Consider the following 56560-nt stretch of genomic DNA (forward strand, 5'->3'; position numbering starts at 1 on the left):
TCCCGAACCCCTCAATCAGCACCAAGCCAACCAGGAAACTCTAGAGCGAAGGTCGTCGTCGCCAGCAGCGCCGCCGCCCTCGTCAGTGATCGGGCTTATAGACCCCCATCCTCACAGACGTCAACAGGGATTTTCATGGGCCCGACATAAATCTCACAACCAATTGAAATTAAACGGTATTTCTATCCACAGACAGCAGCAGCCACTTTCCGCCCGATTAAACGGGCGGAAATCGATCGACCAAGGAGGTTCGGCAGGCGCCGGCGATTATTCAGCAACCGGGCCCACGCCCCCGGCAAGCAGCTCCGCTCAAATACGGGGTACTGATCCTGATGGTGAGCCGCCTCCCATTTGCCTGCCTCTCCAGCAGGCGGCCGATGTGGATGTTGCCGATAACATGGGTCTCGAGCATCTCTGAGAAAATGGGCTCGCTACAGGCCGAGGTTCTGGCAGGAGAAGGTGATCATCTTCTGCGAGCGACGTTGCTCGATCTCGCCTCGAAGGGCTGATGGCACGGCGGCCGACGTTCCGAAGAAGGTCGATTTCGCTGAGGAGTCGCGCAAAAGAAGCGGTCACCGCGTCAGAGACGATAAACTGCATCAAACGATGCGACCATCCCAACCGCAAGCCGCCCGCTTCACCATGACGTTATACACGCGGGCGAAAGTGTGGGCGGCGCTGACGATGTGGGAGCCGTGCTCCCCCACCCAATGGTGGCTCCCGAAAAGAGCCCCTTCCCTTTCTAAACGCGCCCTCTCGTCAGCGTCGATTGCTCGCCTGATCTGATCGAGAACATGCGACTAGTCGATGCCTGGATATGTGGCGGCGTCAGCGAGACGCCTAGGCCCGCTCGGTGCACGACGCAACTGAGGTCGCGGCCGCAGAGGGCGGGGCCGCCTTCAAGCTCGGGGATCGCATGATCATCGAACGGCCGCGAAAGATCCTTCAAAAGGTCTACGAGCCAGCGGTCGACGTCAGCCGAGCATGGCCATCTTCAACTCCGCCTCGCGACCGAGGGAGGTCATCCATTCGGTGAACTCGGGGCGGCTTTTGATCTGTCGTCCGTAATGGCGGCGCAGCGCCGTGGTGAGGTCGCTTCCGCGGCCGAGCTGTTCATCGGCAAAGCCGATCATCTGCGAGTTCGGCCAGGCCTGCGGACGGATGGCGACAAGACGGGCAAACAGGCTCTCGCCCGGCTCGTCCGGGTTTGCCTGCGCCATCAGGGTCAGCATCGCGGCGGTCGATCGCGACACGCCCATATGGCAATGCACCAGAACGTGGCTCGACGCCTGCTTATCTGCGCGCTCCAGGAAGTCGTTGCCGAAGCGAAGGATCGCCTCGACATGGTCGGGGCGCGGCATCACCCGGTTAGGTACGGCTGCAATGATGTCGTGGAAGCGCAAGGTCGTGCGGTGATGGGCGCCGTAACCGCCAAACGCCTCAAGTTCCGGCAGCTCCGGATCGACGATCGACAGGACGTGGGTCACCTTCCTGTCGCTCTGGCCCGGTAGTTCGTCGATCCCGCAAACGGTCAGCACTGGCGAAAAGGTCGTTTCCATGTCGATTGTCCTTGCATCCGGTTCATAGCGTGTCTGCCTCGCACTTGCGCGCGAGCAGGGCAAAAAGCACGTCGAGCATCACATACATCGGGGCGCGGCCGGTCGGCACGATGAGGGGATGGGTCGAGGCGCGGTAGGCGTTGAGATTGATGTTTTCATCGGCGAGGGAGGCGACGACGGAGCCGCCAGGAGAGATGGAAATTATACGTGCGCCGGCCTTCTTGGCAATCTCGATGTTCGAAATAAGATAGCTCGTGCGGCCCGAGAAGGAGACCACGAAGAGCACGTCTTCTCCCATCAGGCGTGGTGCCGAAACCATTTGCAAGGTTGGATCGGAATAGGCAACGCTTGCGATACCGAGCGAGGCGAGGCGGTGCTGCGTTTCGCCGGCGAGGAAGCCGGAACCGCCATAACCGTAGACGTCGATGCGGCGGGCCCCGGCAAGCAGATCGACAACGCGGCGCAGCGTCTCGAGGTCGAGGTCGTGCCGGGCTTCGCGCAAGGATTCTGCGGCGCGGTTGAAAACATCGTCGACGAGGCCTGTAAGCGGGTCGCCGTCGCCCTCCACCGGACTCGGCGGCGCCTGGCGCACGGCGAGTTGCTGGGCAAGCTTCAGACGGAAATCGGGAAAGCCGTCGCAATCGAGCCGCCGGCAGAATCGGATGATCGAGGGCTCGCTGACACTGGCGATGCGCGCCGCGTCGGTGATCGACCAGGTGATCGCCGTGCTCGGAGTGTCGAGGATCGCCTCGGCGATCCTGCGCTCGGCGGGGGTGAACTGCGAGAGAGACTGCCTGATCAGATCGAGCATGGAACCCTTCGTTCCGGCGTGGAGGGATTGTTGAACATGAGGATCACAATGTCCCATCAGCCATGAGCTTCGACAGGCAGGACGATTGATAGTCAAAACCGGCCTGCGCCACAACGAGCCTCTTCACCGATCCGAGCGCCTCTTCGTGCGCAGCAAGCGACCGGCCTTCGTCGTCCTGAGCTATGACGAGGCCTCCGGCCGCCGCGACGAGCTGGATGCCGGCTGCAATGTCCCAGGCGCTGAACTTCGATTCGTAGGCGACCGCCACCCGGCCGCAAGCGACATAGGCGAGGTGCAGCGCGCAGGAGCCGAGACGGCGCACGGCACGGAAGGAATTGACAAGATCGGCATGAGCCTCCTGTGCCGCACGCGACGGGCGCTCACCCTCATAGGGAGCGTTGCTCAAAAGCTCGACTTCACGGTCGGTGCACCCACGCAGGAAAGGCTTTACCTCAGTCCCGTTCAATGACAGCTGCCCGCCGGTGGCCAGGAAGAGCTCCTCGCGGATCGGATCATAGACGATGCCGCAGATCGGCTCGCCGACATGGTAGGCCGCGATCGAGACGCAGAAGAAGGGCAGGCCGGAGGCGAAATTGCTGGTGCCGTCGATCGGGTCGATGATAAAGGTCGTATCGCCTTCGCCTTGCAGGCCACCTTCTTCGCCGAGGATCCGTGATGCCGGTAGCCGCGACCGGATGATCTCGCAGGCCGCAGCTTCCGCCGCCTTGTCTGAGGCGGTAACGATGTCGAAAAACCCGGCCTTCTGCTGGGTTTGCAGCGTCTCCGGACTAGCCTCGAGGAAGCCCTTGCGGGCAACCGCGCCGGCAGCAAGCGCGGCTTCGTGAGCGACGTCCACGATTACCCGGTGCAGATCATAGCGAATGGCTTGGTTAAGGGTCATGCGGCTTTTCCCATGGCGTCGGCTTCATTTTCCGGCAGGATCCAGACAGGCCTGCTATCGACGGAAAGGCGCAGCGTCTGGCCGACTTCGGCAACGCCCGTCCGGTAGTATTCGGTATCGAGGAAGACGCATTCCTGGCCTTCGAGGTCGGTCAGATATTCGACATAGGCGCCCTGGAAGACCACGCGGCGCACCTTTGCCGCCATCGTGCCCTCGGGTTCGACCCGGATGTGCTCCGGCCGCACCACGCAGCGCACCTCCTGGCCGGGTCTGAAGACGCGACCATCGCTCGACAGATCAAAGGTCATTGTGGATGTGATCTGCACGCGAACGACCGCAGCGTCTGCGGTCTCGACCTTGCCGCGCAGAATATTTGCCTTGCCCATGAACTCGGCGACAAAGCCGGTTCCGGGGCGGGAGTAGACGTTGAGCGGCGTGTCGCCCTGCTCGATGACGCCGTTGCGCATCACCACCACGCGGTCGGAGATCGCCATGGCCTCGCTCTGGTCATGGGTGACATAAAGGCTCGTAATGCCGAGACGCAACTGAATGGCGCGCAGCTCGTCGCGCATGCGCTCGCGCAACTGTGCGTCGAGGTTGGAGAGCGGTTCGTCGAACAGCAGCACCTTCGGCTGCGTGACGACGGCGCGGGCAAGCGCCACACGCTGCTGCTGGCCGCCGGAAAGCCGCGAAGGCGAGCGATCGGCATATTGGGCCAGCGCCATGGTATCCAGAATGGACGCGACACGGTCCTTCATTTCGGCGCGCGGCAGGTTGAGCAGGCGCACCCCGTACTCGACGTTTTCGCGCACGCTCATGTGCGGGAAGAGTGCATAGCTCTGGAACACCATGCCGACATTGCGCGCATTGACGGGAACGTTGGTGACGTCACGCCCGCCGATCGTGATTGTCCCGTCGCTCGGCGTCTCGAAGCCGGCAAGCATTCTGAGCGTCGTGGTCTTACCGCAGCCGGAGGGGCCGAGCAGCGTGACGAGCGTGCCTTCCTCGATCGTGAGGTTCAGCCGGTCGACCGCCGTCGCACCGGTGATACCCGGGAAGCGCTTGGTGATGTTGGAGAAGATGACTTTCGACATGGGCTTACCTCTTCGAGGTCGAAGTGAGGAGGAACTGCATGACCGCAAGAATGGCGAGCACGACGAAGACAAGGATGCTGCAATAGGCGGCGGCGACACCGAGCTTCAGCGTCTCAACCTGCGACAGAATGGTGACGGTGATCAGCGTCCAGTTGGCCGAGACGAGGAAGATCACCGCCGACAGCGTCGTCAACGAGCGGGTGAAGGCGTAGGACAGAGACGTGAAAAGCGCCGGTTTCAGAAGCGGCAGCGTGATCTCGAAGAAGGTCCGTGTGTTGGACGCCCCGAGGACGGTGGACGCCTCCTCGATCGACTTGTCGATCTGGCGAAGCTGGTTAGAGCCGGCCTCGATCCCGACCTGCAGGTTCTTCACCACCATCGCCGCAACGACGATGAAGGCGGTTCCGGTCAGAAGCATGGGCGGCGCGTTGAAGGTGCTGACATAGCCAATGCCGAGAATGGTCCCCGGTGCTGCGAACGACAACAGCGTCCCCCAACGCAGCAGGAAGCTGCCCGGGAAAGCCTTGCGGACGAGCAGATAGGCGATCAGCATGCCGGCAATCGCGGTCACCGGCGTCGCAACACCCGCAAGCAGCAGCGAGTTGCTGAGCGTCTCGAAGCCCGCCGTGAAAACGGTCTTGTAGTGGGCGAGCGTCAGCGTGTTGTCGACGCCGGGCAGTTTCGTGAACGAGACGTAGATCACCGTCAGATAGAAGGCGAGAATGGTGAAAGCGACCGCGTAACACAGGATCGTCAGCGGGATCACAACGGCGCCGGAGATACGGATCGTCTGGGCTGTCGGCTTGCCGGTGACGGTCACATAGCTGCGCTTGCTCACCCAGTAACGATGGATGAGGAAGGCCGTCATGGACGGGACCAGCATGAGGCTCGCAAGCAGCGCACCCGCCTGCAGATTGAAGTAGCCCACCATCTGCGAATAGGCCTCGACGGCAAGCGTGTTGAAGTTGCCGCCGATCAGCATCGGATTGCCGAAGTCTTCAACCGACTTGACGAAGACGAGCAGGGTTGAACTGAGGATCGCTGGCGTGACGAGCGGAAGCGTGACCCGCGAAAAGGTCGTCCAGCGTGAAGCCCCCAGAGATGCGGAGGCGTCCTCCAATGCGCTGTCGATCGACTGCAGCATGCCGCGAATGTTGAGATAGGCGATCGGTGTGAAGGCGAGCGACTGGATCAGTACCAGGCTATGGAAGCCATAGACATTGGCATTGCGGATGCCGAGCAGTTCGCGGGTGACGAGGCCCGAGCGACCGAAAAGAATAACGACCGCCAGTGCCATCACGAACGGCGGCGAGATAATCGGAAGCAGCGCCACGCCATGAATGAAGGTCTTGCCGGGCATGGTCGTTCGCGTCGCCGAAAAGGCGAGAAGGAAGCCGACAGCGGTGGCGATGACTGCCGAGGTGGCGCCGAGCAGCAGCGTGTTGACCAGTGACTCCCAGACGAACGACTGGGAAAGCGTATCGGCGAGCGCCGCGAAATCGAAGCCATGGTCGGTGACGACCGCCTGCTTCATGACGGTAAAGATGGGCAGGACGGCGAAGACCAGCACCGAAAGCGTGACGAGGGCGAAGAGGCCGAACAGCCACGGGTCGACGGTGATCTTTCGCAGGAAGGCCGGCGATGCCCCCGTCCAGCCGGACGGGGTCGCTTGCGAGACGAGGGTCATGTCGGGGCTCCTTGCCGGCTTTACTTGGCGTCGGCCTTGTGGCGCACGTCGCTTTCGTAGCGCTGCAGGAGCCGCGCGCGGTTCTCACCGGCCCAGGTAAAGTCGTAGTCGATCATCTTCACGTTGGAGAGGTCGATCTTCGCTTCCGGGTTCTTGTAGCCGGGCACGATCGGGCCGCGGAACGTTGCACCGATGGCCGCCTGACCCTTGTCCGTCAGAACCCAGTCCAGGAACGCCGCGGCACTCTTTGCCTGTTCTTCCGGCGCGTTGGCGATCGCGGCCGCAGCATTCACCTCGAAGCCCGTACCCTCTTCAGGAAATGAATAGCCGACCGGATAGCCCTGGGCGAGTGCTGCCTCGATGTCCTGGGTGTAGGCCATGGCGAGCGCAATCTCGTTGTTGGCGACCATGCGTGATGGCGCCACGCCCGAGCGGGTGTATTGCACGACGTTCTTGTCGATGTCCTTCATCAACGAGAAGGCCGGCTCCTCGCCGAGAAGCTGGACCATCGAAGCAAGAGCGACATAGGCCGTTCCCGACGATGCCGGGTGGGCAAGCGCTACACTTTGCTGGAAGGCCGCGTCCGCGAACGACTTCCAGCTGGTCGGCGGCTTGGCCCCGATTTCATCGAGAACCTGTTGGCTGTAAGCAAAAACGATCGGTGACAGCGAGATCGGCGTCCAGCGGCCTTCCTTGTCGGTGAAGCGCTGGTCGACTTTTTCGACCCCCGCCGCCTTATGCGCAGCGAGCAAGCCTTCGCTGGCTGCCTGGATGAAGTTGTCGGCTGCTCCTGCAAGCCAGAGACCCGCCTGCGGATTGTTCTTTTCCGCCCTGATGCGGGCGAGGATCTCGCCGGCGCCGATGCGCACGAACTGCGCTTCGATCCCGGTGTCGTCCTTGAAGGCTTTCAGCACCGCACCGCAGTCGTCTTCCGACATCGGGCAGTAGACGGTCATGGCCGCAGCACTGGCGCTGCCGGCGGAAAAGACGTGCGAGCACAGGACTGCGAGCGCTGAAGCCAGCGCGAAACGGCGTGACATTTTGATTTCCTCCAAATGAACGCTCGGCCTCCCGTGAAAGCCTTTCCGGGCTCTCAGATCTCACTCGCCGTGCGTGATTGTTCGTATAGTGAGGAAATCTACATCTGTCAAAGTGAATGTAAGAAAGCTACATTTTATCTTGTGCCATGTAGCCCACCAACCTTGGCGGACGCAGTAGGCGACATCATCCCGGCGACGCCGGATAGCTGAGACAGCATTGCAAACGAGCCGGGATGAAGCGCATCAGACCGTTCAGCATAAATGGGCTATCGCCTCCGTGCCCCCATCTCTTCCGAGCGGAAAGAAGGTGCTGCATCCCGGCTGATGATAGAACGTGAGTGTCGGAACTCGACACAACCTTCATAGTGCAGCGATTTCGGCTGCAAGCGGCGTAGGCGATCATTCATCGCAGTCGCAATTCCTTATGCACCACGACAGGTGGGAATTCTACAAAGTCTACGAAATCGAAGTTGACGCAAAAATTGACCTTTTTGCTCTTAGCCCATTCGATGGCCGCCGATTTGGCAGACTGCGGCACCTTCGTTGCAAGAGAGCAGTGCGGAACCCATCGCCCCACGCGATAGTGTTCGTCGCAGATGACCGGATCGAAGTGGTTATGTAAAGTCGCGTGGAGATCCAACAAAGCCTTATCAAAGCGAGGCTTTGCCCAAAGGACCATCAGGTCGTTATCAAAGTACGTAACGGTCTCAAAGGTGATCAGTAATGAATCCTGAGTTGAAAACACTTCGGTCATGACCGCGTCTGCTTCTTCAGGATATGCGGGAAACACTGCAAGCGTCAGGTGCGGTGGGTAGTTCAATTCCCGCATCGAGCCAACGGGCTCAAAGATACACGCCTCATCCCACAGCTTCATGATGTCGCTTGCCGTAGCGCCGCAGCTCTTAACGGTGATTCCATATGGCATTAGTCACGTCCTACGAACTTAATTGCCTGACTTTATAGGGATTTAGGATTAGAGAGCGGGTAAATTGTCCGCTTTTGGCCGATCGCGGACAAAAGGGCTTCAAAGTTGAGTGGAAGAATGCCCTCACCCCGCCGATTAGAGAAGCGCTGCGCCTGTGGGGGAAAGTGGGAATTCGCGTCACGCGAAGCGCGGCGATCTGCCGACGAGTAAGACGGACCATCTTGGCAAACTCCTGCTGGCTGAGACCTATGCCTCTGCGGAGGTCACGCACTGCGTCCGGGAAAAGCAAGCCGCCGCACCGCAATCCTGCAGGTGTTCGACACCGTCTGCGGTGAGATGCTGGGAGCGCTGTGCTTCCTGTCGCCTAGCGCCGCTTCGCAATCAAAGACCGCGACACAACCACAACGAGGCCGATCAACACCGTCCCCGCGATGAAGAGAAAGGCCGCTGCAGCGATCGCAGGGCTGATGTTTTCACGGATGCTGGAAAACATCTGCCGCGCCAACGTCCGCTGGTTCGGGCCTGCGACGAAGAGCGTGAGGACGACTTCGTCCAACGACGTCGCAAAGGCGAGCACCGCGCCAGAAAGTACGCCCGGCATGGCGAGCGGCAGGGTGACCCGGCGGAACACCCTCGTTGGCGAAGCACCGAGGCTCTGGGCCGCAAGCTCGACGCGCTGGTCGATGCCGGCAAGCGCGCCGGTGACGCTCACGACCACAAAGGGCACCGCAACGACCGTGTGGGCGATGATCACGCCCATGTAACTGTTGGTAAGGCCAAAACCCGCCAGCAGCACTTGCATGCCGACCCCCAGCACGACGGCCGGCACCACCATGGGCAGCAGGAAAAGTGTGCGCATCGAACCGCGAAAGAGAAGAAGGCGGTTGCGCAGGCCGAGCGACGCGGCCGTACCAAGCGCGGTTGCGAGCAAGGTCGTGCCCGTGCCGATGATCAGGCTGTTGACAATTGCCCGCCGCCAGGCGTCCGCGAAGAAGAGTTCCTCAAACCAGCGTAGGGACCACGACGGGATCGGATAGGTGAGGATCACGCTCGAGGTGAAGGCGAGCGGCAGGATGGCAATGAGTGGCGCGACGAGGAAGAGGATCGTCAGCGTGGCGAAGGTGGCCTTGGCGATTTTCATCGGCATGGTCACCGCCCCCCAACTTCGTCGCTGGAGAGCCGTGAGTAGACGCTGTAGAGCAGTAGAGTTGCGACCAGGAGTACGACCCCGAGCGCACCGGCCATGCCCCAATTCGCCGATCCCGTGGCGTAAAAGGCGATGATCGAGGAGATCATCTGGTCGCCCGGTCCGCCAATCAGCGCCGGCGTTATGTAATAGCCAATCGCAGAGATGAACACTAGCAGAGCGCCGGACGCCACACCCCTGAGGCTTAGCGGCAGCAACACTCGCAGGAAAGCGCGCAGCGGGCGTGCGCCGAGCGAGGCGGCGGCCGGCATCAAGTTCTTCGGGATGGTGATGAGCACGGAATAGATCGGCAGCACCATGAACGGCAACAACACATGGGTCATGGCGATGATGACGCCGGTGCGGTTGAAGATCAGCGTCAGCGGCGCATCTATGAGGCCGATGGCGCGCAGGAGATCATTGATGAGACCCTGCTCCTGCAACAGGATGAACCAGGCCGCGGTGCGCACCAGAAGCGACGTCCACAGCGGCAACAACACGGCGCCAAGCATCAGATCACGCTTCCAACCGTCGAGCGAAGCGGCGATGATTGCGTACGGAAAGCCGATACAGGCGCATGCGAAGGTGACGAGCGCGGCTATCCAGAAGGTGCGCATGAGGATCACGGCGTTGACGGACTGGTCTGGCGGCAGATGCTCGATATCACCAGCCGCATTGCGACCAAGATCGACGGCGGCAAGCAGGTTGCGGTCGGTATAGGGCGAGAGCGCATCTGCGATCGCCAGCCAGAACTCCGGCTTCTCCCAGCGTTTGTCGATGGAAACGAGGTCGGCGGGTGGGTTCGCCGTATCTTTCAATGCACTCGTCGTCTTGCCCATCAGCGTGCGAAAACCGGAGCGGGCGCTGTTGAGACGCCGCACCATGTCACCAAGCGCCTGATCGTCGTCGACGGACTTCAGGTCCTCCATCAGCGCCATCTGCATGGGTGTGGTGGGTGGAGACTTACGGTCCCAATCGGCCAGAACTTCCGCGCTGCGTGGCAGCAGCCGCAACACGGCCGGATCCGACACGGACTGCGCCATCATGCTGAAGAGCGGCCAAACGAAGAAGCCGATGAGGAAAAAGAGCAGCGGCGCCAGAAGAAGCAGCGATCGTCCAGTGCGGGAGGAGACTCCACTCATGGCGCAATGACCCGACAATCGCCGGCCGAAAACGCCGCAAAGACTTTGGTGCCTGGCGGAAACTCGCGCGACCTTCTGCCGAGTTTGGCGATCAGCGGGTGAGTGGCGTTCTGCAACTGCACGCGCAAATGATCGCCCTGATAAACGGAATCTGCAACTTCCGTTTCCAAGACGTTTCGACCCTCACTGCGCGTCTCGCTGAGATCTACCCGTTCCGGACGGATGGAGAGAAAGACGGATTGGCCGGAAGCGACGCTGCCGGAAACCGCCGACACAATTTGTGCCCCCGAACGAAGACGCACAGTTGCTTCCGCGCCTTGCACGGTTTCCACGACACCTTCGACGAGATTGGTCTCGCCGATGAATTCGGCGACGAAGCGCGTCGCCGGCTCGTCGTAGACCTGGCGGGGTGTCCCGATCTGCTCGATCTTGCCCTTGTTGAAGACGGCGACGCGATCCGACATCGTAAGCGCTTCGGACTGGTCATGCGTAACGAAAACGATTGTTAGGCCGAGGCGGCGGTGCAGATCGCGGATGTCGAGTTGCATCTGCTCGCGCAACTGCTTGTCAAGCGCGCCGAGTGGCTCGTCCATCAGCACGACACGCGGTTCGAAGACAAGCGCCCGGGCAAGCGCCACGCGCTGCTGCTGGCCACCCGAGAGCTGCGAGGGCCGTCGGTCGGAAAGGGTTGAAAGCTGCACCATGTCGAGTGCACGTTTGACGCGCTCATCGATCCCCGCCTTGCCAATGCCCCGCATCTGGAGCGGAAAAGCGATGTTTTCGCCGACTGACATGTGCGGGAAGAGCGCGTAGCTCTGGAAGACAACACCCATGTCCCGCTTGTAGGTGGGCACCTTATTGATGGCAGTTCCGTCGAGAAGGATCTCGCCCGCGGTCGGCTGCTCGAAGCCAGCGAGCATCATAAGAAGCGTCGTTTTGCCCGAGCCGGACGGGCCGAGCAGGCTGACGAACTCCCCCTTCCCGATGCCGAGATCGAGATGTTCAACCACGCAAAGCGGGCCGTAGAATTTCGTAATGCGGTCAAATCGAATGTATTCGGCCACGGCAGACTCCATCGCTAAAGGCGAAGGATGCGTCCTCAAGAAACGCACCCAGCCATCCAGGAAAGGGCGCTCCCGGTGGAGCGCCCTTCACCACGGATGTTCTTACTGGGCGAGCCAGGCGTTGAAGCGCTGCGTCAGCGTCTCGGCATTGTCGATCCAGAAATCGACATTGAGCGAGATGGCATCTGTCATGTTGGCAGGATCGGTTGGCAGGTCCTTGGAGAATTCCGCCGGTACTTTGGACGCGGCCTCCTTGTTCGGCAGACCGTATGCCACGAATTCCGGCAGTTTCGCCTGGTTTTCCGGCAGGCTCGCAAAAGCGATGAAGTCCTGCGCAGCCTCCTTGTTCTCCGCATCCTTCAACACGACCCAGCTATCGACGGCATAAATGCTGCCGGGAAAGACGACCTTGAAGTTCTTGCCTTCCGACCGATTGATGCCGGTGATGCGGCCGTTGTATGCCGAAGTCATGGCGACTTCGCCCGATGCGAGAAACTGCAACGGCTGTGCGCCCGATTCCCACCAGACGATGTTAGGCTTCAATTCGTCGAGTTTCTTGAAGGCGCGGGCGACCCCCTCCTCTGTACCGAGAACGTCATAGATCTCATCCTTGGAGACACCATCGGCGAGTAGCGCGAATTCCAGCGTGTATTTTGGGCCCTTGCGCAGCGAGCGCTTGCCGGGGAACTTTTCGACGTTCCAGAAGTCCGCCCAGGAAGTCGGGCCTTCCTTCAGCTTGTCGCCGTCATAGGCGATGGCCGTCGACCAGACGATGGCGCCGACACCACAGTCATTGACCGCAGAATCGAGGAATTTGTCCTTACCGCCCATCTTGTCCCAGTCGATCTTTTCATAAAGACCGTCGGCACAACCGAGCGCCAGTTCTTCGGCTTCCACCTGCACCGCATCCCAGTTCGGTGCGCCGGCCTTGACCTTCGACTGGATGACGCCGATCCCGCCGTCCCAGGCTTCGTCGAGCACTGGCTTGCCGGACTTTTCGGAGAACGGTTTGAAGTAGATGTTGCGCTGGGCATCCTGATAGTTTCCACCCCATGAAACGACTGTTAGATCTCGCGCGAAAACCGGCACAGCAAGGCCCGCCGACAGAACGACGGCAGCCGCCGCCAGGACACCCGATTGAAAGATTGTCTTCATGGCATTCCCCTTTTCTTCGTTGGTGAAAGAGCCGCTGCGGCTCCGATGACGATCCCATGCAGACCGTTGTCCCCGTCCTGTTGCGGCGGTGGCTGCGGCCTCACCGGTCTTTACGCCCATTCTCCCTTGGACGTTTCAACCGATGGATGCATTCTAGTCATTGCAGGCCAACGGGTTTTCCCGATTTGACCGTTGTCAGACGTGCTGCCCTCCGTTGATGTGGATTTCCGCGCCGTTGATGTAGGACGATGGCTCGGTGCAAAGGAAGTAGATGGTCTCCGCGACTTCGCGCGGTTCGCCCAGTCTTCGCATCGGCACTTCCGCCGCCACCAGTTCATCGGTTCCGGGCGACAGGATAGACGTTTCGATCTCGCCCGGCGCGATGGCGTTCGCCCTGACGCCGCGTTGGCCGAATTCGTGCGCCATTTCGCGGGTCAGTGAGGCCAGCGCCGCTTTGGACGCCGCATAGGCAACGCCTGCAAAAGGGTGGACGCGAGAGCCTGCGATGGACGTAACATTGACGATCGAGCCCTTCGCCGCTTCCAGTTCCGGCATGAGCGCGCGGGCGATCAAAGCGGTCGACACAAGATTTACGTTGAGCACCTGCGTCCAGACATCGGCATCGGTATCCAGCACACCGAGGCGACTCTTGCCCGGTCCCTTCGGCGAAATGCCCGCATTGTTCACGAGTGCATGCAGGCGCCCGTTCGGTAGGCGCTCGCGCACGGTCGCAGCCAGGCGGTCAATCTGCGTGAGATCGGCAAGGTCGGCCTGGATATGGCTCTCGCGTGCGGACGGCCAGGCACATTCCTCGGAAAAGGACTGGCGAGAAACGGTGAGAATGCGCCAGCCCTTCGACTGAAAGAGCTTGACAGTTGCGTGCCCGATCCCGCGGCTCGCCCCCGTCAGCAACATGTACCGGCAATCATCGGTCATCGGAGCGCTTCCTTTTGATGTTTGATGCATCGTAATATGCTGCCCATGAATTGCAAGTCTCCTATTCCAAGCGACGTCAAGCCCGGCGCGCCTCCGGCTCGCTGCCCCGTTCGATGCGCTCGAGGATCGGCTTGCCGCCGAGCAGGATGTCGTCGACGATTGCCATCGAAGCGGCGGCGGGATCGTGCCGCTTCAGGGCTTCGACGACCGGGTAGTGGTGGTCAATCATCGCCCGTCCGCCCTCTATGTAAGCATCGGAAATATGTGGTCCCATCCGCAGCCAGAGCCGCCGCAGGATGCTGTTCAGCACCGGCAGACCGGCGATCTGCGGCAGCAGGAAGTGGAAGGCTTGGTTGAGTTGCGTGCCCTTCAGTCTGTCGCCGGCCTCGATTGCTTGTTCGTTTTCGCGCAAGATCCGCTCCAACGCTTCGATATCCGCGCTCGTCGCCACCTGGGCCGCAGTCTCCGCCGCCAGTCCCTCCAGGCGCACCCGGATTGCGCGGATCTCGCGGTAGCGGTTTTCGCTCAAGCCCGGGATGCGGATGTCGCGCGGCGAGCGGAAGATAATCGCCTCGTCATTGGCAAGCCGAAGGATTGCGTCGCGGATCGGCGTAACGCTTGTGCCGAATTGCTCTGCCAGATCCCGGATCTTCAGCCGATCGCCGGGTTGGAACCGTCCCTGGATCAGCGCATCGCACAACGCACCATAGACGACGCTGTTGAGGTTCTCATGATCCAGTGACGTGAATTGAGGCATGGAATCCGTCCGAAAAATGGAATAACAAGATACTTGATGCATCTTTTTCGCTGTGTTTCAAGTATGGCGTGTCGCAGACATCATTCACCGAACGGCTTGGCGCGACAATGTCGTCGTCGTCGTGGTCAGCTGGCGGGCAGAGATTGACGGAAATGCGGGCGACCGCGCCAACGGAGCAAGCATGACGGAGCCATCGCCCACCGCCAAGAACGCCGATTCCATGTCGGCAACATGGAGCGCGACATCGCTTTCCGATGCGGAGGCGGCGGTGAAGCAGGTCTATGACGCGAGCGGCTCGATCAGGCGGCTCTCAAGCGAAAGGGACGAGACCTTTCTTTTTACCCGCTCGGACGGAAAGGACTTCATCCTCAAGATTGCCAATCCCGCCGAAGACCCGGCCTCGCTTGAGTTCCAGGATGGTGCGCTAATGCATCTGGAGGCTGCGGCCCCCAATGTACCGGTGCCAAGGCTCATGCTCACGAAAACCGGAGCGCCGAGCCATACGCTTTCCACCTCCGATGGCCCCCGCGTCATGCGCCTGTTGACCTTCCTCGGCGGCGAACTGCAATACCGCACCTCGGCCTCAGAGACGCAGAGCCGCAACGTCGGCCGGGCGCTCGCACAACTTGGGCTGGGTCTCGAAGACTACAAAGGGCGCCCGCCCGCCGGAAAGTTGATGTGGGACATTTCTCATACACTCGACCTTGTCGCCCTGCTCGACCATGTCGGCATCGAGCGCCGAGCGCAGGTGGAGGCCATACTCGCCGAGTTCGAACGCTCGATGCCGGCGATCGCCGCGATCAAGCGCCGGCAGATCATCCATAACGATTTCAATCCGCACAACATCCTGCTTGATCCGGCAGAGCCGACCAAAGTTGTTGGTATCATCGACTTCGGCGACATGGTGCATGCGCCCTTGATCAATGACCTTGCCGTCGCCCTCTCCTATCACCTTGCGACCGACAACTGGGCCGCCCGCACCGGCGCCTTCCTCGAAGGCTTCCTGTCGGCGCGCGCGCTGGAGCCGGCCGAAATCGAGCTGCTACCGCTTCTCGCCCGTTCCCGCCTCGCCATGTCCATCATCATCGCGGAGTGGCGTTCCGCACGTTTTCCTGAGAACCGGGCCTATATCATGCGTAACCACGCGACCGCATGCCGCGGCCTGCAGAACATAGTCGATCTCACTCCGGCCGGGCTGAAACGGCTCGCGCCCAACCTTTCCGAGGCTTGATCATGTCGATGGTGAATGCTTTTTCGCGTGCAGATTTCGACCGACTAGACGAGAGCGAGAGGGCGCTTATCGCTCGCCGAGAAAAAGTGCTCGGTCCCGCCTACCGCCTGTTTTACGAAAAACCGCTGCATCTTGTCCGCGGCGAAGGCGTTTTTCTGTACGACACGGCCGGCGAGCGGTATCTCGACGCTTACAACAACGTCGCCTCGCTCGGCCATTGCCATCCGCGCGTGGTGGAGGCAATCACGAAGCAGACGGCCGTGCTCAACACTCACACACGCTACCTGCACGAAGGGATCGTCGCCTATGCCGAGGCACTGACGGCCACCTTCCCCGAGGCGCTCAGCCAGGCCATGTTCACCTGCACCGGCAGTGAAGCGAACGATCTCGCCGTTCGCATCGCCCGCTTCGTCACTGGGGGCACCGGCATCATCGCAACTGACCTCGCCTATCACGGCCTGACGAGCGCGGTTGCCGAATTCTCGCCCTCGCTCGGCGAATCCGTGACGCTCGGCCCGCATGTGCGCACGGTGCCCGCGCCGGACAGCTACCGTCACTCGCCCGAACAGATGGCGGTAAAATTCGGCCACGAGGTGCGCGCCGCAATCGCCGATCTCAAACGTCACGGCATCAAGCCGGCCATGCTGATCACCGATACGATCTTTTCCAGCGACGGCATCTTCGAAGGGCCGAGAGGTTTTCTCAAGCCTGCGGTGGACGCGATCCACGAGGCTGGCGGCCTCTTCATCGCCGACGAGGTGCAGCCCGGCTTCGGTCGAACGGGCGAAACGATGTGGGGTTTCGAACGCCACGGCGTTGCACCCGACATGGTGACGATCGGCAAACCAATGGGTAACGGCTATCCGATGGCGGGTATCGTGCTGCGCCCCGAGGTTATCGCTGAGTTCGGCCCAAAGGCGCGCTATTTCAACACGTTCGGCGGCAATCCGGTCGCCGCCGCGGCCGGCAAGGCAGTGCTCGACACGATCCGCATTGAGGGGCTGCAGCAAAATGCGCTGGAGATCGGCTCCTACCTGATGGGTGGCCTCAAGAGCCTTTCGGATCGATACCACGCTCTCGGGGACGTGCGCGGTTCCGGTCTCTTCATCGGCGTCGAGATCGTTGCCGACCCTGCCGTCAAGAGCCCTGATGCCGCGCTAACGACTCGGATCGTAAATGGTCTGCGAGATCGCCGCATCCTCATCAGCGCCTCCGGTCCCAATGCCAATGTTCTGAAAATCCGGCCACCTCTCGTCTTTTCTCGCGAGAATGCGGACATGCTGTTGGATGCATTTGGCGACGTGTTGCGGTCTCTCTGAATAGGAGGCTTCGCGCCGCATTCGATACATTTGCGCAGCGTCGCGAGCCGGGCCACGTCTACAACGTCGCAGAAATGCCACGTGGACGGTGCCCCTCTTGGTTGGCGACAGGCGTGACAAATGACACCCACGCATCAACATTGTTGGAGCGGGAATATCGCGCCTGGAAGGCCTATTCACCGAACCGTCGTCGTAAAAGGTTGGAGGGCCCCTTGTCACGGTTTCAAGCGACGCCGGCTGTTGGTTGTCGTCTGCTCGCGACACAGAACGACACCAGCACCTCCGCGCGCCCACCCGCTGAAGGTCGAAAAGTCGGGTGGGCATCGCCCGCGCAAAGCCCCCAGGTGCCACGACAAGGCCAAACCTAGCAATCAGCGCTGCCGCAATCGGGCACTGTAGTCGGACGATCTTCTCTGTGAGGGGCTGTCGTTCGAGGTTGGCGTCAGGGCCAAGTCGAGTGCTTCCGAAGGCGCTACCAATGCGCCGCAGCAGTCCGACAAGCTTTGAAAAGGAATTCTAATTGGTCGGTAAGATTTAGTCGTTGGACCGCGTTCGCGCCCTTTCATATCGTTCCCTCAACAAGCAAGGCCACAAGGCAAAAAGGGGAACATCAATGAACCAGATCTCCAAGTGTACTCTTTCGATGGCGCTTTTCGCGGTTACGATGACGGCGGGAGGTTATGCAGCCAATGCCAGCGATATTACCGTTATGGGCTACCGCGGCCCATTTGAAGAAAATTACGTCAAGAGTGTCATCGAGCCCTTCATGAAGGGGCACCCCGACATAAAAGTGACCTACTTCGGCGTTCAGAACGCAGCTACCTCGCTCGGAAACATGCGTGCACAGCGGGACGCTCCGCAGGTCAATGCCGTCATCTATGATCTTTCGGTGGCGAAGATCGCCCAGGAAGAGAGCCTCGTCGCGGATCTCAACACCGACAAGATCCCGAATTACGCCGACATCTCCGAAATCGGCAAGGACCTTGGTGGGGCGGCGGTCCCCGTCACATATGATACGCTCTCCCTGATTTATAACCGTGACGCATTTCCCAATCCGCCCACGAGCTGGGAGGCACTTTGGGACCAAAAGCAGGACGGCAAGATTGTTCTGCCGGCACAGGGCGGCGGCGACATCCAGGCAATCCTTCTAACGATCATTGCAAACCGTCTTGCCGGCGAGGACGATTACAAGAAGACAATCGAGCCCGGCGTGGACAAACTGGTTGAACTTGCACCAAGGGTGCAGACCTGGGAGCCGAAACCAGACGCATATACGCTCGTTGGCAACGGTACTGCCACGGTCTCGATCGGTTACAATGCAAGGTCGCAGTTCTTCTTTGATCACACAGAAGGCAGACTGCAGTCCGTCGGTCCAGTCGAGGGCACGGCCTCTCAGATCAACGTTATCAGCGCAATCAAGAATGCTTCCGAGCAGGAGGCAACAGAAACCTTCATCAACTATGCACTGAGCCCCGAGGCCCAGACCGCTTTTGCCAGGGCGATGTTCTATGCCCCGACCAACACCAAGGCCGAGGTCGATGAAGCGACAAGGAAGCGCATTCCTCTCATGGACCCGGCGCAACGCGCAAAGTTGATCAACGTCGACTGGATGAGCATCGGCGACATGCGCGAGAGCATCCTCCAACCATGGCGGCGCCAGATTATTCCGGCTGGGCGATAGTCGCGGAGCGGCTCTGCGAACGCACGCGGGTCGCAGAGGCCTCCACCACACCAACAAACGACGCATCGGCACGCCGCAGAGCACCTGCGATGGCGGCAATCCCGACTTTGCGTCACACGACGACCTCAAATCCTGACGGTGATGATATGCAGATTCAACAGCTGCGCCAGAATGCGCAGGCCGCGGCCGTGCCCGCCGCTGCCACGGGTGATCCGGCCTTCCTGAAGCTTAAGGGTGTGACCAAACGCTATGGCGTCGACTACATGGCAGTCGACGATCTCGACATCGATCTCCCGAAAGGGAAGCTCCTTGGGCTGCTCGGACCTTCCGGCTGCGGCAAGACAACGACGCTGAGGATGATCGCCGGCCTTTTGGACATCACCAAAGGCAATATCCTGATCGATGGCGACGACATTTCCCACAGGCCACCGCACAAGCGCGACATCGGCCTGGTCTTCCAGAACTATGCGCTCTTCCCGCACATGACTGTCGCCGAAAACATAGCCTTTGGCCTTGATATGCGGGGTGTGTCCCGCTCTGAAGCCAGGGGCCGCGTTGAAGAGGCGTTGGAAATGGTAAGGCTGCCCGGTTATGGCAGCCGCAAGCCGAAGGAAATGTCGGGTGGCCAGCAGCAGCGCGTGGCATTGGCGCGCGCGCTCGTAATCCGTCCGCGCATTCTTCTTCTCGATGAACCCTTGTCCAACCTCGATGCCAAGCTGCGCGACGATATGCGGATCGAGATCCGTGAAATTCAGCAGCGGCTGCAGATCACGACCGTCTTTGTGACACACGACCAGGTCGAGGCCCTGACCATGTGCGACCTCGTCGGCGTTATGAATCGCGGCAAACTTGCCCAACTCGGCTCGCCCGAAGATATCTACGAGCGCCCTGCCAATCTGTTCGTCGCCGAATTTGTCGGCCGCACTAACGTGATGGACTGCGAGATCGAAGCAGCGGATCGGGTAAGCATCTGCGGCGCTACATTTTTATGTGACACCAAAGGCTTGGTGCAGGGCAAGGCAAAGGCGGCCATCCGTCCGCATCGCGTCAACTTGACCCCGAGCAGGGATCGCAGCCTTGTCAGCATCGCGACCAATTCGACCCACGGCAAGGTCGTCCGTGTGACCTATGTCGGCGATGTCGTGCAATACGACATCGATATTGGCGGAAGCATCCTGACAACGGAAGTCCATACGCGCAGCGCCGGCCACAGCTTCCAAACGGGCGAGAAACTTCTCTGTGAATGGATGCCACAGGATATGCAGGTTTTCGGAGGCTGAACCATGGTAGCGATTACTGCAACGGCGCCCCCCTCGCCCTATCCGCGGATCGGCAAATTCCCATTTGTCTTGATCCTCCTACTTGTCCCAATGGCTGCAATCAATCTGGTTGCCTTCATCTTGCCGGTTGCACGCCTGGCAATGATCTCATTCATCGAAAGCCGCAGCGGAGGCGTGCTCACCGAAAACTATACGCTGGCGAACTACATCGACTTTTTTACCGACAAGTTCAGCTTCGAACTGATTGCCAACTCGCTCCTGCTCGGGTTTGTGGTCACGTTGGCGACCCTCTTCTGCGCCTACCCGATCGCGCTGTTCCTGCACCGTGTCTCGCCGAAATGGCGCAACCTCCTTTTCGTCATCACCGTCTCGCCGTTGCTCGTCAGCAGTGTCGTTCGCACCTACGGCTGGATGGTGCTTCTCGGTGATCAAGGTGTGGTCAACGGCGTTCTCATGTCGACTGGCATCATCCAGACACCAATTCGGCTCGTGAACAATTCGCTCGGCGTCTACATCGGCATGGTCGAGGTGCTCATTCCGTATATGGCGCTTTCGCTGATATCCGGCTTTGGACGCCTCGACGTGGCGCTTGAGGAAGCTGCGGCCTCGCTTGGTGCCAATAGTTGGACCCGTTTTCGACGCATCATCGTGCCGCTCACCATGCCCGGTGTCGCGCTTGGTTGCCTGCTTTGTTTCGTGCTTGCCATCAGTTCCTTTATCACTCCGAAGCTGCTCGGCGGCGGACGTGTCTTCCTGCTTGCAACCGAGATTTTCGACCAGGCCGTCATCCAATTGGAGTGGCCTTCCGCAGCGGCAACTTCCGTAATCGTGCTGATTATCTTCGGGCTGGCGCTCGCGCTCTATTCCCGCGTCGTCAAGCGCTTCGATTGAGAGAAAGGACACTGATCATGATTGGCAGACTGACCTTTCCGTTCAAAGCCCTTGTGGCATGCCTCTATCTGTTCTTGCTGGCACCGATCCTCATCGTCTTGCCCCTGTCGTTCAGCAATGACAGTTTTCTGACCTTTCCGCCGCAGAGCTGGGGACTGCGGTGGTATGCGGCGATGTTTAGCCATCGCGGCCTCATCGACGCACTCTGGGTCAGCCTCGGGGTCGCGACCACGGTGACAATCCTCGGCCTCATCGCCGGCGTTCCGGCCGCATTTGCGATCCGTCGCTATCAGTTCATCGGCCGCGACCTCGTCCTGAACATTTTCACTGCACCGCTTCTTCTGCCTTCAATAGTGCTCGGACTTGCGATCCTGCTCGTCTTCGTTCAGGCCCGCCTGCTTGGCACCTATACAGGGCTCGTCATCGCCCACCTGATCGTCACCACACCCTATGTGATCCGCATCATGCTGACGGCTTTCTCGACCCTGCCGCCATCCGTCGAAGAGGCGGCGACCATGCTTGGTGCATCTCCCTTCACGGTGTTCCGACGTATCACCCTGCCCCTGATGATGCCCGGCTTCGTCGCCAGCGCAGCACTCTCCTTCCTCCTCTCCTTCGATGAGGTGGTGATCTCGCTGTTCATTACCGGACCGCGGATGCGCACTCTGCCCGTCGAAATCTTTGACTATGTCGAAAGCCAGACTGACCCGATGACCGCCGCTGTGTCGGTCGTTCTCGTCGCCGCCACGCTCCTCATCATTTTTCTCATCGAACGCACGCTCGGCCTCTCAAAGACGATCGGCAAAAGCTAACTTCTGCATCGGAGACTATCTGACATGGACAACATCGCGCTCTGGATGTCCCAGCCGCATTTCGGCTTTCTCGAAATCGCGAAGGCTTGCGGCGTCAAGCAGCTCGTCATCGAACTCGAGCACGGAACTTTCGATCTCGGTACGCTCGACCAGTTCCTGGCCTTCAGCAAATCGCTTGGAATTCCGGCCCTTACCAAGGTTACCGCCCCAACGACCGAAGCCATCCAACAGGCGCTTGATTTCGGCTCCGACGGGGTGATCCTGCCGCATATTCTGGGCGTCGATCATGCCCGCGAAGTATCCAAGGCCGCGAAGTATCCGTTGCTCGGTATCCGCTCTTACGCCGGCGGTCGGGTCTTCGGTTACGCCCGCCCGTCGAGCGACGCCTTCGACCGAGAGAACAGACGCACAAAGTGCTATGCGATGATCGAAACCGCCGAAAGCCTTGCGGATGTCGAGAAAATCATCGCGCTCGACACGGTCGATGGCCTATTCCCCGGCCCATCGGACCTGGCCCTTGCCCGCGGCCGTGGCGCCTATGCATTCAACGATGACGACCGCAGCGACCTTGCCCGCATCGCACGGGCCGCCCGTGAAGCGGGCAAGAGTTGGGTGATGCCCGCCTGGACGCCGGCAGAACGCATATTCGCTCTGGAGCATGGCGCCGAAATGCTCGTCGTCGCGACGCAAACGATGACGCTGCGCGCCGGCATCATGTCAACAATCAATGCACTCAAGCACGAAAAAATCGTCGCCTGACGCGGGTGACGAGAGCCCTTATTGGAGGAAGACCATGAAAATCAGCATGATACAGACCAACCCCCAGGACAACCGCGACGTCAATCTCAAGATTACCCGTGATCTGATGGTCGAGGCAATGAGGGTCGATCAGCCCGACCTGATCGTGTTGCCGGAATATTTCGAGGTCTATGGCACGACCACCGAACAAAAGCTCGCACTGGCAGAACCAGCAGGGGGCGCTGCTTACAGGATGGCGCAAGACTTTGCCCGGGAAAACAACGTGTTCGTGCATGCCGGCACCATCATGGAAAAGGTCGAGGGCGAGAACCGCATCTACAACACCAGCTTCGTGTTCAACCGCCAGGGCAAGGAAGTGGCGGCCTACAGAAAAATCCACATGTTCGATATCGTTGCGCCGGACGGCACAGCCTATAAGGAATCGGCAACCGTCAAGCCGGGCGAAGACATCGTCACATACGATCTGGACGGCCTCAAAGTAGGATGCGCGATCTGCTACGACATCCGCTTCTTCGAACTGTTCCTGCAACTCGAAAAGGCTGGCTGCGACGTTATCGTACTGCCTGCAGCGTTTACGCTCCAGACCGGCAAGGATCACTGGGAAGTCCTTGCGCGCGCCCGCGCCATCGAAACGCAAACCTACTTCGTCGCCTGCGGCCAAACCGGCAGCGTCACGGTCAATGGTGAAAAGCGTGCCTGCTACGGGCATTCGCTTGTCTGCGATCCATGGGGGCACACGATCGCGCGCGCTTCGGACCCCGTCGGCTTCGTCACCGCCCGCATCGACACGAAAGAGATCAGCCGGGTGCGCAATCTCATTCCGATGACCCAGCACCGCCGCCTGGCCTGCGCGTAGGAAGGAGGGTTGCCATGTACGTCATCGAGAAAATGCCGGAGCAGATCGCACAAGCCGATCTTGACCTCCTAAGCGGCGTCGAAACTGCAACCGTTGGTCATTGGCGGCTAATGGGCTTTATGGACCGCGCAATCCAGCCGCTCCTGCCCGGCAAACGTGTCGTCGGGACCGCGGTTACGCTTGCCATCGCCGGCCCGGACTCCACGCTACTGCACCACGCAACGGGGTTGTTGCGGCCAGGGGACATTCTCGTCGTCGATAGGCTCGGCGACGACAAATACGCCTGCTGGGGCGGCGGCGTTACGGTTGCCGCAAAGGCTGCGGGCGCCGTGGCCGGTATTGTCGACGGACCATGCACGGACCTGGCTGAAATCCAGGACTCGGATTTTCCGATGTGGTCGCGCGGCCTTTCGCCGATTACCACTCGTCTCTACGATCTCGGCGGTGGATTGAACATTCCCGTTAGCTGCGGTGGCGCAGTCGTGATGCCCGGCGATGCAATCCTAGCCGACGAAAGCGGCGTTCTGGTCATCCCGCGTGACGAGGTGCGTGCTGTGTCGGAAGAGGCGTTGCGGCGGCAGGAAACCGGCAAGAAGCGCGAGGCCAGCGTTCGCGACAAGCAACAGAAACTCGGCGAAATGACAGGGGCAAGCACCAAGGTTCTGGCAAAACTTTCGTGATGACATCGGTAAACCGACGCCCCAGAAGTTGCTCGGGTGTCGGTTTATCAATCAGCATGCGCAACGCATGCCTCCTCGAATGTTTCTTCCCATTGAAGCCTCGGAAGGCTACGCTTATTCTGTGTAAATTCAACGCGTTGTGACAATTTCTACGTTCATGATGCTGGGCATACCGTAAAACGGGTGGGGCGCTGTCATGCAATGAATATTCGTTTCCTGGAAACCGTCGTTTGGCTTTCGGAGCTGCGGAGCTTCCGTGTTACGGCCGACCGCATGAACATTACCCCGGCTGCCATCTCCAATCGTATTTCCGCCATTGAGCAGGAACTCGGAATTCGTCTCTTTGAACGCGATACCCGCGACGTGCGCCTGACAAGCGAAGGGCAAACCTTCGTTTCTGGAGCTCGAGACATCATTGATCGCTACAACCGTCTCGTCAGCGACGTCGTCCCTGCCGAGACCATAGAGGGCACAGTGCGGATCGGTATTCTGCCGAGCATCGCTTTGACAATCCTTCCCGGTGTCATTGAGACGCTTCGGGTGCGCTATCCGCGCGTCCGTGTTTCTGTCACGACGGATTCCTCGCAGGCGATTGCCAGCAAACTGGAGCAGCGGGCCTTAGACGTCGTATTGGGCTTCCCGACCGGAGACGTGGATAAGTATTTCGTCAAAGACCTTTGCTCCTTCGGAATGTTTTGGGTCGCAAACGGCGGGTTTGAATGCGACGAGGGTCCCATGGCAATTAGTGACCTCTCCATGCATCCAATAATTTCCTACGAGACCGGTACCTACAACCATGGAAGACTATTCAAGTATTTGTCGGGCCATCTAATAGAAGACAGCATTATTCACTATTCAAACTCACTATCCACCACGATTAATATGGTAACCGCAGGGATTGGCATCGCTGTTCTGCCCCCAATCGTAATTCAGAATGAACTTAGATCAGGTACCTTGAGGGTCTTGAAAGTCTCACCTGCTTTTCCGCCGACAAACTACTTTGCGCTGTTTATGCGAAATCCTTCTTCGCGCCTATCTTCTCTCGTGGCATCGATCGCATGCGATGTTGCCAATGATTTTTGCGCGCTTTACAGCGACGCCCTCGCATCGAGCGTGCTGAAGCAAGTTGATAACTACTGAGCCGAATATCATTTGAGGCGACCGCACCTCGCCACGAGCAAACTCCGCGGTACAACGGGGGCACCCAGCAGTGTCAAGGAAGTGCATTTTGCTGCACCGATGGAAGCGAATGAACTTCTCGAGCACCAATACGTTCCGTCATATCGCAGCCTCACACTTTTCCGAGCAGACCGCTCTCAAACTACCGATTGACGCTTAGGCGAAGACACAGGTAGAACGATCTCTCGAGTTTGCTCGCTAGCTTTGATTGTTGCGCGATTGGCATCGCGCTCTAACGAACCTTCCTTTCAAAATCGCGGTCAGAACCCATGTCTAGGACCGGGGCTTCAATTTTGCTTTGAAAGGAACCGTCACGGCCACCGGCACATTTAAATGCATCCAACGAGGGCATGGTTTCATCCAACCTGACAAGCAGGGTGCCGATGGAGCGATCCCGTCGAAAGAAAAGCGCCTTACCAACGCGCGATAAGCGCTACTAACCATTCCCCACAGCCAAGGAACCGCAGCACGCGGGTGACCGCAGGTGAGTCCAATGCCATCCTCTAGTGGTCGTCATTGCCGCCTCCATCACAAAGATAGATTGAAGGTAGACAATGAAGAGCTTGGACGAAAAACTTCTTATTATCCTGGGCGCCTTCCACAGTGTTCGATATGGCGTGTCGCCATCCGTCTCACGCGGCGCTGCTGAAAACCACTCCAAAAAGCATGGTCTCGCGGGAAGTGAATACAGCCAGACCCTCGAAGCGGCAATTGGCGCTGGACTTATCGGACTTTCCTCTGACTCATCTCTCTCAATTCGTGCCGCCGGGCGAACGAGACTAGGCAAACGTTAGCCGAGTCTGGGTGCGACACGGAGGAACCGCCCCAACTGGGGCGATACCTCATCCCACGCCATGCTGACATAACCAATGAGATTCACGTTGAGCGTCGGTGCCCAGTCATCGCCCGAGACTTCTTGAAAAACCGGGACCTCGCGGGCGAATGCAAATGCATAAGCGGGCAGATAACGCCCATGAAAGGCTAATATCTGTACCAGTCTGGTTTCAGAGGGCCGTTCGGATCGACACCCAAGTATCGCGCTTGTTCCTCCGACAAAGTCATCAGAGTGCCCCCCAGTTTGCCCAGATGCAGGCGGGCGACCTTTTCGTCGAGCTGCTTGGGTAGCACGTAGACTTCGTTGTTGTAGCTCGCGCCCTTGGTGAAGAGCTCGATCTGTGCCATCACATGGTTGGAGAACGAAGCCGACATCACGAAGGACGGGTGACCGGTGGCGTTGCCGAGGTTCAAGAGGCGGCCTTCCGAAAGCAGGATGATGCGGTTGCCCGTCGGGAACTCGATCATGTCGACCTGCGGTTTGATGTTCGTCCACTTCAGGTTACGCAGAGCCGAGACCTGGATCTCATCGTCGAATTGGCCGATGTTGCCGACAATCGCCATGTCCTTCATCTCGCGCATATGCTCGATGCGGATAACATCCTTATTCCCAGTTGCCGTGATAAAGATGTCGGCCGAGGAGACGACGTCTTCGAGCTGGACGACTTCGAAGCCGTCCATGGCGGCCTGCAGCGCGCAGATCGGGTCGATTTCGGTAACCTTGACGCGAGCGCCGGCGCCGGCGAGTGAAGCAACCGAACCCTTGCCAACGTCGCCATAGCCGCAGACGACGGCAACCTTGCCGGCCATCATCACGTCAGTGCCGCGGCGGATGCCGTCGACCAGTGACTCCTTAGGGCCATATCTGTTGTCGAACTTCGACTTGGTGACGCTGTCGTTGACGTTGATCGCGGGGAAGGGCAGCAGGCCCTTGGCCTGGAGCTGGTACAGTCGGTTGACGCCGGTGGTAGTTTCCTCGGTCACGCCCTTGATCGCGTCGCGCTGCTTGGTGAACCAGCCCGGCGAAGCGGCAAGGCGCTTCTTGATCTGCGCGACGAGGATTTCTTCTTCCTCGGAGCCCGGGTTGGAGAGCACGTCCTCGCCGGCTTCGGCGCGGGCGCCGAGTAGGATGTACATGGTGGCGTCGCCACCATCGTCGAGGATCATGTTGGAAACGCCACCGTCGGCCCACTGGAAGATCTTGTCCGTGTAGGTCCAGTATTCTTCGAGCGTCTCACCCTTGACGGCGAAGACCGGAACGCCGATTGCGGCGATTGCCGCTGCGGCATGGTCCTGTGTCGAGAAAATATTGCAGGACGCCCAACGCACATCGGCGCCGAGAGCAACCAGCGTTTCGATGAGGACGGCGGTCTGAATGGTCATGTGCAGCGAGCCAGAGATGCGCGCGCCCTTCAGGGGCTTGGAAGCGCCGAACTCTTCGCGGCAGGCCATCAGGCCCGGCATTTCCGTTTCGGCGATCGCAATTTCCTTAAATCCGAAGTCCGCCAACAAAAGATCGGCGACCACAAACTCTGCGACGGCGACGGCCGTTCCACCGCCACCACTGCCAACAACGGCGCCGACTCTTCCTCCGGATGCACCACTTCTCTGACCAGTGGACAGCCCTACAGAACCCGCGCTCTGCCGCGGGGCGCGTTTAGGTTCCCTCGCAGGCGAAACGGCTGCTTTCCCTTGATCTAACAAATCGAATATGCGGGAGGCGGCTTGATCTGCTTCGATCCCGAAAGCAGACAGAAATGTTGAAAATTGGTCTGGTGAAACACCAGAGGCTCTGATCAAAGCCTCTATGTCTTTGCTTTCGGAGATTTCGAGAAGCTGCTCGTACAAGTCATCGTCAACAATGACAGCGTTCTCGTCTTGGGTCTCGGCCATTGCCTAAGCTCCTACGCCGTGAGAAGCTCGGCGTTCCGTGAGGGTGAATTTTTCCCCATCCCGATTTCTCACGTACGCCCTTTGCGTCCACATCGTCATTAGTATCCACAGTGCCTTTACCGGATCGAGCGGCACTATCTGATCCGGCCCAAATACCAAGATTTCCGAGGGACGAAGACTGACGCGGGCGATCCATTCAGTGTCTCCCGGCAAAAGTGAACATTTCAGCCAGAGATTTCCCTGTTGGAAATCCCGCACAGCTTTCGGCCCCTTCAGTGGATCCAGTCTCCAAGTGACATTCGAGACCGTAAATATGGCCGAGAGTTGATTCTCTACCGCTATGAAAGAGCATTGTCCGTTCGCCAATGTTTCAAGAGAGGACTCGGACTTTGCTGTTGAGCTGAGCTTTACATTCGAAGGCTCGAGGCTCAGACCGCTTTCCGTTCCAGCGAACTGTTTTGCCGTCATCCCCACTCCACGTTGATAGGAAACATCCAAGTTCGTGGGAGGTGTGTAGTCCACTATTTCGCAATGAGGGGATGAGAACGAAACTTCCGCACCGGCTGTCGCGATGTGGAAATCTGCCCGTCGAAGAACTCGTCTCCTAACGGTGATGCTTTTGAAGGCCACATTGAGTAGAAGGGAGACTTGGTCACCGGATCTCATTCCCTCCACGTCCAGCATCATGATCGAGTTTATTCGCTCCTCGTCGTTCAACCACCTGGCCAACTTGGGAGGATCAACCAAGAGAGTTCCGCATGATCCTTCTTTCATAGATCCCCCCCGGCGTTTTAGTATGTGTCGACTATCTTATATTTAGCCAGAAGACGATCTTTTCGGTCAATAGCGACTTCGTCGGCTGGCTAGATCCTACTTTATGAGCGTACCTGGCGCCGGCCACGGCACGTGACCAGAGCCCATTCGCGCGCGTCTTGACCGGTTAAGTGGGTCGTCGTAGGTGGTTCAGCATAGCGACGAGCCGATGTTTTCGACCGGACGGATGAAGCCGAGGTTGATCTGGCCATTCTCAAGTCCGCGGATGATGTCTGAGGTCGAGCCACTCGTCACGTGCAGCGCGACATCCGGGAACTTCCGGCCAATGCGAGACAGGAACGCCGGCAGCACGCCGGTCGTCGCGGGATAGACGGTTCCGATCTTGATCGTCCGCGCCGCCTTGCCGGCAACCGAGCGCGCCACCTCGGCCGATAGCCCGACGTCGCCAATGATGCGCACAGCCCGATCGTAGAACACCTCCCCTGCCCGCGTCAGTTCGACCCGGCGCGTCGACCGTTCCAGCAGCCGGACCCCGAGTTCCTTCTCCAACGCCTGGATATGCGAGCTCAGCGCTGGCTGGGCGATGCACATCCGCGCGGCCGCACGGTTGAAATGCAGCTCCTCGGCCACCGCGACGAAAAACGAGAGTTGGCGCAGTTCCATGGCGTCGCTCCGTTGTTCGATGAGGCAAAGGTCTGCGCGCACGACGGAATACGCTCGTCCCCCCTGCCATGCGGAAGTGGAAAACTGGTATCCCGCTCGCCGACACTTGCAAGTTCACCTGACAGGTCGGTAAGGCGATGGGCAACGAGGTGTACAACCTCGCCTTCGCGCTGAATCCGGCCATAAACGCAGAGCATGCTGGCGCCGAGGACCGCGCGGCGATAGTTTTCGAAGGTCTTGGCCCAGACAACCAGATTGGCTATGCCCGTTTCGTCCTCGATGGTGATGAACATCACGCCTTTGGCCGAGCCCGGCCGCTGTCGGACAAGCACCACGCCGGCCGCCTCCAACCATCTGCCATCACGCGTCCGCATCGCCTCCCGGCAGGTGACGATACGGCGCTTCGTCAGATCCGCGCGCAGGAACGAGAGCGGATGGTCGCGCAGCGTCAGCCCGACATGCCCATAGTCCTCAACCACTTCGCCGCCCGCAGTCATCGGCCTTAGCGCCACTGATGGCTCATCGAGTTCGGCGACGGTCCGACTTTCCCGGGCAGATGCCGCGGCAAAGAGCGCCAGCGGCTCGTCGCGCAATGCCTTGATCGCCCAAAGTGCCTCGCGCCGAGCAAGCCCGAGCGAAGGCTGAAACGCATCGGCCTCGGCAAGCTGGACGAGCGAGGCTGCCGAAACCCCTGCCCGTACCAAGACGGACGGCAAAGCGACTTTCATCCGCTGTTGCCTCAAGCGTGCAATCCCAGCGGCTGGCGTTCACACAAACTGGCCGAACCTCGACCCGATGATCGCGCGCATCCCGCACGATCTGGGCCGGGGCGTAAAAACCCAACGGCTGCGCGTTCAGAAGCGCCGCGCAGAAGACGTCCGGGTGCCAGCATTTGAGCCACGAGGAGGCGTAGGCGATCAGCGCGAAGGACGCCGCATGGCTTTCAGGAAAGCCGTAGCTGCCGAAGCCTTCGAGCTGCTTGAAGGTCTTAATCGCAAAGTCCGGCTCGTAGCCGTTTGCGACCATGCCCCGGACAAGCTTCTCACCGAACTTCGACACACCGCCGGTATGCTTGATCGGTCCGTCAAGAATGAAGCGTATCGGAGCTTTCAACAAAGCGCCGCCTCAGCGGGAAAGCGGGAATTCGCGTCACGCGACGGGCGGAAAAAGGGCCGCCGCAGGAGCTTCAACATAGTGGCCCGAAGGGGAAGAGGGATCGACTGCCCCCGTCCGTCGCGTTCCGTGTACACTCTTTGTTTTCGAGCGACTGGCCGCGCGATAAAGCAAGTTACATTTTAAATTGGACGGAATTATGCTTTAAATTGGACGCCAATGGAGTTAACATTGGCCGCATGACCAATACAAATCGCCCGAACACACTCATCCAACGCAAGGCCCGCTCCATGGTCGAGACGGCGCTGTCGGACACGCGCGTCGTTCTCGTCGCCGGACCAAGGCAGGCAGGAAAGACCACCCTTGTGCGACAGTTCTCTGGAACAGAGCGGCCGTACTACACCCTTGATGACGCCGGCACACTCAGCGCCGCCAAATCCGACCCTGTAGGCTTCGTTCGTGGCCTCGACCGAGCGGTAATTGATGAAGTTCAGCGTGCGCCTGAGTTAATGCTTGCGATAAAGGAAAGCGTAGATCGCAGCGATGAGCCGGGCCGCTTCCTGCTCACAGGTTCAGCAAACCTCGCCACCGTGCCGGCGGTGGCAGACTCTCTTGCCGGCCGCATGGCCCTAATTTCGTTGCTGCCGTTTGCACAGGCTGAAATCCGATCGACCCCAGGCCGCTTTCTTGATCGCATTTTTGCGGGAGAGGTGCCCGCGATCGCGGACGGACTTGTGCTCGGCGACGACCTTGTTGAGACGGTTGTACGTGGAGGGTACCCTGAGGTCGTACGCAGGACGCAGCCCGGCCGGCGCACCGCGTGGCTTGAAGACTACGTGGCGCTTATCCTTGACAGAGACGTGCGCGACATTGCCAACATCGATCAGTTGGGCAGGTTGCCGCGCCTCCTTAATGTTCTTGCAGAGCATGCGGGACAATTGGTCAATCATAGCGGATTCGGCACGGCCCTCGGACTATCCAGTGTCACAGCTCAAAAGTATGTAGCAATCCTTGAGCGACTCTTCCTTGTCCGAACCCGCGCGCCATGGTCCAACAACCGGCTTAGTCGCCTGGTAAAAACACCAAAGTTGCATTTTCTCGACACTGGCCTGCTCGCAACCCTGCGCGAAGACGATGTCAACAGTATCCGTGAAAACAAGACGCGTTTCGGTCCTTTGCTCGAAAGCTTCGTCGCATCAGAACTCCTAAAGCTTGCATCTTGGTCCGAACGCCGACTTTCGTTCTCTCACTATCGGACGAAGGATCAGATCGAGGTCGATGTTGTTGTCGAGGACCGGCGCGGTCGCGTCGTCGGCATCGAGGTCAAGGCATCGTCGACGGTTAAGGCTGAAGACTTCAAAGGGCTTCGTCAGTTACAGGAGGCGGTAGGCGACCGCTTCCTGCACGGCATCGTTTTGCACGATCACGACCGCGTGACGCCATTTGGCGAAAAATTGCACGCCGCTCCGCTTTCGGTCCTGTGGACGATGTAAAATCACGAGATACTTATTATGGAACTTGAATCCTCAAAACTCGTCGGGTTCACGACACCCGGCCGTTCAATGCGAAGTTGGCCCTCACCGAAAATCCCGCGTCTTCACCTTGATCTGATCGAGATGCAGATAGGGATCGACGATATCGCGCGGCCGCGGTCCCTTCGGGATACCGCGCGGATCGGGCGCCGGCGCCCCACGATGGAACTCGTCACCTCTTCCATGCGGAAGCGGAAAACTGGCGTCCCGATCGCCCACGCTTGCAAGTTCGCCGGATAGGTCGGTCAGCCGATGGGCAACGAGGTGAACGACCTCGCCTTCCCGTTGAATGCGCCCATAGACGCCGAGCATGCCGGCGCCGAGCACAACGCGGCGAAACGTCTCGAAGGTCTTTGCCCAGACGACGAGATTGGCGATGCCGGTTTCGTCTTCGATGGTGATGAACATCACGCCCTTGGCAGAACCCGGCCGCTGGCGCACGAGCACCAGACCTGCGGCTTCGAGCCATTTTCCATCCCGGGTCTGCATCGCCTCCTTGCACGTGACGATGCGACGCTTCGTCAGATCGGCGCGCAGGAACGAGAGGGGATGGCTGCGTAGCGTCAAGCCGACATGCCCATAGTCCTCAACCACTTCGCCGCCCGCAGTCATCGGCCTTAGCGCCACTGATGGCTCATCCAGTTCCGCGACCGTCCGGCTTTCACGCTCAGAGGCCGCGGCAAAGAGCGGCAGCGGCTCGTCGCGCAGCGCCTTGATCGCCCAGAGTGCCTCGCGTCGCGCAAGCTTGAGCGAAGGTTGGAAGGCATCGGCTTCGGCAAGCTGGACCAAAGAGGCGGCCGGAACGCCTGCCCGGCGCCAGAGATCGTCGACGGTCTCGAAAGGCCTTTCGTCGCGCGAGGCAACGATTGCCGCGGCGTCAGCGTTCGCCAGCGCCTTGACCATGCGAAGACCAAGGCGAACGGCAAAGCGGCTTTCATCCCCCGTTGCCTCGAGCGTGCAATCCCAGCGGCTGGCGTTCACACACACAGGCCGGACCTCGACGCCATGGTCGCGCGCGTCCCGCACGATCTGGGCCGGGGCGTAAAAGCCCATCGGTTGGGCATTCAGAAGTGCTGCGCAGAAGACATCCGGATGCCAGCATTTGAGCCAGGAGGAGGCATAGGCAATCAGCGCGAAGGACGCGGCATGGCTTTCCGGAAACCCGTAGCTGCCGAAACCTTCGAGCTGCTTGAAGGTCTTAATCGCAAAGTCCGGCTCATAGCCGTTTGCGACCATTCCCCGGACAAGCTTCTCGCCAAACTTCGAAACACCGCCGGTATGCTTGAAGGTCGCCATGGCGCGGCGCAATTGATCGGCTTCGCCCGGCGTGAACCCGGCGCATTCGATGGCGACCCGCATCGCCTGTTCCTGGAAGAGCGGCACACCGAGCGTCTTTCCAAGCACCTGCTCCAGTTCCGGCTTCGGGTAAATCACCGCCTCCTTGCCCTCGCGCCGGCGAAGATAGGGATGCACCATGTCGCCCTGGATCGGGCCGGGGCGCACGATCGCCACCTCGATGACGAGGTCATAGAAGGTACGCGGCTTGATCCTCGGCAGCATCGACATCTGCGCGCGGCTTTCGATCTGAAAGGTACCGAGCGTGTCGGCACGCCGGATCATGGCGTAAGTGCGCGGATCTTCGGCCGGGATGCTCGCCAGATCAAGATGGATGCCCTTGTGTTCGGCGAGCAGATCAAAGCCGCGCTTCATGCACGAGAGCATACCGAGCGCCAGGCAATCGACCTTCATGAACTTCAGGATATCGATATCGTCCTTGTCCCATTCGATCACCTGCCGGTCGGCCATGGCCGCCGGTTCGATCGGGACGAGCTCGTCGAGGCGATCGTTCGTCAGGACGAAGCCGCCCGGATGCTGCGACAGGTGACGCGGCGCCCCCATCAGCTGCCGGGCCAGATCGAGCGTGAGGCGCAGGCGCCGATCGGACAGGTTGAGATTGAGCTCCTCGGCATGTTTTTCGCCGATGTCCTCGCCCCAGCCCCAGACCTGCGACGACAGCATCTTCGTCATGTCCTCGGGCAGCCCCAGCGCCTTGCCGACATCGCGGATGGCGCCTTTCGACCGATAGCGGATGACCGTGGAGCAAAGGGCCGCATGATCACGGCCATAGGTCTCGAAGACCCATTGCATGACGATCTCGCGGCGCTCGTGCTCGAAGTCGACGTCAATGTCAGGCGGCTCGCGCCGTTCCTCGGAGACGAAGCGCTCGAACAGGAGGTCGTTGATTTCAGGGTCGATCGAGGTGATGCCGAGCACATAACAGACAGACGAATTGGCGGCCGATCCTCTGCCCTGGCATAGAATGTCCCTTGAACGGGCAAAACGCACGATCGAATTCACTGTCAGGAAGTAGGACGCATATTGAAGCTTCTCGATCAGCCGCAGTTCGTGCTCGAGGTTCTTGCGGACTTTTTCCGGCAACCCTTCTGGGTAACGCCAGGCTGCACCTTCCCAGGTCAGTTGCGCCAGTGTCTGTTGGGCTGTCAGTGCAGGATTGGATCGCTCCTCCGGATATTGATAGGCGAGCTCGTCGAGCGAAAACCGGCACCGCTCCAGGATCTCGATGGTGCGGGTAAGCGCTTCAGGGTAGCGCGCAAAGAGCCGCGCCATTTCCTCGGGCGGCTTCAGGTAGCGATCGGCGTGGCGTTCGCGGCGGAAACCGGCCTCGTCGATCGTGATGTTGTGGCGAATGCAGGTGACGACATCCTCCAGGATGCGCCGCTCCGGCACATGAAACAGCACGTCGTTGGTGACGACCGTTGGCACGCCGACTGAAGCTGCCAGGTTGGAGAGCTGATGAAGGCGCAGCTGGTCGTTCGGCCGGCGGCGGAGTGTCAGCGACAGGTAGGCGCGGTCGCCGAATTCTTGCCTTAGACGGCGCAGCTCCCGCGCGCAGTCCTCGTCAGCGGCATCGGGAAGGAGAACCGCGATCAGTCCCTCGCCATAGGCAACGAGATCGGACCAGGCAAGCCGGCATTTCGCCTTGCCGCCGCGCTTCTTGCCGAGCGACAGCAGCCGGCAAAGCCGCGCATAGGCCGGCCGGTCGGTCGGAAAGACGAGGACCGATAGATCGCCTTCAAGATCGAGGCGGCAGCCGACGACCAGCCGCACGCCGACATCCTTGGCCGCCTGGTGCGCTCGCACGATGCCGGCGAGGCTGTTGCGATCGGCAATGGCCAGCGCCTCGAGCCTAAGTTCGGCGGCACGTTGGAATAGCTCTTCGCAGGAGGATGCGCCGCGCAGGAAGGAGAAATGCGAGGTCACCTGCAGCTCGGCATAAAGCGGCGTCGTCATCCGAAAATCCCGTGCAGGAACCATTGGTGGCTGCCGGTCTCGCTGTGTTCGCCGTCGCCGGCGCGATAAATCCAGTAGCGCTCGCCGGCGTCATCCTCGACCTGGAAATAGTCGCGTACGGCGACGAGCTCGGCATCGCGCTTCCACCATTCGCCGAAGACGCGTTCGGGGCCGTCGGCACGTTTCACCCGTCGGCGCACACCACGCCATGTGAAACTGACCGGCGGATGATCGGGCAGAAGCGCCATCGTCTCGATCGCTTCAGGATGGAGAAGCAAGCGCACCGGTCTTGGCCAATGGCCGGGCCAGGCGAGACCTTCGTCCGGCGCCATCGGCGCGATGCGGTTGATGGAGCGTTCGGGCACGTCGCTGGCGACCGGTTGAAAACGATACAGCCGGCGTGCGCCGATGCGGTTTCCCAGGATGTCGATCAGGCCGGAAACATCGGCCTCCGGTTCCTCGACCAGCGAGGAAACGACCTGTCTTGCCACCAGCGGCTCGGCGTGGGTTGCCGTCAGCGACATGATTTCGATCCCGAAGCCCGGATCGATCGTCTCGATCCTATCAGTGATGAGCCGGATCAGGCGCTTGGCGTCGCGAACGGGCGTCGCGGTGCCTGCGCGGATCGCCTGGTAGGTGTTATCAACGCGATGGAAGAGAAGGTCGACGCGCCGCGCGCCGAGGCCTCTTTCTTCCAGTACCAGACAGAGCGCGCCCACAAGCTTCGCGGCATAGCGCGCAATCGTCTCGGCGGCCGCAATCGGTTCACCGAAGGAACGGCGAACTTCGATAAGCTCAGGCGTGCGGACCGGATCGATCGGCTCGGCAACCTCTCCCATGGCCTGGTCGATGCGACGGCCAAGTTCGGGTCCAAATCGAAGGGCAAGCGGCCCCCGCGGCACGCCGGCCACCTCACCGATCGTGTTGAAGCCCAGCACGCGAAGGCCATGGACGATTGCAGGATCGAGGCGAAGCGCTGCGACGGGCAGGTCACGGATGGTTTCCTGCTGCGCCCCCGGAGCGACAACCAGCGTCGGATGAGCGAGAAACCGGGCGCCGGCATGGGCCGCCCCCCAGGTATCGGCAACCGCAGCCCGCGCCTCGATGCCGGATCCGAAGAACCGGTTGACCATGCCTGACAGCATCAGGTCCTCGCCGCCATGCAGGTGATCGGCACCGGTCGTATCGATCACCAGGCCATCGGGCGGATCGGCGGCTACGATCGGCGCATAGCGCTGCAGCGCCCAGAGCGCCAGGCGTTCGAGCGCTTCTTGATCGGCGGCCGGATCGGCGTCCATGACGACAAGACCTGAGACGAGCGCCTGGGCTTTCGTGGCGGCCATGCGGGGTCTCAGGCCTGCGGCAATCGCCGCGGCATTTACCGAGAGCACCACACGCCTTCGCTGTTCGCGACCGACGAGGACGAGAGGCGTTTCAGCCGGCGGAGCTGCGTCGCCGAGCTTGCGCCTCAGGCGATCCGTGGGCCAGCTCGGAAGGAAGAGCGATACGACCCTTGGCATCTGGGGCCTCCACTTCGAAATCTGCACTTTCGCCGGCACGGCAGCGGATGAGTTCGACGAGCCAGCGCGCGCGGCCGACGCCTGGAACCGGCAAGGGGACGGATGGCAGGACGGACACGCGCCAGCGCGTGACCGATGCCGTCGGCTGCCCGAAATCCGAGGCTTCGGCCTGTCGTCGCCAGCGGCGGATCGCAATGCCCAACGTGCCGGAACTCTCGGCTGCAAGCTGCAAGCGGCGCGAGGCGGTCATCGAAAGGCGCGCGAGCTCGCCGACGACGGCACCGAGGCCGCCGTGGCGAAGCCCCTCTTCCATGCAGGAAAGAAGCGCCTTTTCGTCGCCGGCCTCCACATAGATGACGCGGCTCGGCGAAAGACCGACTTGAGCCAGCGCCGGCGCGAAGAGATCGGGCCGCGTCACACACCAGAGCACCTTGCCTTTCGAGCGGGCGGCAATGCCCGCGCAAAAGAGAGCCGCCGCCGCGCCGTCGATCGCACCGTTGCCGCCGCCGGCGACCTCATGCAACGAGCCGAGTACAAGCCCCCCACCCGGCAATCGCCGATCAATCTCGGTGACACCAAACGGCAGCACCTGTCGTCCACGGCCGCTTGCGCCTTCAAGGCGCTGGATGCGCTCGCGAAGTTCTGAGACGACGGTATTGTCGACTGGACGGGGCATTTTGGAAGGAACAACTCCTTAGGGCTATGCATTAGCGCTTCCTGTTGATATGTTCTCTATTTGTTCCTATTTGAGTTGCGAGTCAACGAAGTTCAGAAAAGAGACTGTTGATTGCGATCGAGACGCCAGCACGGACACGCTGCTTGGTGCAATGAACAGATCGAATGCCGGGGAACGGGGACAGAAGCGAGCAGTCGTTGATATGAAGCTAGGTGAGAAAGGGAGACTGAACTTTGTGCAATCTCTACAACATCACGACGACACGTGATGCCGTGATCGCATTCACCAAGGCATTCCGCGACAAGGCAGGCTGGAACCAGCCATCCTATGACGTCTATCCCGGCTATCAGGCGCCCGTAGTCCGCGTCGGCGAAGACGGAGAGCGAGAGATCGCGCGTGTCACCTGGGGCATGCCCTCGCCGCCCGCTTTCGTGAAGAACTACGATCCCGGCGTCACCAACATCCGAAACGTCGCCTCTCCGCACTGGAGACGCTGGCTCGGGGCGACCAGTCGCTGCGTCGTCCCCTTCAACTCCTTCGCCGAGCCGGATCCGGCGGCCAAGGTTCCCGGCGGTAAAATCCCCAATGCCTGGTTTGCCGGAACTAAGGAGCGGCCGCTGATGTTCTTCGCCGGCTTCTGGACGCCATGGAAGGGTGTCAGGCGCGTGCGCGATGGTGAGCGCGAATACGAGCTCTTCGGCTTCCTCACCACATCCCCGAACGAGATCGTCTCGCCAATCCATCAAAAGGCCATGCCGGTGATCCTGACCACACCTGACGAGGTCGATCTGTGGCTCACCGGATCCTGGGACGAGGTGAAGCACCTGCAGCGGCCGCTTCCGGGCAACATGCTTGTTGTCGTCGAGCCTCCTGCCGCCCTGCCCGAAGAAGACCTGCTGCTATGACCAGTCGTTGGGTCGCGTGATCGGTGATGGAACGCTCTGAGCGCACGCGAAAGATCATCCATGTCGACATGGATGCCTTCTACGCCTCGGTGGAGCAGCGGGACAATCCCGTACTTCGCGGGCTTCCGATTGCCGTTGGCTTTGGCGAGGCGCGCGGCGTCGTGGCTGCCGCAAGCTACGAGGCGCGCAAATACGGCGTCCATTCGGCCATGCCGTCGGTCACCGCCAAGCGGAAATGCCCGGAGCTGATTTTTGTGACGCCGCGCTTCGATGCTTACCGCGCAGTCTCACAGCAGATCCACGCGATCTTTGCCGAATACACGCCGCTCATCGAACCGCTCTCGCTCGACGAGGCCTATCTTGATGTCACCGAGAACCTCAAGGGAATGGAACTTGCGACGGAGATCGCCGAGGAGATCCGCGCCAAGATCAAGGCAAGGACAGGCCTGACCGCTTCGGCCGGCGTTTCCTATAACAAGTTCCTCGCCAAGATGGCGTCCGACCAGAGAAAACCGGATGGCCTCTTCGTCATCACGCCAAAGAACGGTCCGGCCTTCGTCGAGGCGCTGCCCGTCAAGAAATTCCATGGCGTCGGTCCGGCAACCGCCGAGCGCATGCACAAGCTCGGGATTGAAACGGGCGCCGATCTGAAGGATCACGATATCGCCTTCTTGCAGCAACACTTCGGAAAATCGGGACCTTACTTCTACTGGATCGCCCGCGGCGTCGACGAACGTCAAGTGAAGGCCGACCGGGTGCGCAAGTCCATCGGCGCGGAAGACACGTTCTCCGTAGACGTCCATGATTTCGAGACCGCCAGGGCTGGCCTCGAACCGCTGATCGAAAAGGTCTGGCGCTACTGCGAAGCGAACGGCATTCGCGCCAAGACCGCGACGCTCAAGGTGAAATGGGCGGATTTCACTCAGATCACTAGGAGCAAGACAACAGCGGCACCGATCGCAAGTGCCGCAGAGCTTGCCGCGGTCATGACGATGCTGTTGTCTCCACTCTTCCCTGCCCCAAAAGGCATTCGGTTGCTGGGCATGACACTGTCGTCACTCGATGAAGCAACGATCGAAAGCAAGCCACAGCTTGCCTTCGCGCTCTAAAACAGCTTGCTCGTCTGCCAGGACACCGAACGACCGAATGAGGGTTGGCGGATCAACTATGCGCCGGCTACCAAAAGTGGGATGGGTCATGCGGCCAGCTTCCCCTCGCCGTGACAGACCGAGTTGCAAATGACGGCACGTCCGTGCAGCCCATTGAGAATGCAGCAGCGCGAGCCGCACCCACCAAGGCTCACTCCATTCACTCGTATAAATCATGGAAATCGTGATCACCGAACGGGCGGCCTTTGCAGGGAACCTTATTCAGTAAACTCTTAATTAACCATAACCTTGCAGACTTTGTTCAGTCGCCAATCAAATTGTAGCGTACAGCGGCAACTCAGAACCGTAACCCCGCCCACGGGTTGCGGTTTTGCCCATAAAGCCAGGCACCTCTCAACCACAAGCGCAAGGTTAAGCGATGAGTTATGACTGGAGCGGCGCGCGGCATCGCCGGATGAAGGTTGCACGTCTTGGCGCCGCGCTCACTGTGGCGGCCACCGTCGTTGCCGTTGTAGTCCAGGTCATGGGAAGTGCGCTCTAGAGCGACGCAATCGCCGTGAACGGATGAGTTCGGCTCATCGATACGATGACCAACTCTGCGTCCTTGTTTCCCGAAGAGGAAAGGTTCGAATATGATCGACTGGAATACGGACGGTCACGGCAACATAAGGGCATCAACGGTCGTCTGCTGGAACACTGCAATCGACGAGACGGGCGAGCTTTTCCTGAGGATCGAATTCAGCGCCGATCCGGATCTCGAAAACGTGTCGGCGCTGCAGTTCAGATTGACCGCGCAGCAAGCAATGCAAATTGCGGAAAGGCTGACGAACACTTATCGGCAGTCCTCGACGGCGAGCGAGCGCCCAGACCAATCCTTGCTACTGACGTCGCAGGGGCGCCCCGCGCCATAATGAGTGGACAGACCAGGAAGGGGAAAGGACGTGGCCACCCGCAAAGAAATCGCCGATCGTATGATTGCCAAGTGGCAAGCAAGGGGCATTGCAATTGACCACACCGCCGAGTTCCAGGCTCTGCTCAGACTCTGGATTGCGGGTGACATTTCCATCGATGACATCCGGCGGAGGCACCTGAAAATGCTGCGCGAACGTGCCCGAACGGCAAAGCGCAATTAAACGACGAGACACGTCTTGTGGCATCGCCGGCTAATGTTGAGCCCAACGACGCATCGCCACGGCAAACCCGCTTCCGGTTTATTTCACTGATAGGACGACCAGGCCTGCAATTGGGTCGGTTACGCCGAGCCCTCCTCCGAGGTCCTCGAGCGTCTCACGAAAGCTGTCAAGCGTGGCGACCATCTGCGGCCGGCTCGCCGCCAATGCTTCCATGCTCTCCCATTCCGCGATAATGCAGTATCGTCCCTCGCCAGCCTCGATGATGTTGGCATGACGCAGACCCGACCAGCTTTGAGCTATGTCCCGGTGAGCGCCGAGAAAAGCCTCAGCCATCCCCGGCTTGACCTTGAAGCGGACGACATTGAATGCGGTCATGAGCGCCTCCCTGAGCCTTGTTCTGCCTCTGATAATCTGCCGTCCAAATTGCGCTTTTGGCTAGAGCCTGCACCCGACCGAGAAAGCCTCAAGAACGGGCTCGCCAATCGGAGATATATGGCCAAAGTTCGAGGAAACTAGTCCGGGATCGGAAAGCTTCTGAGTGAGTGCGGACGCCGCCTCGGCGCGCCAGCTAGTTGCTCCAAACCGCTCAAGCATAGCTCGTAGCTGTGTATTTTCTTGCCGAAGGCGATATGCCAGCAGTCTGCGGTTCTCTTCTTCCAGTGCGGCAAGGTCGTCGGCAACTGGTTCAGCAACAACGAACGCCGTGTTGCTGGCGAGGCCGCGACCGCTGCGTTTCTGTCCTTGGCGACGACACAGCCGTCAGGCTTGCCTCTTGGCCAAATCCAATCAGCTGCCGGACACCATAAGCGGTATCGGCAATGCCGTCTCGGCCTCGTCGAGGATTTCGAAAGTGAACTTGCCAGATGCATCGACCTCAACCGAGTAGCTGAGGCGATCCTGCACGCGGTTGTTTTCGTCGAAGGTCAGTACCTTCGGCTTCAAGGAAGTAAGCCGGCTTTCGTCGAGGTAAACCGAGTTGCATATAATGATCTGGTCGCCCGGCTGGCATGTGCGTGCGGCCGCACCATTGAGGATGCAGCACCTAGAACCGCGTTCACCGAGGATGACGTAGGTGGAGATGCGCGCCCCGGAATTCTTGTTCCAGATCTCGACGAACTCCATCGGCAAGATGCCGGCCTCCTCACAGTGGTCCGGGTCAAGAGTGATCGACCCATGATAGTTGAGGTTCGCCTCGGTGACATAAATGCCATGGAGCTTCCCTGCGACCAGCTTTCTCATGCTTTTTCACACCTCGCGGTTGATCAGGTTTCGTCGCGCCCTGGCGCTGCCGACGAGGCAGAAATCTTCGCGCACGGCCAATCGCCAAGCAGAGAGAAGGCCCCGCCGGGGAAGGCGGGGCAAGGTTCGCACCCAGATGGCTCTCTGAACGCGGGGAAGAAAAACTCCATCGGCCAAGCCGATGCGCTCAGATACGAACAAAGCCGCCCGCAAGGAAGGTCGCTTTCGACAATTCCGGTACGGCTTTGCTAATATATCAACCGGCTCGAATGACGATCCTAATCGTGTCGGCACCAGCTTTTCCCCTCCCGCGTTGTCGCAATCCGTACGGCGTATGTACTAGCCCGCCCCCCGACACGACTAATTCAGTTTATTTTTCAGCCCGTTAGCTTGCCGAAGGAGGATATTTAGCGCTTCTTGAGATACCTTCGACGGTTCCGCTATCGGTTCGCCTGCAGCCAGGAACAAACCGCATTTTCGCATCGTTTTACGACGCAACGGATTTTCTCGAACATGAATGGCCGATACGGCACGCAGCTATGAGCGAGCAATCATGACGTGTCGAGGTCCCTAGGAGCGTGGGGCTATCCGGCCCAGCGTAGAGCGTTTGCGCGGTGTCGACACACCGACTTCGGGAACTATTCCGGGATTCCGCGACGCGAGTTTGCATCCGCATCAATGCTAAAGAGTGGATGCTGCGCGCCGCAATTTCCGAAAATTTGACAGCCAAGAGCGGAAAAACGAGAATTCCGCTCCACATGTCAAAGTTAATTTCTAATGCGCCTCCAACGGCGCATTATGAGACTATCGCTGGACTTTAAGAAGGGCTCCGGCGGCTGGGAGATCATATGCGCTTTCGCCCTAAGGGAGGGATTGCGCTATGCTTTCTCCACGCCGATCTGGATACATTCTTCCTCAAGATTTTACGGTCGTCTCATCGGTCTTTGATAAGGTCGCAATTGCGCGAGCAATAAGCCGCGAGAGCGAGGAGGCTGAGCGCTTGGCCCGATATGCGCTGGAACTGTACATGACCGGCACGCGTAATGAGTTGGACCTCGAAGCGCGCTTAAAGGAATTCTGCGACCCGATCGACTATGGGATGGCGGCCGGTGGAGGTACAACCGTCGGAGATTTGTTGCCCGACTTGTCGGCATGGGCACGAGCACTGACTGCCTCACCAAGCACGGCGACCAAAAGATCAGACGTTTAATCGAGATGGTAAACTTCGACCTTCTCCGCTCGCTCGCCGACCCTCTTAAATGAGGGATGGCGCAGCTTCGCGTCCTGCGTCCACGCCCGATACTCGACCTCGGCGACTAGCAGCGGTTCGGAGAAGATCGCGCCCCTGCGCTTGAGTGCCACCGGTGGCCGCTTAGCCGGGATCGCGTCGAGCAGTTCGCGAAGCTGCACCGACTCGTTGTTGCTCCATCCCGTCCCGCACCCGCCGACGTAGACGAGCTCGTCCCTCTTCCTCGCCGCCAGAAGCAGGCGGCCGATCGCGCCTGGCATCGTCGAAGGCTCATATCCGACGATCACGAACCAATCGCGCCAAGCACATTTAACCTTGAGCCATTCCGGCCGGCGCCCGGATCGATAGGGCGCGTCCCGCCGCTTCGCGATGATCCCCTCAAGGCCGAGTTCGCAAGCTGCACGGAAGAAATCGGCGCCGTCAGCCTGGACTTCCTCGGAGAAACGTATGGTGCCAGCCCTACCGGCGACGATCGGCTCGAGCAGTTGCCGGCGCTCACCCAAGGGCATCATCCGAAGGTCCTGGCCGTCTAGATAGAGGAGATCGAAGGCAAAGAAGATGATCTCTCCGGCATCGCGCAGGCTCGGCCTTCTCCCGACCGCGCGCTGCAGCAACCCGAAGTCCGAGCGGCCCCGGTCGTCGAGCACAACCGCCTCGCCGTCTATGATCATGGTCGCATGGCCGAGCTCGCGCGCATCGGCGACGACGGAACCGAACTTCTTAGCCCAGTCATATCCGCCGCGAGTGATCGCCCTCACCTCGCCTGGCTCGACATGGATCGCCAGCCGATACCCGTCCCACTTCACCTCAAAGGTCCACTCCGGACCTTTCGGCGGCTGATCGACGAGGGTAGCGACGCATGGCTCGACGCGCCGCGGCATCGGTTCGGGCAGCGGCGTGGAGGTTGGTTTCTTTCTAAGGGTTCTAGCCATTTAACGTTGACGATTTGCTCGTCTCTGGATTATCGCGGCTAACGCAGCGAGTCGACTTTGCGGCAGCTTGACAATGAAAGTATCAATGTCGCGTGCGAAGTTCGACCATGCTTTGTCACCGTCGATACCCTTATCGATCACGCCGGCCTCTTCGAGTTCGGAGCGCTCCATGTTTATGCGTGCAACGGAAATCTGCAGCAGATCCGAGCCAGTGATCATCGCCCCACTCCCTGCTGTCGAAGGTTCATAGTTCCATGAGTAGGTTGCCGCGCTTCGTTGTCCGGTTCCGCGGCCTCTTCCTCCTCTACCAGCTTTTGGTAGCAATCCTCGATATCCTGCGCGATGCCGTCGGCGTCGTAGAGGTAACCATCTGTGCCGCCGTCATTTTCAATGATCTCGGCCAATGAGTTCATTACCACGCGACCGAGGTATTGTAGGGCGTCGCGATGATGATCGGCGCCTCCGCTCGCGAACGCCTGGCGCGCATCGTCAATCGCCTGACGCATGGCCTGAAATGACCCGTCGATATGGAGCTTCGTGTTCACAGCACCGCCTCCTCAACGCACCGCTTGGCCCTAACGCAATACTCGTGGATAGGTTCACTTTACTATCGACAGACAGTTAAACGCCACAATTGATTCGATTCGGTTGGCGTACCAAGCGATCTCATTCGCAATCGGTCAGCGCAGAGGAACATTCCGCATCCGCGGCCGTTGTTTGCATTGCTGATGATCCACTGCCCAACGGATCAAGGCGGGCCTTCATCGAAATTTTTAAGAATGGAGACCCTTTTGTGTAGCACGGTTGGTATAGCACGCGCGCTCTAGGTCCCGTCGGGAATGACGGGGCCATTTCGCTTGCCGAATGGCGACTCTTAGCGATCTCGCCTGTTTCCCAAGTGCGCTCGCGGGCGGTGTCGCAGTAAGCCTGGTTCGGCGTGGGTGGGGAACTCTTGTCGGATGCAAGCTTCGACACGATGGCGGTTCTCATGGCCGTAAGGAATGCCGACGTTGATAAACCGGGCATGTGTCGCCTTATGAACAATCGTCGATGCAATAGTTTCAGTCGGTGAGGACAGGACAAATCCCGGATCGAGTTGGCATCTGCGCAAAAGCGACAAGACGATGGACTACTTTGCGTACCTTGCCCGTCAAGCGGGAAAACTCCGTGCTCACGCAGCGGATCGTAGATCAATTAAGTTCCAAGTCCTTTGAACGTGATGGGCCCCCAACGGTATCGGCAGATACCTGAAGAGCGCGCCCAAGATCTCGTCACTACGGAACCGTTTCCAAAGACAGCAGTTTGTAGTCTGCTCCCAGGTTTTCCCATTGCCCTGCGGAGAGAGGAATTGGCCCCCGATAGCTCCAGGGGGCCAATTCTTGCTGTTCTGCGCAGCCCTCACGTGCATGGGCACCTATGAAGGTGCGCCCCGGCCTCTTTTCTGAAAACCCGGCCACCCTATCGGGGCTGTGATTTTCGTGACCATGCCTGTATCAGATAATCCTTTGCCACCGCGCAATTTGTAGGATTCGACATGGTGGCGCGGAACAAGTCCCCTGGATTGCGGTTTAGACAACGAGCCCAAGCTATCCACTTCCCCTGCGAGGGCTCATTGGACAGTGAACCTCTCTTGGCCCCGTTGGTTGCACTTTGGGGCCATTTTTTTGGCGTCAGGAACTTTCGGCGCCTCAGGGCGTTTCCTGTTGCCTATGATCCATTACCCCCGCGAATCTAGGCCGATCTCCATCGATAGTAAGGTGAATGGAGCCTATTGGCATTACGCCGACCTCTGGCCCCGCTCTCCCCGGACGGGGCCTTCTTTTTTTACGGAGGGGAACCCGAAGGACGGCGACCGTATCCACTGAGGCTGCAGATTCAGCTACGTCGGGTCAATCGGCAGATACCTGAGGAGAGCGTCCGAGGAGACTTGTCGGTGGGAACGGAACCGTTTCCAGAGACAGCGGTTGGTAACGGCTCCCAGGTTTTCCTTGCCCTGCGGCGCGAGAGGAATTGACCCCCGACGCTCCGGGGGGCCGTTGCCGGTGCTCACTCTTTGCGAACTCGTGCCGGCCGCTCCACCGCTCGGAGACATGGACGGTTGCCCCTTGCCTACGGTCGTGATTTGTGGCGCCATCAAAATCTAGGCGGCAACAATTCGGGGGAATCCAATGATAGACACGCAGTCCAGTATTTTGGACCAGGACCTATCCGATTTGATCAGGGGCCAAATTGAGCAGCGCCACACAAACGAATTTCGGGCAATACTCTCAACCGGCAATGAGATTACGATGCACGGACCCTTTACTATTGGGCGCGACTTCATCATCTACAAAACTGCGAAGGATGACAGCGGCAAGTGGGCAATGACGCCCTTTGCTCATATCGTGCAGTTGGTAATTTGACGAAGACTTCGGCGCTTATCTAATTGCGACCACACGGCGAGAAGTGTGCTATTCTTCTGGGGTTGCCATGCGGCGACCGGACACAACCGACCCCTCCCTAACCGCACGGACCGCGAGGCTCAAACGGCGCTTGCGCGTCTCTTTGCCAGAAATGACGAGCTGACAATGGCGACGAATGCATCAGCATTCACAGCGCTCCAAATAGGAGGAAAGCACCATGTCAAGTCGTCTCGTTTTCTCGCTACTCATCGCTTCCGTGGGCATCCTTATGGTTTGGGCCTTCAGACCCGCGCCGACGATCTTCACTGGTTATGAAACACCGCCTAGCGCAGCCAAAACCGACCGCATAGACGCCGTACCTCGTTGAGGGAATCGGACGGCCAATAGACCGCGAAAGAAGGCGGCCACCCTCCCGCATAGGCGGCGGTCATTGCATGGTCACGCATTCCAGGGGCACAACTTGCATTTGTTGCGCCGTTGAGTGAACATTATACTTGGGGAAATTTCGAGGGGCAATTGTGAAACCCACGCTGACTGCTACATTGCTAATAGCCGGGGTGCTCTCGTTTTGTAGCGAGAACGCGATCGCCGCGAAGAACGGCATTTTCGTCTACGGTTGCACGTCCGACGGGAAACCGGCGCGTATGCGCGTGGTTGCCCCACTTAAGTACAAGGGCGCCGTAGAGGCAGGATTTCGCAACATGATACGGCAAAAAACATCAGATTGGTTTCTTGCGCAGAAGAAGACCGTTGATCTGACAGAAGTCGAGCAAGCCCTCGAAGTCATGATGCAATCAAGCGGCGGCAAGCTCCCAACGCAAAGCCCTTCCGCCGTTGCGAGATCTGTTGAGATTGGCAAGCGCGCAGCCTCACTGAAACTCTATTGCGGCGGTTAAACATAGTGCTGGAAGCGACCACCGGCGTTCTTCGCGTGCTCGCCCGCCGACTTCTGCCCACATTCGAAGCCTGAAGTTGGTTGTGGACAAAGCCGGCGTCGCCTTCCTCGTGCTCATCTGCATTCTCCTTGCCCTTGGTATTAAGCATCCTAATGTTCGATCCCGGGGTCGAGACGGCACCACCAGATCTGCCGGCGATGGTCCCCGCCAATTAGGGCCCTCCGCTTGGTCTGCGACGGAACAACGGGGCGTCCGGGGTGTTGCTGTAGATCGCAACGAACCGGGAGTGCCTCATGAAGATAGTCGTCATCGCAATTGTCGCCTCGATCATGAGCATACTTGTTTTCAAGTATGTCGACGGGACGTTCGGGACTTCCGAGGTCGTCGCGACTGCGGAGCAACTATCTGAAGACTAACAGGCGCCGTCCTCCCTAAAACATCGGCTGTCTTGCCTTTGTCGGCGAGTGCCTGCGCGAACTTCTCATGGCGCGCGTTTTTTAGGACTGGCATTGATCCAACCTCGGAGAGTGGGGATGGCATTCAAGATGACCGAATTCGCTTGCTATTCCCTCGCCGTTGGCGGCTAGCTCTTTCGTCAACAGGAGACGCGCAAATGGCCAAAGGTCAGGTACGAAGCAATAAGGAAGCCAGAAAGCCCAAGAAGGACAAGGACAAGGCTGCCGCGAAACCCGCTGCGCCGACGTTAGGATCTCAGGTGAAGGACACCAATAAGAAGTAACGCCCACGGTCGCGCGGGCTGCGTTAATCTGGACATCAATGACGCCGCGACTCCAGGATCCGTGCTCAAATCGGGCCGTAGGCGATGATCCAACCTCCTGGCGAACTCGTTGACTTCAGCGGCGCCGAAACCTTGTGTGGCAGGATCACAACCCGTTTTCCAAATGGCTTCCCGGCGAGGACTGGCGCCGAATAGACCTCCGTTTGTGTCCGGTTGACCTAAAGCAGAGCTTGGAGAAAGCGGGGCTGAGCTACAAGCGAGGCGCCGACCCCATAGAATGGTTCATCATTCGGTAGACTGAAGGCCGCTGCGATTTCCCCCGTCCGGCTGTAGGCAAAGGAATTGGAAGTGTTGGCCTATATTGATCAGATCATCATGCTTTGCGCCGGCCTCTGGATGACGGCAGCAGGGTTTGGCTACGTTCAGACCAACACTCAGGTACCATGGCTCGCTCAACTCACGAGGCACTTTCGATGGATGGGGCCGCTGCTGATCGCTATCGCGATTGTTCTCTTGCTTGCCGCCCCTACCGCATAAACCGCGGTCCTTGGGTCGTCGCGCTTGCCTGCCTCCTTATGCCCACATTCGAGGGCTGAAGTGGGGCATGGATAAAGCCGGCGTCGCCTTCCTGGTGCTCATCTGCATTCTCGTTGCCCTCGTATTGAGCATCCTAATGTTCGAAACGGGGGTCGAGACGGCACCACCGGAGCCGCCGGCGATGGTCCCCGCCAATTAGGGGGACCCCCCGCTTGCTCTGCGAAGGAATAATGGGGCGTCCGGGGTGTTGCTGTAGATCGTGACGAACCGGAAGTGCCTCATGAAGATAGTCGTCATCGCAATCGTCGCCTGGATCATGAGCATACTTTTTTCAAGTATGTCGACGGGACGTTCGGGACTCCGGGGTCGTCGCGACTGCGGAGCAACTATCTAAAGACTAACAGCGCCGCGCCACGTTGCCCAATCGGTTGCGCTCAGCGGCGGCCGGATTTCTGAAATATTAGCAGTGATAGACGCAGGCGTGAGGCGGTGAAGTCCTCGCTAAGATCGGACGAGTGTTCCCTCTGATCGAGCCGCATATGCGTCATCTGCTGTCTTGCCTTTGGCGAGTGCCTGCGCGAACTTCTCGTACCGCGGGCTTTTCAGGACTGGTATTGATCCAACCTTGGAGAGTGGGAATGCATTCAAGATGACCGAATTCGGTTGCTATCTCCCGCCGTTAGCGGCTAGCTTTTTTTTCGTCAACAGGAGACGCGCCAATGGCCAAGGGTCAAGTACGAAGCAACAAGGAAGCCAGAAAGCCCAAAAAGGACAAGGACAAGGCTGCCGCGAAACCCGCTGCGCCGACGTTCGGATCTCAGGTGAAGGACACCAATAAGAAGTAACGCCAACGCCGACATTCGAGCGGACTGCGTTAACGGACACCGCGCCTTACGCACTGGTTCGTCGTCAAGGCCAAAAAAGTAGAACTGACGCGGCGATAAAGACGAGCGACAGTAAAGCGAATCCCTATTCGGTTTTCGCCGCTAGCCAGCCTCCATCGATTTGTTGCCGGATCCCTCAGCTGCCACCACCGCGCCGGCCTGTTGGTAGCTCGGTGGTTGATATCTTTCACGTAGAACATTTGCTTGGTTCGGCCACTAATACGCACCAGAACGATCCGGGAACAACCTATGTGGCAAAGCGGAACAACTAACCCCACTAGATTATGGGATTTCAGTTTGTCGCGGAACATTCCTGCGGCTTCCACGGTTGTGACCAGTCACAACCCGGGAGGAACCCTATGGCAGACGACAAGAAGAACGTTGGTCGCGATCGCGGACGAGTTGCCGCCGGACAGGCTTACGAACTCAATTACTTCAAGCGGAAGCACGGCCTCACCGATGACCAGGCCCGCAAGATCATCAAAGAAGCAGGCAACTCGCGAGAGAAGGCGAACGCATTAGCCGAGAAACGAAAGAAGGGCTAAAGTCGGCGTCGCGAACACAAAAACGGGAGCGACGTATGGCTACCACACGAGCCGGTATCTCCGCCCGCGTCAAGATGATTTTCATCGAAATACTCGGCGTCAAAGCCGCGGACCTTGCCGACACCGCTGCAATCGTGGACGATCTTGGAACTGACCCGCTGAAAATATCCCAGTTGTCGATGTTGATCGAAGAGGAGTTTGGGATATTCATCGCCGAGGAGTCGATGGAGCAACTCGTGACAGTTGGGGATGTTATCGATTTCGTTTGGGGATCCAAACGCTTGTATGGCCAATAAAAAAGCCGAGTAAAAAACCGACATTATACATTCGCCTCGACGGCACTGCCAAACTATAAATTTACTTATAGTTGGCACTTCCACCTGACATTGGGGCGATATGGACGAAACACGGTCCGCGTTCTTGGGTGACCTACGAGGCGAATTCGACAGCCGCGAGAACGTCTTCGAACTTTCGCAATGTCCTCCTCTCGCCGGGGGTCCGTGAAGAGATAGAGGACAGCCTTCGCGAGCAATATGAAGTGCGACGGGCCGGGCATGACCTTTGACGGGATCCGCAGTTCGAGGCTCCGAAGCCGGACATAGTCGGTGGGCGTCAGGTAGGCGAGCGTGCGCAGCTGGTGGACGCGGACGGCGATGACGTGATCGGTTGGTGTCTGGGCCGAGCCGATGCTTATGCAGCAGAGGCTTGCGCCTCCGGTAGGACCTGCTTTGCGGCGCCAGGAGCCCATACCTGATTGATTGCCCAAAGATGCTTTGCGCCGAGACGCCACCGGCGCTCCTTGCAGCCGTTGGCGAACTCGTCGTGCGATTGGCATTCGGCGACGACGACGAAGCCCTGGGCGGCGAACTCGCCTCTTCTCCTGCGTGATGCGTCGAGGCGCATCCGCTCTTCGCGGAGGCTTCGGCATTCGAGGGCGGCCAGAAGCGCCCCGGCCCGAGCTCTTGGAACAAACACCGCTCGGTCGCGGTTGCACCACTAAAGAGGAGGCCTCCATGCCCAAGTCCCCAATCCCGACCATTCCAGATCCCGAATTCCCGCCGGACCTGCCGCCGGATGCTCCACCAGATCTGCCGGAGCCCAGGATCGAGGAGCCGGAGCCCGACGTCGGTCCCGACGTACCTCCTATTAGCCCTGTGCTCGGCGCAATTATTCCGCCGAAAATGTAGGCGCGACCGCAAGATAAGGAGAGGCCGGTGGAAATCCAGAGTTGGAGCAAATGCGTGATCATCCAGCTTCCGGAGCTCGACGGGGTGCAAATCGTATGGACCCCGGGTCGAGCGGCTAAGCTCCTGAGCGAGAACTGGCCCATAGACTTTGGCGTCGCGTACTCGGACGCGCTTTACAAATGCACCGACGCGGCGATGGGCACGTATCCATGGGAGCAAGCTCGCGCCGCGTTCATTGAAGCGATCGCCGAGGCAAAGGTCACAAGGCTGCGCTGAATCCATTCGTCTTATGCTGCGGCACCTCCCGGTTCGCGGAACAAAACTTATGCGGCTCCATTAGGCCTGCAAGAAGGGAGACAGATATGACCGACGACCCCAAAGAGCCGAGAAAGCCCGTGGAGGTCCCGCCCGGCGAGACACCCGACCCCATGCCAGACAATCCGGATCGCCCCATTGAGGAGCCCGGACCGGACGACGTCCCGGAAGAGGCGCCAGACGTCACCCCTGTGCCAGGTGAGGAAATACCGGCTGAGATGAGCGGTTAAGCTTGCTAAGCTTCCCAGCCCGATCTCTCCGTTGGAACAGAATTCCCTAATATACGTTTCGGAAAGGCCAACCCTACGGAGGCCGCGATGATAAACATCTGGGATGCGAACGTTGAAGTGACGTTTGATAATCATTTTCACGTCATCAGGAATGCCCGAGAGGCGGTCGCATTCCTTATGAAATCCTGGCCAGAGACGAAGAGCGCGAGTTACGCAGCGGCCCGGAAAGCGTGCCTGGATGCTGCCGAGGGAACAATTCCTGGCGCGGAAGCCAGGGCCGCCTTTGAAGCTGCTGCGAAAGAAGCCGGGATTCTCCGATAACGTTCGTGTCGCCCGGCCCGAGGTAGGCTGCCGCCGCGCGCTCTTCAAGGGCAGCGAGTGACCGATGGCACCCATCACGAAGACGGGTGATCACTGCGAGTTTATAGTCTCGCACGCCGTTGTCGGCGCTGTTCATGGATTTTTGATGCGGAAGATCTAGGCTTCGAGATCTCTTCGCGGAGGTGGTCGGGGTCGGTCATGAGTGCGTCACCCCATACTCAACCCCAAGGCTGCTCAGTCATTCAGCCCCTTCCGCGCAACGCGGCGATGGCTTTCAGCGCTGCTTCATCTTGACGGCATCGGTCAGCGCAGCCTTGAAGCGTTCGTGCTCGTCCCAGAACGGTCCGCCGTGGCGGCAATAGCCAGCGACGCTGTCACCGGTACTGATCGACCCAGTACCGACACCATTGGCCATGATGCCCGATTTTCCCATAGTTCCATCCGCTCTTACCGAGATTGGTTTCAGCCACAACGGTTCATCGAGGCCGGGCGCCGGCGGGACATCATCAGGTCGAGCATCATGGAAAGCTGCTGCATCACTCGCCACTCCCGTCCGTGAGTTCCGGGCAGATCCATCCGCAAGAGACGAGCCGATACCGCGCAGCTTCTCAGCGATGATCAGCCGTTGTTTCAAGCTGAGCCAGTGCACGAATACGGGCGGCCTTTTCGATGAATTAGGCATAGCCATCTTTGCTGCACGCAGCAGCTCTCGTCCTTCCTTCGCGGCTTTCTCAGCCGCGTTGGCTTCCTTCATCTCCCAGTAGCGAACGACGTCGGTTTCGTTGTTCCACCAAGCTTTGAGACGGCATTCCGTCCATTGCTTCTGGGTTCGCCCTTGGCGGCGTGCATCCGGCCGATCGACGGCTTTCCCATCGCCGATTTCAAAGAGGCGACCGTCACCCGGTACGTAGCCAGTGAAGGCGATGGACAAGCGGGAATTCCAACAGAGCAAGGTAGCGATGCTCGACTTCTTCGACGACCTGATCGGGGTTGAGCGCGGCAACGCGCACCGAAACGCAGGTAGCGCCGAATAATGGCTGAGAATTCCGCGATCTCCCGGACCACCCACACTTGGATGAGCTGCACCAAGCTCAGCCCGGCATGCGACGGCTGCTACGCCGAAGCGGCTGATGGACAAGGGTTACACAAGGTACCATGGGGCAACCGCGCGCGTCAGCGCACCGGCGCCCATACTTGGAATGACCCGCTGCGCACGAAAACCGCAACACCCCGACGAGCAGGAAAGCGGGGCCCCAAATCAGCGGAACTCCGGCGTTGGAGCCGATGCACCACGATCAGCAAAGCCTTACGTCGTGCGAACTTTTCCGACTTCTTGTACGTGTCCCGGCTCTTCGCGGTAGGCTTGTTCCAGGCGGTCAATCTTCGTTGATCGCAGGCGGCCGCTGGAACGGAGGAAGGCCAGCATCGCCTCAATGTCATCGCTGCCACCGGGAGGCTCGCCGTAGGGCACAGGGCGTCGAGACAGCTTCTGCGCCCAGTAACGGATCTCGCGCTCGGCCGGCGGGTAACACATGCCGAGGCGGTAAAGCCGAGTATCTGTTCGAACCCATCGTGGGGGCACCATATCGTCCATTTGGACGATGGGAGACGTGTGCCCATGCTCCCCGTCGCGGGTCACAGGCTCGCTGAAGAACCAGCCGTATAGCCACGGGCGCCGGCCGCCTTCGCTGTCCTCCTCGATAAGCCACCCTTCAATGATCGGAGCAGCATCGAACTCCGTAACGGTCGGCCGAGCTGCTATGAACGGATCCACGTCAGGGAAATAGGGATCGGGAGCATTGAGAGGGTCTTCGAATGGTACGCCCTTGCCGAGTTCGCCGTCAGCGTGCTCGCTGCAGACGACCTTAGGGAGGCCGCCGAAGGTGTGCAGACGCCCACGGCGTCCGCAGACCTCGCAGATGTGAAAGGATCGCGCGGCGGCTAGCCGGGAGGCATCGTCGATCGCGCGGCGAGCATAAGGTGCGATCTGTGCGATGGCATAATGCATGTGCAGAACGCCCTTCTTCTCCATCACCTCGAGCACCGTGAACGAGCCTCCTGCAGCCATCACTTTGTCGGCCTCGGTGAAGAATGCGTGCAGGATGCCCAGCCAACCTTCGCCGCACGCAATCGCCAAAGGACGACGGTCCAATCCGAGATGCGGATACCGGTCGTTCGGGCGGATGATCAGTCTCACTGTTTGGCTCTCTCGTTTCTTCCGTCAGGAGCCTTAGATCGGAGCTCGAGGTCCACCGGTCAACCGGCAACGATCCGGCGAAGGTCCGGCCAGGCCCACCAACATCGCCGGGAAAATCCCGCTCCGGCGCTAATGCCGCCGGTTGTCGTTGGTCGATGTTGCGCTTTCCAGGACAACGATGCCGGAATAGAGGACCGGTGTTCCATCGCGATCCTGGAAACACCGACCAAAAGCAACGACCGAGACATACAAGCCAGCCCGCGTCCTGACGCGGTAGAACGACTGCTGGGCTCGTCCGCTCACGATCTTTTCCGTAATTGTCTTTGCCAACCCTGGTCGATCCTCCGGATGGACCCGGTCGAGATAAAGTTTCAGCGGCAGTCCCTGGCTCGTCTCGCTCGCGGCGAGACCGAAGAGCGCAGCCAGGGCCGAATCTCCATAGACAAGGTCGCGAACGATATCCCAGGTGAAGATCCCGGAGTCCGTCGCATCCGCATCTGTGAGTTCGACAATAATCGTGCGCTCTCCGTCCTCCTTCATTGTTCCGCCTAACCCCCTGCCATCAATTGCCGTTGGCCACTCGTCGCAAACCCAATTCCCTTCGGGTGCCCACGCGGGGTGTGCCGATCGAACAGCTGGCGCAAGCCATCATGAAGCCGTTTGTTGAAGCCGCCATCACAGTCCTCGAGCAGATCGAGATAGAATGTCGCGATCGTCCCGAATTCGGCTGCGTCGCGCGGCACGCGTCGTTCGATCGATTGAAACAACTGCTTAATCGTCTCTTCGAGTGAGCGGAAGCGCTCAATATCATACCCGTAAACCGTCTCATCCAGTTGGCACTGGGCCGTTTTAAATTGGATCACGAGGTCTGCGACGCTCGTAGCGGTGTTCGTGTCAGATCGTTGAATTCTCATTAGCACGCACTAACAGACACGACTACCCGCACCGCTACCCGCCACGTCAGATTCTTTCGCACGCGCAGCATTTTTTGTAACGAACGACGCGCGAGTGTGGCCGATAAGCAGCATTGTTTCGCAACCCAACTCCAGGCGAGGCACAGCTTGGACCGGCACTCAGATCCAAATGGCCGGTTGTGCGTCAAGGTAACGGCTTCCGCCCGGGCTCAAACTCAGCGTCGGAGCTGCAGGATATAGCGAGCAAGCTTTCGGCTCTCGCGCAACAAATCAAATCAATCGCGGCTACCCCGCTCGGCGACGCTATCGATCTCGACGAAAGCAGCGAGCGGTCGCGGAAAGCGGCAATAGAATAACTTGGAAACATTGCTGCTATTGCGGATTGACCGGACGCTGTCCCCGCAAACTCTCTACGCTAAACCGCCCAATTCCCGAAGTCCGAAGGCAAGCGGCGCGGCGTGTCTGCGACCGCGCCGTTAAATTTGGCGAACAGAGCCTGGCGGCAAAGATAGAGCGCCTTTTGTTTGCCTCCGAGCCGTTGAGCCACGACGAAGTTCATTTACGATGCAAGGTTCTTCGGCCGGGCATATCGAAGGTGATGGCCGGATAACACCAACGACGGATCATGCCGTAAAATGCTATCAACCATCACGATTAAAGCCGCCCGCGATGAAGATGTGCCTGTACTCGGAAAGTACGGGGCTGACCTGATGGCGCTTCATCATCAATGGGACCCCGAGCGCTTCATCCCGACGGGAACCGGCACGGAGGCATCTTAGGCCAGATGGTTGGGAAGTCAGCTTGAAAAGTCCGAGGTCGTGGTCCTCGCCGCTGAGCAAGATGAAATGATCGTCGGTTACGCCTATGCATCTGTTGAGGGCCATGACTACATGGCGCTCCGAGGACCGGCGGGCGTCATTCACGATCTTTTCGTCGAGCCCGAAAAGCGCAGCCAAGGCATCGGCCGGATGCTGCTCGAGGCAGCTGTTGCAGCGCTTAAAGAGCGAGGAGCAAACCTTATCGTGCTTTCCACGGCGCACAGAAACGAAGCTGCTCAACGGCTCTTTGCCGCAGCGGGCTTTCGCCCGACGATGGTCGAGATGACACTCGACGTGAAAGCTTAATTTCTCGGCATCCAGGGCGCCGACACCTCACCTGGCCAGCCACCAGCGACCGGACATGTCGGCGATGCGCGAACATCTGGGCTCGAACTTTTCCGGAGTGTTGAAGCCGACAAGCCGAACGCTCGTACCATGCTGATGCGCACCGTGTCGCCGTCGGTGACCGTGAAGGATTGAGCTTTAGTCGGCAGAAGAAGACGTTGCCGGCTGATTGGAGCTGGGTCCGCTCGTCGGCAGCCTTTCGGTCGACATCTGGCCGACCGCGACCGGTATCACCATCAGCAGCAACCAAGGATTTTGAAGTCTCTCTGGCTGAAGCGTCGCCGGCGGGCACTACGCCAAAGATGGCGCGCGGCAGTCAACGCTCTCTGGTTTGCGGCAATCGGGTTGATGAACGAATTCGGCGCCGAGCCGCGCGAGGGGACCATAACGGTCGATCTTCT

The 56560-nt window shown here is 59.5% G+C and carries 60 protein-coding genes and 2 pseudogenes; 31 read left to right on the forward strand and 31 right to left on the reverse strand.

All coding sequences use genetic code 11. The features are described from left to right. Positions 1–431: 431 nt before the first annotated feature. From IB279_RS37735 to IB279_RS32595, 14 genes are all read right to left on the reverse strand, one after another. Complete coding sequence (locus IB279_RS37735; RefSeq protein ID WP_256385320.1) at positions 432–563, reverse strand: hypothetical protein; 132 nt, start codon at positions 561–563, stop codon at positions 432–434. 411 nt (positions 564–974) lie between these two features. Then, entirely contained in the window at positions 975–1559 is a 585-nt protein-coding gene (locus IB279_RS32535) for a tyrosine phosphatase family protein (RefSeq protein ID WP_060606803.1), read from the reverse strand. A gap of 22 nt (positions 1560–1581) precedes the next feature. Further along, entirely contained in the window at positions 1582–2370 is a 789-nt protein-coding gene (locus IB279_RS32540) for a MurR/RpiR family transcriptional regulator (RefSeq protein ID WP_210338754.1), read from the reverse strand. 43 nt (positions 2371–2413) lie between these two features. After that, positions 2414–3271, reverse strand: coding sequence for an inositol monophosphatase family protein (locus IB279_RS32545; RefSeq protein ID WP_113506316.1), 858 nt, complete (start codon positions 3269–3271; stop codon positions 2414–2416). Then, on the reverse strand, positions 3268–4365 hold the full coding sequence (locus IB279_RS32550) for an ABC transporter ATP-binding protein (RefSeq protein ID WP_113506315.1): 1098 nt from the start codon (positions 4363–4365) through the stop codon (positions 3268–3270). The genes IB279_RS32545 and IB279_RS32550 overlap by 4 nt, the downstream gene beginning before the upstream one ends. Before the next feature lie 4 nt (positions 4366–4369). Continuing rightward, positions 4370–6052, reverse strand: a complete 1683-nt coding sequence (locus IB279_RS32555; protein ID WP_113506314.1) for an iron ABC transporter permease — start codon at positions 6050–6052, stop codon at positions 4370–4372. A gap of 20 nt (positions 6053–6072) precedes the next feature. Next, the gene (locus IB279_RS32560; RefSeq protein WP_113506318.1) at positions 6073–7092 is read right to left on the reverse strand and encodes an ABC transporter substrate-binding protein; all 1020 of its coding nucleotides are present in this window, start codon (positions 7090–7092) and stop codon (positions 6073–6075) included. A gap of 403 nt (positions 7093–7495) precedes the next feature. Continuing rightward, a complete protein-coding gene (locus tag IB279_RS32565; protein WP_113506313.1) occupies positions 7496–8017 on the reverse strand; it encodes a 2'-5' RNA ligase family protein in 522 nt (173 codons plus the stop codon). 364 nt (positions 8018–8381) lie between these two features. Then, entirely contained in the window at positions 8382–9164 is a 783-nt protein-coding gene (locus IB279_RS32570) for an ABC transporter permease (RefSeq protein ID WP_113506312.1), read from the reverse strand. Positions 9165–9166: 2 nt separating this feature from the next. Next, positions 9167–10345: an ABC transporter permease gene (locus tag IB279_RS32575; protein ID WP_060585502.1), complete on the reverse strand. Its 1179-nt coding sequence runs from the start codon at positions 10343–10345 to the stop codon at positions 9167–9169. Then, positions 10342–11421 (reverse strand): ABC transporter ATP-binding protein, encoded by a 1080-nt coding sequence (locus tag IB279_RS32580; protein ID WP_113506311.1) that lies wholly within the window; start codon positions 11419–11421, stop codon positions 10342–10344. Before IB279_RS32580 ends, IB279_RS32575 begins: the two co-directional genes overlap by 4 nt. A 90-nt stretch (positions 11422–11511) precedes the next feature. Then, the gene (locus IB279_RS32585; protein WP_034800408.1) at positions 11512–12564 is read right to left on the reverse strand and encodes an ABC transporter substrate-binding protein; all 1053 of its coding nucleotides are present in this window, start codon (positions 12562–12564) and stop codon (positions 11512–11514) included. Positions 12565–12759: 195 nt separating this feature from the next. Then, complete coding sequence (locus IB279_RS32590; RefSeq protein ID WP_034800406.1) at positions 12760–13500, reverse strand: SDR family NAD(P)-dependent oxidoreductase; 741 nt, start codon at positions 13498–13500, stop codon at positions 12760–12762. 76 nt (positions 13501–13576) lie between these two features. Next, positions 13577–14257 (reverse strand): GntR family transcriptional regulator, encoded by a 681-nt coding sequence (locus tag IB279_RS32595; RefSeq protein ID WP_034800404.1) that lies wholly within the window; start codon positions 14255–14257, stop codon positions 13577–13579. Positions 14258–14438: 181 nt separating this feature from the next. Between IB279_RS32595 and IB279_RS32600 the strand changes: the two genes are divergently transcribed. From IB279_RS32600 to IB279_RS32645, 10 genes are all read left to right on the forward strand, one after another. Then, a complete protein-coding gene (locus IB279_RS32600; RefSeq protein WP_162741247.1) occupies positions 14439–15488 on the forward strand; it encodes a phosphotransferase enzyme family protein in 1050 nt (349 codons plus the stop codon). 2 nt (positions 15489–15490) lie between these two features. Continuing rightward, complete coding sequence (locus tag IB279_RS32605; protein WP_113188548.1) at positions 15491–16807, forward strand: aspartate aminotransferase family protein; 1317 nt, start codon at positions 15491–15493, stop codon at positions 16805–16807. 613 nt (positions 16808–17420) lie between these two features. After that, positions 17421–18488: an extracellular solute-binding protein gene (locus IB279_RS32610; protein ID WP_113188552.1), complete on the forward strand. Its 1068-nt coding sequence runs from the start codon at positions 17421–17423 to the stop codon at positions 18486–18488. 263 nt (positions 18489–18751) lie between these two features. Next, positions 18752–19768, forward strand: coding sequence for an ABC transporter ATP-binding protein (locus IB279_RS32615; protein ID WP_375292969.1), 1017 nt, complete (start codon positions 18752–18754; stop codon positions 19766–19768). 3 nt (positions 19769–19771) lie between these two features. Further along, a complete protein-coding gene (locus IB279_RS32620; RefSeq protein WP_060585493.1) occupies positions 19772–20659 on the forward strand; it encodes an ABC transporter permease in 888 nt (295 codons plus the stop codon). Between the two features lie 17 nt (positions 20660–20676). Further along, the gene (locus IB279_RS32625) at positions 20677–21471 is read left to right on the forward strand and encodes an ABC transporter permease (protein ID WP_060585491.1); all 795 of its coding nucleotides are present in this window, start codon (positions 20677–20679) and stop codon (positions 21469–21471) included. Between the two features lie 24 nt (positions 21472–21495). Beyond that, entirely contained in the window at positions 21496–22230 is a 735-nt protein-coding gene (locus IB279_RS32630) for an aldolase/citrate lyase family protein (protein ID WP_113188550.1), read from the forward strand. 34 nt (positions 22231–22264) lie between these two features. Then, positions 22265–23086, forward strand: a complete 822-nt coding sequence (locus IB279_RS32635) for a carbon-nitrogen hydrolase family protein (protein WP_113188551.1) — start codon at positions 22265–22267, stop codon at positions 23084–23086. 14 nt (positions 23087–23100) lie between these two features. Further along, the gene (locus tag IB279_RS32640) at positions 23101–23766 is read left to right on the forward strand and encodes an RraA family protein (protein WP_060585486.1); all 666 of its coding nucleotides are present in this window, start codon (positions 23101–23103) and stop codon (positions 23764–23766) included. Positions 23767–23967: 201 nt separating this feature from the next. Beyond that, entirely contained in the window at positions 23968–24906 is a 939-nt protein-coding gene (locus tag IB279_RS32645; RefSeq protein WP_060585484.1) for a LysR family transcriptional regulator, read from the forward strand. Between the two features lie 1020 nt (positions 24907–25926). On the opposite strand, the gene ahcY is transcribed toward IB279_RS32645, so the two are convergent. From ahcY to IB279_RS32665, 4 genes and pseudogenes are all read right to left on the reverse strand, one after another. Next, a complete protein-coding gene (gene ahcY / locus IB279_RS32650; RefSeq protein WP_127890846.1) occupies positions 25927–27306 on the reverse strand; it encodes an adenosylhomocysteinase in 1380 nt (459 codons plus the stop codon). Positions 27307–27675: 369 nt separating this feature from the next. Continuing rightward, complete coding sequence (locus IB279_RS32655) at positions 27676–28446, reverse strand: hypothetical protein (RefSeq protein WP_127890847.1); 771 nt, start codon at positions 28444–28446, stop codon at positions 27676–27678. A 201-nt stretch (positions 28447–28647) separates the two neighbouring features. Next, positions 28648–29109: pseudogene (locus IB279_RS32660) on the reverse strand (LysR family transcriptional regulator); the annotation flags it as partial. Continuing rightward, a pseudogene (locus IB279_RS32665) lies at positions 29013–30183 on the reverse strand (OB-fold nucleic acid binding domain-containing protein); the annotation flags it as partial. The pseudogenes IB279_RS32660 and IB279_RS32665, both read right to left, overlap by 97 nt. Before the next feature lie 278 nt (positions 30184–30461). On the opposite strand from IB279_RS32665, the gene IB279_RS32670 reads away from it, so the two are divergent. After that, positions 30462–31715, forward strand: a complete 1254-nt coding sequence (locus IB279_RS32670; RefSeq protein WP_113189686.1) for an ATP-binding protein — start codon at positions 30462–30464, stop codon at positions 31713–31715. 84 nt (positions 31716–31799) lie between these two features. Here IB279_RS32670 and IB279_RS32675 read toward each other — a convergent pair whose 3' ends face one another. Genes IB279_RS32675 through IB279_RS32685 form a run of 3 tightly spaced genes read right to left on the reverse strand, consistent with a single transcriptional unit; the run spans position 31800 to position 37262 of the window. Then, positions 31800–35066 carry an error-prone DNA polymerase gene (locus tag IB279_RS32675; protein ID WP_192340585.1) on the reverse strand — a complete coding sequence of 1089 codons (3267 nt, stop codon included), beginning with the start codon at positions 35064–35066 and terminating at the stop codon, positions 31800–31802. After that, positions 35063–36586, reverse strand: coding sequence for a DNA polymerase Y family protein (locus IB279_RS32680; protein ID WP_113189684.1), 1524 nt, complete (start codon positions 36584–36586; stop codon positions 35063–35065). The genes IB279_RS32675 and IB279_RS32680 overlap by 4 nt, the downstream gene beginning before the upstream one ends. Beyond that, positions 36501–37262, reverse strand: coding sequence for an ImuA family protein (locus IB279_RS32685; protein WP_060529251.1), 762 nt, complete (start codon positions 37260–37262; stop codon positions 36501–36503). Before IB279_RS32685 ends, IB279_RS32680 begins: the two co-directional genes overlap by 86 nt. Positions 37263–37495: 233 nt before the next feature. Here IB279_RS32685 and IB279_RS32690 point away from each other — a divergent pair, with 233 nt between their 5' ends. From IB279_RS32690 to IB279_RS32705, 5 genes are all read left to right on the forward strand, one after another. Continuing rightward, the gene (locus IB279_RS32690; RefSeq protein ID WP_060520190.1) at positions 37496–38167 is read left to right on the forward strand and encodes an SOS response-associated peptidase; all 672 of its coding nucleotides are present in this window, start codon (positions 37496–37498) and stop codon (positions 38165–38167) included. Positions 38168–38193: 26 nt separating this feature from the next. Beyond that, positions 38194–39276, forward strand: coding sequence for a DNA polymerase IV (gene dinB, locus IB279_RS32695; RefSeq protein WP_192340587.1), 1083 nt, complete (start codon positions 38194–38196; stop codon positions 39274–39276). A gap of 418 nt (positions 39277–39694) precedes the next feature. After that, entirely contained in the window at positions 39695–39817 is a 123-nt protein-coding gene (locus IB279_RS37740) for a hypothetical protein (protein WP_256385321.1), read from the forward strand. A 91-nt stretch (positions 39818–39908) separates the two neighbouring features. Then, positions 39909–40187, forward strand: coding sequence for a hypothetical protein (locus tag IB279_RS32700; RefSeq protein ID WP_060606839.1), 279 nt, complete (start codon positions 39909–39911; stop codon positions 40185–40187). Between the two features lie 30 nt (positions 40188–40217). Continuing rightward, positions 40218–40409 carry a hypothetical protein gene (locus IB279_RS32705; protein ID WP_127890851.1) on the forward strand — a complete coding sequence of 64 codons (192 nt, stop codon included), beginning with the start codon at positions 40218–40220 and terminating at the stop codon, positions 40407–40409. Between the two features lie 78 nt (positions 40410–40487). Here IB279_RS32705 and IB279_RS32710 read toward each other — a convergent pair whose 3' ends face one another. Then, positions 40488–40784 (reverse strand): antibiotic biosynthesis monooxygenase, encoded by a 297-nt coding sequence (locus IB279_RS32710; RefSeq protein ID WP_060581446.1) that lies wholly within the window; start codon positions 40782–40784, stop codon positions 40488–40490. A gap of 411 nt (positions 40785–41195) precedes the next feature. Further along, positions 41196–41648, reverse strand: a complete 453-nt coding sequence (gene panD / locus IB279_RS32715) for an aspartate 1-decarboxylase (RefSeq protein ID WP_060606845.1) — start codon at positions 41646–41648, stop codon at positions 41196–41198. Positions 41649–42070: 422 nt separating this feature from the next. On the opposite strand from panD, the gene IB279_RS32720 reads away from it, so the two are divergent. Then, complete coding sequence (locus IB279_RS32720; RefSeq protein ID WP_113189691.1) at positions 42071–42205, forward strand: DUF982 domain-containing protein; 135 nt, start codon at positions 42071–42073, stop codon at positions 42203–42205. A gap of 649 nt (positions 42206–42854) precedes the next feature. Here the strand turns inward: IB279_RS32720 and ligD are convergent. The 3 genes from ligD to IB279_RS32735 are packed head-to-tail and all read right to left on the reverse strand — an operon-like array spanning position 42855 to position 44374. Continuing rightward, positions 42855–43829, reverse strand: a complete 975-nt coding sequence (ligD, locus tag IB279_RS32725; protein ID WP_113189682.1) for a non-homologous end-joining DNA ligase — start codon at positions 43827–43829, stop codon at positions 42855–42857. Continuing rightward, positions 43830–44048 carry a hypothetical protein gene (locus IB279_RS32730; protein WP_113189681.1) on the reverse strand — a complete coding sequence of 73 codons (219 nt, stop codon included), beginning with the start codon at positions 44046–44048 and terminating at the stop codon, positions 43830–43832. Further along, positions 44045–44374, reverse strand: coding sequence for a hypothetical protein (locus IB279_RS32735; protein ID WP_060606852.1), 330 nt, complete (start codon positions 44372–44374; stop codon positions 44045–44047). Before IB279_RS32735 ends, IB279_RS32730 begins: the two co-directional genes overlap by 4 nt. A gap of 1623 nt (positions 44375–45997) precedes the next feature. On the opposite strand from IB279_RS32735, the gene IB279_RS32740 reads away from it, so the two are divergent. The 9 genes from IB279_RS32740 (at position 45998) to IB279_RS32760 (ending at position 50128) form a co-directional block, all read left to right on the forward strand. Further along, the gene (locus tag IB279_RS32740) at positions 45998–46231 is read left to right on the forward strand and encodes a hypothetical protein (protein ID WP_060606857.1); all 234 of its coding nucleotides are present in this window, start codon (positions 45998–46000) and stop codon (positions 46229–46231) included. A gap of 518 nt (positions 46232–46749) precedes the next feature. Then, positions 46750–47127: a hypothetical protein gene (locus tag IB279_RS32745; protein WP_060606860.1), complete on the forward strand. Its 378-nt coding sequence runs from the start codon at positions 46750–46752 to the stop codon at positions 47125–47127. A 293-nt stretch (positions 47128–47420) separates the two neighbouring features. Beyond that, positions 47421–47543 carry a hypothetical protein gene (locus tag IB279_RS37745; protein ID WP_256386710.1) on the forward strand — a complete coding sequence of 41 codons (123 nt, stop codon included), beginning with the start codon at positions 47421–47423 and terminating at the stop codon, positions 47541–47543. 197 nt (positions 47544–47740) lie between these two features. Continuing rightward, a complete protein-coding gene (locus IB279_RS37750; RefSeq protein ID WP_256386711.1) occupies positions 47741–47866 on the forward strand; it encodes a hypothetical protein in 126 nt (41 codons plus the stop codon). Positions 47867–48217: 351 nt separating this feature from the next. After that, positions 48218–48403: a hypothetical protein gene (locus IB279_RS32750; RefSeq protein WP_083523701.1), complete on the forward strand. Its 186-nt coding sequence runs from the start codon at positions 48218–48220 to the stop codon at positions 48401–48403. 67 nt (positions 48404–48470) lie between these two features. Beyond that, positions 48471–48602, forward strand: coding sequence for a hypothetical protein (locus IB279_RS37755; RefSeq protein ID WP_256439309.1), 132 nt, complete (start codon positions 48471–48473; stop codon positions 48600–48602). A 520-nt stretch (positions 48603–49122) separates the two neighbouring features. Next, positions 49123–49248, forward strand: coding sequence for a hypothetical protein (locus tag IB279_RS37760; protein ID WP_255381443.1), 126 nt, complete (start codon positions 49123–49125; stop codon positions 49246–49248). Between the two features lie 398 nt (positions 49249–49646). Beyond that, positions 49647–49832: a DUF3606 domain-containing protein gene (locus IB279_RS32755; RefSeq protein WP_060606866.1), complete on the forward strand. Its 186-nt coding sequence runs from the start codon at positions 49647–49649 to the stop codon at positions 49830–49832. Positions 49833–49867: 35 nt separating this feature from the next. Next, positions 49868–50128 (forward strand): acyl carrier protein, encoded by a 261-nt coding sequence (locus IB279_RS32760; protein ID WP_090300806.1) that lies wholly within the window; start codon positions 49868–49870, stop codon positions 50126–50128. Between the two features lie 394 nt (positions 50129–50522). Here IB279_RS32760 and IB279_RS32765 read toward each other — a convergent pair whose 3' ends face one another. Then, positions 50523–50735 (reverse strand): hypothetical protein, encoded by a 213-nt coding sequence (locus IB279_RS32765; RefSeq protein ID WP_162741448.1) that lies wholly within the window; start codon positions 50733–50735, stop codon positions 50523–50525. Positions 50736–50845: 110 nt separating this feature from the next. Here IB279_RS32765 and IB279_RS32770 point away from each other — a divergent pair, with 110 nt between their 5' ends. The 4 genes from IB279_RS32770 (at position 50846) to IB279_RS32785 (ending at position 51885) form a co-directional block, all read left to right on the forward strand. Further along, entirely contained in the window at positions 50846–51019 is a 174-nt protein-coding gene (locus tag IB279_RS32770) for a hypothetical protein (RefSeq protein WP_192340589.1), read from the forward strand. Between the two features lie 27 nt (positions 51020–51046). Further along, on the forward strand, positions 51047–51295 hold the full coding sequence (locus tag IB279_RS32775) for a DUF982 domain-containing protein (RefSeq protein WP_034800356.1): 249 nt from the start codon (positions 51047–51049) through the stop codon (positions 51293–51295). Between the two features lie 86 nt (positions 51296–51381). Further along, entirely contained in the window at positions 51382–51564 is a 183-nt protein-coding gene (locus IB279_RS32780; RefSeq protein ID WP_060606869.1) for a hypothetical protein, read from the forward strand. An 87-nt stretch (positions 51565–51651) separates the two neighbouring features. Beyond that, a complete protein-coding gene (locus IB279_RS32785; protein ID WP_034800350.1) occupies positions 51652–51885 on the forward strand; it encodes a DUF982 domain-containing protein in 234 nt (77 codons plus the stop codon). A 274-nt stretch (positions 51886–52159) separates the two neighbouring features. On the opposite strand, the gene IB279_RS32790 is transcribed toward IB279_RS32785, so the two are convergent. The 4 genes from IB279_RS32790 to IB279_RS32810 all read right to left on the reverse strand — a co-directional run bounded on the left by IB279_RS32790 (position 52160) and on the right by IB279_RS32810 (position 54945). After that, complete coding sequence (locus IB279_RS32790) at positions 52160–52816, reverse strand: hypothetical protein (protein WP_162741447.1); 657 nt, start codon at positions 52814–52816, stop codon at positions 52160–52162. A 375-nt stretch (positions 52817–53191) separates the two neighbouring features. Then, entirely contained in the window at positions 53192–54082 is an 891-nt protein-coding gene (locus tag IB279_RS32800; protein ID WP_162744806.1) for a hypothetical protein, read from the reverse strand. A gap of 129 nt (positions 54083–54211) precedes the next feature. Next, positions 54212–54622, reverse strand: a complete 411-nt coding sequence (locus IB279_RS32805) for a PAS domain-containing protein (RefSeq protein WP_060606875.1) — start codon at positions 54620–54622, stop codon at positions 54212–54214. 8 nt (positions 54623–54630) lie between these two features. Continuing rightward, on the reverse strand, positions 54631–54945 hold the full coding sequence (locus IB279_RS32810; RefSeq protein WP_143034301.1) for a hypothetical protein: 315 nt from the start codon (positions 54943–54945) through the stop codon (positions 54631–54633). 839 nt (positions 54946–55784) lie between these two features. On the opposite strand from IB279_RS32810, the gene IB279_RS37480 reads away from it, so the two are divergent. Further along, positions 55785–56120 (forward strand): GNAT family N-acetyltransferase, encoded by a 336-nt coding sequence (locus tag IB279_RS37480; protein ID WP_256439310.1) that lies wholly within the window; start codon positions 55785–55787, stop codon positions 56118–56120. The last annotated feature ends 440 nt before the right edge of the window (positions 56121–56560 follow it).

The organism is Ensifer sp. ENS06 (assembly GCF_014852205.1).
GTDB lineage: Bacteria > Pseudomonadota > Alphaproteobacteria > Rhizobiales > Rhizobiaceae > Ensifer > Ensifer adhaerens.

Bases quoted from the DNA above. Each gene is read 5' to 3' on its own strand.
- IB279_RS32595 (WP_034800404.1), bottom strand. From the start codon at position 14,257: ATGCCTCAATTCACGTCACTGGATCATGAGAACCTCAACAGCGTCGTC.
- IB279_RS32805 (WP_060606875.1), bottom strand. From the start codon at position 54,622: ATGAAGGAGGACGGAGAGCGCACGATTATTGTCGAACTCACAGATGCG.
- IB279_RS32710 (WP_060581446.1), bottom strand. From the start codon at position 40,784: ATGACCGCATTCAATGTCGTCCGCTTCAAGGTCAAGCCGGGGATGGCT.
- IB279_RS32680 (WP_113189684.1), bottom strand. From the start codon at position 36,586: ATGCCAAGGGTCGTATCGCTCTTCCTTCCGAGCTGGCCCACGGATCGC.
- IB279_RS32550 (WP_113506315.1), bottom strand. From the start codon at position 4,365: ATGTCGAAAGTCATCTTCTCCAACATCACCAAGCGCTTCCCGGGTATC.
- IB279_RS32560 (WP_113506318.1), bottom strand. From the start codon at position 7,092: ATGTCACGCCGTTTCGCGCTGGCTTCAGCGCTCGCAGTCCTGTGCTCG.
- IB279_RS32575 (WP_060585502.1), bottom strand. From the start codon at position 10,345: ATGAGTGGAGTCTCCTCCCGCACTGGACGATCGCTGCTTCTTCTGGCG.
- IB279_RS32535 (WP_060606803.1), bottom strand. From the start codon at position 1,559: ATGGAAACGACCTTTTCGCCAGTGCTGACCGTTTGCGGGATCGACGAA.
- IB279_RS32620 (WP_060585493.1), top strand. From the start codon at position 19,772: ATGGTAGCGATTACTGCAACGGCGCCCCCCTCGCCCTATCCGCGGATC.
- IB279_RS32765 (WP_162741448.1), bottom strand. From the start codon at position 50,735: ATGCGCCTCGACGCATCACGCAGGAGAAGAGGCGAGTTCGCCGCCCAG.
- IB279_RS37755 (WP_256439309.1), top strand. From the start codon at position 48,471: ATGGATAAAGCCGGCGTCGCCTTCCTGGTGCTCATCTGCATTCTCGTT.
- IB279_RS32555 (WP_113506314.1), bottom strand. From the start codon at position 6,052: ATGACCCTCGTCTCGCAAGCGACCCCGTCCGGCTGGACGGGGGCATCG.
- IB279_RS37760 (WP_255381443.1), top strand. From the start codon at position 49,123: ATGGCCAAGGGTCAAGTACGAAGCAACAAGGAAGCCAGAAAGCCCAAA.
- IB279_RS32640 (WP_060585486.1), top strand. From the start codon at position 23,101: ATGTACGTCATCGAGAAAATGCCGGAGCAGATCGCACAAGCCGATCTT.
- IB279_RS32755 (WP_060606866.1), top strand. From the start codon at position 49,647: ATGGCAGACGACAAGAAGAACGTTGGTCGCGATCGCGGACGAGTTGCC.
- IB279_RS37745 (WP_256386710.1), top strand. From the start codon at position 47,421: ATGAAGATAGTCGTCATCGCAATTGTCGCCTCGATCATGAGCATACTT.
- IB279_RS37750 (WP_256386711.1), top strand. From the start codon at position 47,741: ATGGCCAAAGGTCAGGTACGAAGCAATAAGGAAGCCAGAAAGCCCAAG.
- IB279_RS32655 (WP_127890847.1), bottom strand. From the start codon at position 28,446: ATGAAAGAAGGATCATGCGGAACTCTCTTGGTTGATCCTCCCAAGTTG.
- IB279_RS32670 (WP_113189686.1), top strand. From the start codon at position 30,462: ATGACCAATACAAATCGCCCGAACACACTCATCCAACGCAAGGCCCGC.
- IB279_RS32540 (WP_210338754.1), bottom strand. From the start codon at position 2,370: ATGCTCGATCTGATCAGGCAGTCTCTCTCGCAGTTCACCCCCGCCGAG.
- IB279_RS32590 (WP_034800406.1), bottom strand. From the start codon at position 13,500: ATGACCGATGATTGCCGGTACATGTTGCTGACGGGGGCGAGCCGCGGG.
- IB279_RS32730 (WP_113189681.1), bottom strand. From the start codon at position 44,048: ATGATCACTGGCTCGGATCTGCTGCAGATTTCCGTTGCACGCATAAAC.
- panD (WP_060606845.1), bottom strand. From the start codon at position 41,648: ATGAGAAAGCTGGTCGCAGGGAAGCTCCATGGCATTTATGTCACCGAG.
- IB279_RS32615 (WP_375292969.1), top strand. From the start codon at position 18,752: ATGGCAGTCGACGATCTCGACATCGATCTCCCGAAAGGGAAGCTCCTT.
- IB279_RS32610 (WP_113188552.1), top strand. From the start codon at position 17,421: ATGAACCAGATCTCCAAGTGTACTCTTTCGATGGCGCTTTTCGCGGTT.
- IB279_RS32605 (WP_113188548.1), top strand. From the start codon at position 15,491: ATGTCGATGGTGAATGCTTTTTCGCGTGCAGATTTCGACCGACTAGAC.
- IB279_RS32785 (WP_034800350.1), top strand. From the start codon at position 51,652: ATGATAAACATCTGGGATGCGAACGTTGAAGTGACGTTTGATAATCAT.
- dinB (WP_192340587.1), top strand. From the start codon at position 38,194: ATGGAACGCTCTGAGCGCACGCGAAAGATCATCCATGTCGACATGGAT.
- IB279_RS32625 (WP_060585491.1), top strand. From the start codon at position 20,677: ATGATTGGCAGACTGACCTTTCCGTTCAAAGCCCTTGTGGCATGCCTC.
- IB279_RS32545 (WP_113506316.1), bottom strand. From the start codon at position 3,271: ATGACCCTTAACCAAGCCATTCGCTATGATCTGCACCGGGTAATCGTG.
- IB279_RS32685 (WP_060529251.1), bottom strand. From the start codon at position 37,262: ATGCCCCGTCCAGTCGACAATACCGTCGTCTCAGAACTTCGCGAGCGC.
- IB279_RS32635 (WP_113188551.1), top strand. From the start codon at position 22,265: ATGAAAATCAGCATGATACAGACCAACCCCCAGGACAACCGCGACGTC.
- IB279_RS32565 (WP_113506313.1), bottom strand. From the start codon at position 8,017: ATGCCATATGGAATCACCGTTAAGAGCTGCGGCGCTACGGCAAGCGAC.
- IB279_RS32580 (WP_113506311.1), bottom strand. From the start codon at position 11,421: ATGGAGTCTGCCGTGGCCGAATACATTCGATTTGACCGCATTACGAAA.
- IB279_RS32675 (WP_192340585.1), bottom strand. From the start codon at position 35,066: ATGACGACGCCGCTTTATGCCGAGCTGCAGGTGACCTCGCATTTCTCC.
- IB279_RS37740 (WP_256385321.1), top strand. From the start codon at position 39,695: ATGAGTTATGACTGGAGCGGCGCGCGGCATCGCCGGATGAAGGTTGCA.
- IB279_RS32780 (WP_060606869.1), top strand. From the start codon at position 51,382: ATGACCGACGACCCCAAAGAGCCGAGAAAGCCCGTGGAGGTCCCGCCC.
- IB279_RS32645 (WP_060585484.1), top strand. From the start codon at position 23,968: ATGAATATTCGTTTCCTGGAAACCGTCGTTTGGCTTTCGGAGCTGCGG.
- IB279_RS32770 (WP_192340589.1), top strand. From the start codon at position 50,846: ATGCCCAAGTCCCCAATCCCGACCATTCCAGATCCCGAATTCCCGCCG.
- IB279_RS32600 (WP_162741247.1), top strand. From the start codon at position 14,439: ATGACGGAGCCATCGCCCACCGCCAAGAACGCCGATTCCATGTCGGCA.
- ligD (WP_113189682.1), bottom strand. From the start codon at position 43,829: ATGGCTAGAACCCTTAGAAAGAAACCAACCTCCACGCCGCTGCCCGAA.
- IB279_RS32570 (WP_113506312.1), bottom strand. From the start codon at position 9,164: ATGCCGATGAAAATCGCCAAGGCCACCTTCGCCACGCTGACGATCCTC.
- IB279_RS32700 (WP_060606839.1), top strand. From the start codon at position 39,909: ATGATCGACTGGAATACGGACGGTCACGGCAACATAAGGGCATCAACG.
- IB279_RS32760 (WP_090300806.1), top strand. From the start codon at position 49,868: ATGGCTACCACACGAGCCGGTATCTCCGCCCGCGTCAAGATGATTTTC.
- IB279_RS32740 (WP_060606857.1), top strand. From the start codon at position 45,998: ATGATAGACACGCAGTCCAGTATTTTGGACCAGGACCTATCCGATTTG.
- IB279_RS32585 (WP_034800408.1), bottom strand. From the start codon at position 12,564: ATGAAGACAATCTTTCAATCGGGTGTCCTGGCGGCGGCTGCCGTCGTT.
- IB279_RS32630 (WP_113188550.1), top strand. From the start codon at position 21,496: ATGGACAACATCGCGCTCTGGATGTCCCAGCCGCATTTCGGCTTTCTC.